49 protein-coding genes are annotated in these 56917 nt (G+C 56.8%); 27 read left to right on the top strand and 22 right to left on the bottom strand.

The window, feature by feature from the left end:
- Window positions 1-91: 91 nt before the first annotated feature.
- The 4 genes from FHT84_RS29595 to FHT84_RS29580 all read right to left on the bottom strand — a co-directional run bounded on the left by FHT84_RS29595 (window position 92) and on the right by FHT84_RS29580 (window position 6291).
- On the bottom strand, window positions 92-448 hold the full coding sequence (locus tag FHT84_RS29595) for a barstar family protein (RefSeq protein WP_183765560.1): 357 nt from the start codon (window positions 446-448) through the stop codon (window positions 92-94).
- A 302-nt stretch (window positions 449-750) separates the two neighbouring features.
- A complete protein-coding gene (locus FHT84_RS29590; RefSeq protein WP_162736980.1) occupies window positions 751-1122 on the bottom strand; it encodes a hypothetical protein in 372 nt (123 codons plus the stop codon).
- Between the two features lie 8 nt (window positions 1123-1130).
- Window positions 1131-5912 carry an RHS repeat-associated core domain-containing protein gene (locus tag FHT84_RS29585; protein WP_246698668.1) on the bottom strand — a complete coding sequence of 1594 codons (4782 nt, stop codon included), beginning with the start codon at window positions 5910-5912 and terminating at the stop codon, window positions 1131-1133.
- Between the two features lie 55 nt (window positions 5913-5967).
- Window positions 5968-6291 carry an RHS repeat domain-containing protein gene (locus tag FHT84_RS29580; RefSeq protein ID WP_162736981.1) on the bottom strand — a complete coding sequence of 108 codons (324 nt, stop codon included), beginning with the start codon at window positions 6289-6291 and terminating at the stop codon, window positions 5968-5970.
- A 407-nt stretch (window positions 6292-6698) separates the two neighbouring features.
- Between FHT84_RS29580 and FHT84_RS29575 the strand changes: the two genes are divergently transcribed.
- The 3 genes from FHT84_RS29575 to FHT84_RS29565 are packed head-to-tail and all read left to right on the top strand — an operon-like array spanning window position 6699 to window position 9770.
- Window positions 6699-7706, top strand: a complete 1008-nt coding sequence (locus FHT84_RS29575) for a hypothetical protein (protein ID WP_246698667.1) — start codon at window positions 6699-6701, stop codon at window positions 7704-7706.
- A gap of 34 nt (window positions 7707-7740) precedes the next feature.
- Window positions 7741-8745, top strand: a complete 1005-nt coding sequence (locus FHT84_RS29570) for a hypothetical protein (RefSeq protein ID WP_246698666.1) — start codon at window positions 7741-7743, stop codon at window positions 8743-8745.
- A gap of 26 nt (window positions 8746-8771) precedes the next feature.
- Window positions 8772-9770 (top strand): hypothetical protein, encoded by a 999-nt coding sequence (locus FHT84_RS29565; RefSeq protein WP_246698665.1) that lies wholly within the window; start codon window positions 8772-8774, stop codon window positions 9768-9770.
- Between the two features lie 45 nt (window positions 9771-9815).
- Here FHT84_RS29565 and FHT84_RS29560 read toward each other — a convergent pair whose 3' ends face one another.
- Window positions 9816-10781, bottom strand: coding sequence for a phosphatase PAP2 family protein (locus FHT84_RS29560; RefSeq protein ID WP_183765563.1), 966 nt, complete (start codon window positions 10779-10781; stop codon window positions 9816-9818).
- Window positions 10782-10957: 176 nt separating this feature from the next.
- Here FHT84_RS29560 and FHT84_RS29555 point away from each other — a divergent pair, with 176 nt between their 5' ends.
- The 12 genes from FHT84_RS29555 (at window position 10958) to arcC (ending at window position 25713) form a co-directional block, all read left to right on the top strand.
- The gene (locus FHT84_RS29555; RefSeq protein ID WP_162736982.1) at window positions 10958-11152 is read left to right on the top strand and encodes a hypothetical protein; all 195 of its coding nucleotides are present in this window, start codon (window positions 10958-10960) and stop codon (window positions 11150-11152) included.
- Between the two features lie 134 nt (window positions 11153-11286).
- A complete protein-coding gene (locus FHT84_RS29550) occupies window positions 11287-11841 on the top strand; it encodes a nickel/cobalt efflux transporter (protein WP_348647387.1) in 555 nt (184 codons plus the stop codon).
- A gap of 1185 nt (window positions 11842-13026) precedes the next feature.
- Complete coding sequence (locus tag FHT84_RS29545) at window positions 13027-17493, top strand: autotransporter domain-containing protein (RefSeq protein WP_183765569.1); 4467 nt, start codon at window positions 13027-13029, stop codon at window positions 17491-17493.
- Between the two features lie 429 nt (window positions 17494-17922).
- On the top strand, window positions 17923-18132 hold the full coding sequence (locus FHT84_RS29540; protein ID WP_113250160.1) for a cold-shock protein: 210 nt from the start codon (window positions 17923-17925) through the stop codon (window positions 18130-18132).
- A gap of 109 nt (window positions 18133-18241) precedes the next feature.
- On the top strand, window positions 18242-18523 hold the full coding sequence (locus FHT84_RS29535) for a cold-shock protein (protein WP_113250161.1): 282 nt from the start codon (window positions 18242-18244) through the stop codon (window positions 18521-18523).
- Window positions 18524-18551: 28 nt separating this feature from the next.
- Entirely contained in the window at window positions 18552-18794 is a 243-nt protein-coding gene (rpsU, locus tag FHT84_RS29530) for a 30S ribosomal protein S21 (protein WP_015343608.1), read from the top strand.
- A gap of 798 nt (window positions 18795-19592) precedes the next feature.
- Window positions 19593-20111, top strand: coding sequence for a GNAT family N-acetyltransferase (locus tag FHT84_RS29525; protein ID WP_112340183.1), 519 nt, complete (start codon window positions 19593-19595; stop codon window positions 20109-20111).
- 290 nt (window positions 20112-20401) lie between these two features.
- Window positions 20402-20896 carry an NUDIX domain-containing protein gene (locus FHT84_RS29520; protein WP_112340182.1) on the top strand — a complete coding sequence of 165 codons (495 nt, stop codon included), beginning with the start codon at window positions 20402-20404 and terminating at the stop codon, window positions 20894-20896.
- 165 nt (window positions 20897-21061) lie between these two features.
- Window positions 21062-22528, top strand: a complete 1467-nt coding sequence (gene arcD / locus FHT84_RS29515) for an arginine-ornithine antiporter (RefSeq protein ID WP_210209404.1) — start codon at window positions 21062-21064, stop codon at window positions 22526-22528.
- Window positions 22529-22542: 14 nt separating this feature from the next.
- Window positions 22543-23760 (top strand): arginine deiminase, encoded by a 1218-nt coding sequence (locus FHT84_RS29510; RefSeq protein WP_112340181.1) that lies wholly within the window; start codon window positions 22543-22545, stop codon window positions 23758-23760.
- Between the two features lie 17 nt (window positions 23761-23777).
- A complete protein-coding gene (gene argF / locus FHT84_RS29505) occupies window positions 23778-24779 on the top strand; it encodes an ornithine carbamoyltransferase (protein ID WP_112340180.1) in 1002 nt (333 codons plus the stop codon).
- 1 nt (window position 24780) lies between these two features.
- Window positions 24781-25713 carry a carbamate kinase gene (gene arcC / locus FHT84_RS29500; protein WP_112340179.1) on the top strand — a complete coding sequence of 311 codons (933 nt, stop codon included), beginning with the start codon at window positions 24781-24783 and terminating at the stop codon, window positions 25711-25713.
- Between the two features lie 253 nt (window positions 25714-25966).
- Here the strand turns inward: arcC and FHT84_RS29495 are convergent, their stop codons facing one another.
- The 5 genes from FHT84_RS29495 to FHT84_RS29475 all read right to left on the bottom strand — a co-directional run bounded on the left by FHT84_RS29495 (window position 25967) and on the right by FHT84_RS29475 (window position 33952).
- Window positions 25967-27457 carry an acetyl-CoA hydrolase/transferase family protein gene (locus tag FHT84_RS29495; RefSeq protein WP_112340178.1) on the bottom strand — a complete coding sequence of 497 codons (1491 nt, stop codon included), beginning with the start codon at window positions 27455-27457 and terminating at the stop codon, window positions 25967-25969.
- A gap of 222 nt (window positions 27458-27679) precedes the next feature.
- On the bottom strand, window positions 27680-28936 hold the full coding sequence (locus tag FHT84_RS29490) for an MgtC/SapB family protein (RefSeq protein ID WP_348627990.1): 1257 nt from the start codon (window positions 28934-28936) through the stop codon (window positions 27680-27682).
- A gap of 75 nt (window positions 28937-29011) precedes the next feature.
- Window positions 29012-30133 (bottom strand): ABC transporter permease, encoded by a 1122-nt coding sequence (locus tag FHT84_RS29485; RefSeq protein ID WP_112340176.1) that lies wholly within the window; start codon window positions 30131-30133, stop codon window positions 29012-29014.
- A gap of 1 nt (window position 30134) precedes the next feature.
- Window positions 30135-32852: a ribosome-associated ATPase/putative transporter RbbA gene (gene rbbA / locus FHT84_RS29480; protein ID WP_112340175.1), complete on the bottom strand. Its 2718-nt coding sequence runs from the start codon at window positions 32850-32852 to the stop codon at window positions 30135-30137.
- Window positions 32849-33952: an HlyD family efflux transporter periplasmic adaptor subunit gene (locus tag FHT84_RS29475; RefSeq protein WP_112340174.1), complete on the bottom strand. Its 1104-nt coding sequence runs from the start codon at window positions 33950-33952 to the stop codon at window positions 32849-32851. Before FHT84_RS29475 ends, rbbA begins: the two co-directional genes overlap by 4 nt.
- 552 nt (window positions 33953-34504) lie before the next feature.
- On the opposite strand from FHT84_RS29475, the gene FHT84_RS29470 reads away from it, so the two are divergent.
- Window positions 34505-34954 carry a DUF2267 domain-containing protein gene (locus FHT84_RS29470; RefSeq protein WP_112340173.1) on the top strand — a complete coding sequence of 150 codons (450 nt, stop codon included), beginning with the start codon at window positions 34505-34507 and terminating at the stop codon, window positions 34952-34954.
- Between the two features lie 470 nt (window positions 34955-35424).
- Here the strand turns inward: FHT84_RS29470 and FHT84_RS29465 are convergent, their stop codons facing one another.
- Entirely contained in the window at window positions 35425-37026 is a 1602-nt protein-coding gene (locus tag FHT84_RS29465; protein ID WP_112340171.1) for an MBL fold metallo-hydrolase, read from the bottom strand.
- 126 nt (window positions 37027-37152) lie between these two features.
- On the opposite strand from FHT84_RS29465, the gene FHT84_RS29460 reads away from it, so the two are divergent.
- Window positions 37153-37986, top strand: a complete 834-nt coding sequence (locus tag FHT84_RS29460) for a universal stress protein (protein ID WP_112340170.1) — start codon at window positions 37153-37155, stop codon at window positions 37984-37986.
- A 325-nt stretch (window positions 37987-38311) separates the two neighbouring features.
- Complete coding sequence (locus tag FHT84_RS29455; RefSeq protein ID WP_112340193.1) at window positions 38312-38959, top strand: BON domain-containing protein; 648 nt, start codon at window positions 38312-38314, stop codon at window positions 38957-38959.
- Between the two features lie 97 nt (window positions 38960-39056).
- On the opposite strand, the gene FHT84_RS29450 is transcribed toward FHT84_RS29455, so the two are convergent.
- The gene (locus tag FHT84_RS29450; RefSeq protein WP_112340169.1) at window positions 39057-39566 is read right to left on the bottom strand and encodes an Hsp20/alpha crystallin family protein; all 510 of its coding nucleotides are present in this window, start codon (window positions 39564-39566) and stop codon (window positions 39057-39059) included.
- A gap of 286 nt (window positions 39567-39852) precedes the next feature.
- Between FHT84_RS29450 and FHT84_RS29445 the strand changes: the two genes are divergently transcribed.
- Both FHT84_RS29445 and mgtA read left to right on the top strand, forming a co-directional pair.
- Entirely contained in the window at window positions 39853-40674 is an 822-nt protein-coding gene (locus FHT84_RS29445) for a universal stress protein (RefSeq protein ID WP_112340192.1), read from the top strand.
- A gap of 323 nt (window positions 40675-40997) precedes the next feature.
- A complete protein-coding gene (mgtA, locus tag FHT84_RS29440; protein WP_181592273.1) occupies window positions 40998-43523 on the top strand; it encodes a magnesium-translocating P-type ATPase in 2526 nt (841 codons plus the stop codon).
- Window positions 43524-43561: 38 nt separating this feature from the next.
- On the opposite strand, the gene FHT84_RS29435 is transcribed toward mgtA, so the two are convergent.
- The gene (locus FHT84_RS29435) at window positions 43562-44554 is read right to left on the bottom strand and encodes a zinc-dependent alcohol dehydrogenase family protein (protein ID WP_112340191.1); all 993 of its coding nucleotides are present in this window, start codon (window positions 44552-44554) and stop codon (window positions 43562-43564) included.
- 251 nt (window positions 44555-44805) lie between these two features.
- Here FHT84_RS29435 and FHT84_RS31720 point away from each other — a divergent pair, with 251 nt between their 5' ends.
- The 3 genes from FHT84_RS31720 to FHT84_RS29425 all read left to right on the top strand — a co-directional run bounded on the left by FHT84_RS31720 (window position 44806) and on the right by FHT84_RS29425 (window position 46375).
- Window positions 44806-44928 carry a hypothetical protein gene (locus tag FHT84_RS31720; protein ID WP_281023927.1) on the top strand — a complete coding sequence of 41 codons (123 nt, stop codon included), beginning with the start codon at window positions 44806-44808 and terminating at the stop codon, window positions 44926-44928.
- Window positions 44925-45965, top strand: coding sequence for an ABC transporter transmembrane domain-containing protein (locus tag FHT84_RS29430; RefSeq protein WP_112340167.1), 1041 nt, complete (start codon window positions 44925-44927; stop codon window positions 45963-45965). Before FHT84_RS31720 ends, FHT84_RS29430 begins: the two co-directional genes overlap by 4 nt.
- 230 nt (window positions 45966-46195) lie before the next feature.
- Window positions 46196-46375 carry a hypothetical protein gene (locus FHT84_RS29425; RefSeq protein ID WP_112340166.1) on the top strand — a complete coding sequence of 60 codons (180 nt, stop codon included), beginning with the start codon at window positions 46196-46198 and terminating at the stop codon, window positions 46373-46375.
- Between the two features lie 217 nt (window positions 46376-46592).
- On the opposite strand, the gene FHT84_RS29420 is transcribed toward FHT84_RS29425, so the two are convergent.
- On the bottom strand, window positions 46593-46784 hold the full coding sequence (locus FHT84_RS29420) for a hypothetical protein (protein WP_112340165.1): 192 nt from the start codon (window positions 46782-46784) through the stop codon (window positions 46593-46595).
- Window positions 46785-46954: 170 nt separating this feature from the next.
- Window positions 46955-47218: a DUF982 domain-containing protein gene (locus FHT84_RS29415; RefSeq protein ID WP_112340164.1), complete on the bottom strand. Its 264-nt coding sequence runs from the start codon at window positions 47216-47218 to the stop codon at window positions 46955-46957.
- Window positions 47219-47602: 384 nt separating this feature from the next.
- On the opposite strand from FHT84_RS29415, the gene FHT84_RS29410 reads away from it, so the two are divergent.
- Window positions 47603-48286 carry a response regulator transcription factor gene (locus FHT84_RS29410; RefSeq protein WP_112340163.1) on the top strand — a complete coding sequence of 228 codons (684 nt, stop codon included), beginning with the start codon at window positions 47603-47605 and terminating at the stop codon, window positions 48284-48286.
- 31 nt (window positions 48287-48317) lie between these two features.
- Window positions 48318-49622: a HAMP domain-containing sensor histidine kinase gene (locus FHT84_RS29405; protein ID WP_183765571.1), complete on the top strand. Its 1305-nt coding sequence runs from the start codon at window positions 48318-48320 to the stop codon at window positions 49620-49622.
- On the opposite strand, the gene FHT84_RS29400 is transcribed toward FHT84_RS29405, so the two are convergent.
- The 7 genes from FHT84_RS29400 to FHT84_RS29370 form a co-directional block, all read right to left on the bottom strand.
- Window positions 49619-50386 (bottom strand): cytochrome b/b6 domain-containing protein, encoded by a 768-nt coding sequence (locus tag FHT84_RS29400; RefSeq protein ID WP_181592271.1) that lies wholly within the window; start codon window positions 50384-50386, stop codon window positions 49619-49621. The genes FHT84_RS29405 and FHT84_RS29400 overlap by 4 nt on opposite strands.
- 32 nt (window positions 50387-50418) lie before the next feature.
- Window positions 50419-50823, bottom strand: coding sequence for a cytochrome c (locus FHT84_RS29395; protein ID WP_183765573.1), 405 nt, complete (start codon window positions 50821-50823; stop codon window positions 50419-50421).
- Window positions 50824-51157: 334 nt separating this feature from the next.
- Window positions 51158-51586, bottom strand: a complete 429-nt coding sequence (locus FHT84_RS29390) for a universal stress protein (protein ID WP_095437869.1) — start codon at window positions 51584-51586, stop codon at window positions 51158-51160.
- A gap of 9 nt (window positions 51587-51595) precedes the next feature.
- A complete protein-coding gene (locus FHT84_RS29385; RefSeq protein ID WP_095437868.1) occupies window positions 51596-51895 on the bottom strand; it encodes a hypothetical protein in 300 nt (99 codons plus the stop codon).
- Window positions 51896-51927: 32 nt separating this feature from the next.
- Entirely contained in the window at window positions 51928-52575 is a 648-nt protein-coding gene (locus tag FHT84_RS29380) for a BON domain-containing protein (RefSeq protein ID WP_112340159.1), read from the bottom strand.
- Between the two features lie 208 nt (window positions 52576-52783).
- A complete protein-coding gene (locus FHT84_RS29375; protein WP_112340158.1) occupies window positions 52784-54121 on the bottom strand; it encodes an ATP-binding protein in 1338 nt (445 codons plus the stop codon).
- Window positions 54118-54795 carry a response regulator transcription factor gene (locus FHT84_RS29370; protein WP_095437865.1) on the bottom strand — a complete coding sequence of 226 codons (678 nt, stop codon included), beginning with the start codon at window positions 54793-54795 and terminating at the stop codon, window positions 54118-54120. The genes FHT84_RS29375 and FHT84_RS29370 overlap by 4 nt, the downstream gene beginning before the upstream one ends.
- A 365-nt stretch (window positions 54796-55160) precedes the next feature.
- Here FHT84_RS29370 and FHT84_RS29365 point away from each other — a divergent pair, with 365 nt between their 5' ends.
- Both FHT84_RS29365 and FHT84_RS29360 read left to right on the top strand, forming a co-directional pair.
- Entirely contained in the window at window positions 55161-56015 is an 855-nt protein-coding gene (locus FHT84_RS29365; RefSeq protein ID WP_112340157.1) for a glycosyltransferase family 25 protein, read from the top strand.
- A gap of 3 nt (window positions 56016-56018) precedes the next feature.
- Complete coding sequence (locus FHT84_RS29360) at window positions 56019-56774, top strand: glycosyltransferase family 25 protein (RefSeq protein ID WP_112340156.1); 756 nt, start codon at window positions 56019-56021, stop codon at window positions 56772-56774.
- Window positions 56775-56917: the final 143 nt, after the last annotated feature.

Genomic DNA, 56917 nt, shown 5'->3' with positions numbered 1-56917 from the left:
ACATTGACCCGCATCGCTCAAGGCTGGCCAGTATCCGAGCTCGAGGCGCTTATGCCATGGAACTTCAGGCCTGACGCCATCAGCTAACCGCTTACTGAATTTGGATGATTTCAACAAGCCAATCGAAAACGGTGGCCCCTTGCCTCTTTTGCGCTCGGATTAGGTCGGCTCGCACAAGTTCACGATTGCTTGGGTGGCAGCGTTCCAACCGCTTCTCCAACTGTCTTTCCGTTTCCGGATGGCTCAGGTTTGTCCGAGAGACCTCTGAATGGGTCCACCGAAGGATAAATCCCTCGTCAGGTGTACGAAAGCCTCCGCGCAGAATGTCGTTGAAGGCATCAAGATTTCGTCCCCAATATGCATCCGGAATGAGTCTTTCACTCACTTGCTCATAAAAAGCCTCAAGCGACGTGATCTTCGATCCATCAAGGATATATTCTTTGGTCATCAGTCAGAACATAATGCACGTGGCTTGATGTCCGCAATGGGGTCGGTACCGGCCGATCCGCAACGCGCCCAATGTCGGTTGTATCGTTGGCAGTCGCGTCTTCCCGAAAGCAGACGTCGATCAGTTAGCTTTGAAGGCACGAAAGCGTCAGGACCAAGATTTCGCCACATTTGATCAAGCTCTTGGTTGCTGAAAACCCCCTTCTTCACCGCCTAAACCGTCGCGCTTCACATACTTCCGACCTCAGGCGATTCTAAAGATTACAAGTTAGGCCGGCACTCCTGAAAATATTGTCTCAATATTCAATTTTTTAACGCACGGGCCTTTAGGCGGTGTAACAGCTCCGCCCCCGTTTCAGTTGTGCTCAATCCATAACCTGTATCTCTTGTCATCGAAAATGGAGTATAATTTCTGTCATATTTTATATTAGATATGTCCTTGCACCTTTTTGGTTCGCCATTTTGAAATAGAATTAATTCAGCATATCCTTTTTTGCATAGATTATAGTTTAGTTCTATAATTTCATTGAGACTGCAGATCTTTGAAATATTTAACTGGGGATTGTGAATGTCCCCATCTGGTACCAACCAATAGGTCTCATATAGTCCGCAGTAATCAAACTCAGACAATTCCAATATCGCTATTAAGATCGCTGTTTGTGTACCGAAATTCATTTTCCTAGTCACCTGCCGAGCTTAAACCTGTCAGTTTTTCCACCTTTCGACACAACGCCATACGGATCATCGTGCAGCTCCGGATTCGAGGTATTTTTTGTGCCACCTGGATGAATCCTGACTTGTTCGCCTTTTCTATCGGGGTTTTCATATACCGTGCCCTGGTTATTTTTTGCAGGTCGAGAGGACCAACCTCGACCCGATAGGTCTTGACCGATATCATCCGCGGTCTTGCCCTCCAGATCCCCTGCATCCGGCGTGTTCTGTGGGCCACTGTTAAGCAGAGGACCCGCTAAGTCCGGGAAATTATTAGGCGCCGGACACATGCCGAGCGATGGCTGTGACGGCTGTAATAGCTGCTGCATTAGCCAAGGAAAAATCGAAAATTGTCCACTGGCATCTGTATAGACTAGCGGAGAATTTTCTGCATAAGCGTACAAATTAAGGGTCTGGTTAGTTCCCTCGCCAAGTGGATCTCTGGAGACCCAGCGCCCCAGATTCGAATTATAAACTCTGAACCACGTCAGGCCAAGACCGCTCTCGCGGTGGGAGAACAATCCGGCGAAACCATAATCTGTAAGCGACTGCGCCGTCTGCAGCACTACGCCCCAAGGGTCATAATCGTAAGCGGGAGCGGCGGTTGCACTTTGGAACACTCGCCGCACAGAACCGACTTGATCGATGCCGTAGAAGAGCGCTGGATTTGCTGCCCCGACCTTAAATTCACCTTCGGTGAAGTAACTTTGTTTCGGAGAGTAGGCGGCATCGCGTGCTTGGCAAAGCTTACTGCCACACCAAATATACTTTAAGGTAACGGCGCTACCTCCACTCGCTGGCGTGTCGCCAATCTCAATACGACGCCCGCGTCCATCATAGGCGAATTTGGTGAGCTTCCCCGATTGCGAGGGATATGTGATCCCAACCAAACGATTTTCTGCGTCCCAGGAATATGCCCGTTCGCCGTCGGACAGCAAATTTCCGTTGGCGTCGTAGCTGTAGCCCTGACCAGAAGCCTGCGTGATCTCGTTGAGATTATTGAACGAGACTGCCTGCATCGCCGAACTCGGATCCGCGACGCTTGTGTCGCTGTCTTGCGTGATCGCGGTGATGAAGTTCTCCGGCGAGCTTTGAAAGGTGAAATTCGTATACTGCCCGCTCGTCAAGCCGGTGTTGGCGATGCCAGACAGACGACGGTCATGGGCATTATCGAGGTAGCTCCAGCTGGTCTTGAGAGTTGACGTTGCTGGCAGCAACTGCCGAACTGTGATCTGAGAGGTTTGCCCCAGGTAGGAAATCTGAAAGGCGCCCAGGTCGCTGGAGTGATTGATCACGCGACCGATAGCATCGTACTGGAAGGTCTCGGCGCCGCTGCCCGAAATCTGCCGGGTGGCTTGCCGTCCCAGAGCATCATAGCCATAGGCGATTGTGTGGGAGCAACTCGCAGAGCCGGATGCGGTAAAGCACTCCTGAGCCAGTTGCTGGGCACCATCGACATAGGACGGGTTATAGGCATAGGTCGTCGCCCCCACCCCGTCCGTCATCGAAGCGATGCGATCAAAATAGGGATCGTAGCCGAACGAAACATTCGGCGTCGGATTGACGGCATTGAGATATGTCAGACCAGTCAGATTGTTGTCGATCGCATAACTGTATTGTTTTGTCTGTCCCAATGCGTCGAGAACGCTCTTCAGGCGGCTGGTCGTGTTTTCGTAAGTATAGGTAACATGACTATTGTCGGCATAGGCCTTCGAGGTTTGCCGATCCTGAACGTCGTAGGCCCAGGCCGTCACATTGCCCTTCGGATCCGTTAGAGAAACGAGATTTCCGGCCGGATCGTAGCCGAGCGTCGTCGACTGCCGCATAGGATCGACAACCGCCGTTAGTCGGCGATTGGCGTCATATTGATATCGCCAAACCCGCCCCTCGCGATCCTGATAGGAAACCAGATCGAGCCGCTGATAGGTGTAGCGCTGCGATGTGCCGTCGGGATAAGTGATTTTCGTAATGCGGTCGGCCGCATCGTAGTCGTAAGTGACCGTCCAACCTTCGGAGTCGGTATAGGTTCGCACGCGGGCAAAACCGTCATAGGTGTAGGTAGCCGCAGTGGCGTTGTTGGCGTTCGTGACTGACGCCAAATTTGCGTTTGTGTCGTATTGATAGGCCGTCTTTTCACCAAGGGCGTCGGTGAACGAGGTTAACTGACCAACTGCATTGTAACCGATCGTGCTCGTCTGCCCGGCCGCGTCCGAATAAAAGATCGGCCGATGCTGCTTGTTGTAAATATATTGCGCCAGTGTGGACTGCGCGCCGAATTGATCCGCTTGACTGACGGCAACAAGATCGATGCCATTCGAATAGGAATAATAGGTGATTCGCCCGGCCGGATCCGTTGCCTGCGTCAGATTTCCGCTGCTGTCATAAGCATATAAGCTGATCTGCGATGAACCGTCATCGAGCACTCGGCCAATCGCCGTCGGCTTGTTATAGGTTCCGCCGTAAAGGGTGCCCGTTGATCCGATCTGCCCGGGGTAGGTGTACCAGACGCGGTTCTCCAGCGGCTTTTTCTCGCTCTCGATTGCCGTCCCCTTGATAGAAGAGGCTGGCATGTGAACGAAATGCCGGATCCTGGCCTTGGTGTAATCGCACCCACCGGTATCTGTACAGCCGGCGGTGACGTAATCGCTCTTGTCCCAATGAAAACTGTTGCGGTAGGGCAGATAAGTGTTGGAGAGCGGAAGTGGCATGCCAACAGGTACAGTAGCGGTCGGATCGCTGAATGGAATCGGGGCGGGCTCGAGCCATTCCTCGCGCTCCTTATTGCCGAGCGGATCAGTGATCTGAACAAAGCGCGGCGGACCCGAGGTTCCAGGTGCCGTATAGCTGAACCGGGTTGTACCATAAGGCGTCGTCAGAGCGTTGATGAGCGAATTGGCGTCATAGCTGAAACTCGATGTCAGACCGATGATATCGGTGATCGACGCCAGCCGCCCTTGACCGTCGTAAGTTAGGACGGCGCTGCGTCCGAATGGATCCGCAATCTGGCTGACGAGCAGCGGACGGCCGGCGACGCCATAGCTAAAGGTCGTATCACGCCCGACGGCATCAGTGATTGAGGTCAGCCGCTTCTGGTTATCGTAGTGCAACGTTGCGGCGTTGCCTTGCGGATCAATCACCTTGCTCAGGAAGATTTTGCGCGGATAGGCGGCGCTTGCGTCGGACTGCTCATAGATCTCCATTCCACCGTTGCGCAATTGGCGCCGATAGCTGACGGGCGATTGCGAAATGAGAGAAAGGATCGAACCATCGGTGTCCTGCGCCGCGAAGGTTTTGCGGACGGTATCATAGCCGATGTAGTAGAAGGCGCCGCCCTCACCCATGATACGCGAAACATTGGCGCCCGGATTGGTTGGATCGTCGATAATGTAACTTGACCAGCTTAGCGACCATTTCTGACCGATATTGAAGTAGTCGAAATTAGCAGGCTGACTGTCTTCACGCTGATTGTAGCTGATGCCGATCTTCATCGAGGGACCGATCGGCGGAACGTAGCCGACGGGCACGTCCGAGAGCGCGACGCTAACACTGGATTCCTTAATGTTGACCACGCAGAGGGGGCATTGGTTATTGTCGCCGCCGTTGTTTTGATTGTTTGCGCCCTGCGGCCATGGCGACTGGTTTCCATTGCCGCCTAGTCCTCCCGAGCCGCCAAGAGATGGATTGTTGGGATCAGGAGGGATTGGTCCCGGCCCGTTGGCATTCGTGTCGCCGGCATCGCCCTGGCGAGTACTGTTCGTCGATCCTTTGCCGCGAATGGAGACTGCTTGTGGCATTGAAACGGACTGCCAGGCTTCACTGGTGACCTCGCTTGCGGGCACAAGGAAATATCCGCTGGCCTCCGCATTCAGTGCATCGGGCGTGACCCACATATCCGCATTCGGAAAGACTGCGTCCTGAACATGATAGCGGCCATTCGCCTTTCCGACGATCGCCGCAAAATGTCCCACCTTCCAGTGGACGACCGATGGCACGGGGACAGCTTCGTCCGGAGAACGGCGAATGAGGCGATAATCGAGCTTTACCTTGCTTGCCAATCTACCGAGTTCGGCAAGCGTCGTGCCTTCCGGCCCGGCATTGTAAAATTGCAGGAAATTGAGCTTGTCCGCGCTCATCCCCTGGGTCAACAGGAGAGCTCGTAGCGCAAGCGGGCCGCAGTTGAACAGATGCCGCGGATCGGTCTTGACCAGTGTCAGCATGTCGCGGGCAGATTGAATCGTTTCCGTTGCCGGCCCGGAAACCTTACGACCGTCCAGTTGGCTAAACAGTAGCGCCAGATCATCGCTCCGTCCCATGCTGGCGTTCAGGCTGGCGAGCTCGCCGATAGCACGATCGGTCAGTGCTCGTGCCTCTGAAGTGGATGCATCCTTGCCCTCGGTCCAGGCCTTTTGCCAGGCGTCGATGGCACGCGAGAAATATCCGTCATGCAGATAGGAGAGGCCAATATTGGTCCACAGAGCTGTCGACCATCCGCCATGGGGATACCTTTGGAGAAACCCCGTCAAACTGGAGAGATCGGAAGGATCATGACGATGCTGAAACGCATTGAGAGCAGCAGAAAGATCCTCGTCCTCGTTTGGAAAGGTGACCTTTGTTTTCACCAAAGGCTCGGCAAAGCCCGCCATGCTCGGGGCCGGAAACGACGCTATCGTCGGTGGTGCGGCCATCACAGTGCCGGCGGAGATCAATGCGAGAAGAAATACTGCTGCTGTTCCGGATTTGAATGCAGACATCATCGAGATCTCTCGTCAAATTTTTGAAAAGGCGTGGAAGATCGTCAGTCAATCTTGCTCAGGGTTGGGTCCACATGATGCACCCCCACGACCCTGAACCCCAGATCGCGTCAGCGACACCGCTCGCCCAGTTGACGGCGCCCCAGTTGACCTGACCCCAGATCGGTGGAGCGACATCCTTATTCGCGGTCAACTGAGATGTGCGATTGCCGTTCGGGTCATAGCCGTAAACGATGCATTTCGATTGGTCATAGAAGCCGGTGGTCAGCCGCCCGTTAGCGTCGTAGCCAAAATTGCTCGACTTCGAATCCGCGAACACGGGGACAGCGCTCACCAAAAGCGCAATCGAAACAATTATGTGGAAGCCGAGCCTGGAAATCATCGCTCTTTCCTCATGAGAAATTTGTTTACTGTCGCACAATCTGCATCTTGTGAGTTTATTTTGCAAAAGATAACTTGCGTACGAATTGCAGCATTCTTTGGACTCACCCGAAGCGGCCTGCGATGTCATTCAGCGAAGTCCCCAGCGTTTGAAATAGCATTCTCATACAATAACCAGAAATACAATCCCGTAAAATGCGGGAATCGAAGCATCGTCTTCAGTTTTGATCTGAAAAATGAACGTTTTTCGGAAGTAGATTTCTATGGTTATTCCCAATATATATTCTGTAATTGCGAATTTTATGGCATCTATATTTTACCAATTGACGAATTCTTTTTCAGCGTGCAATTAGGGTGCGTCTCGATTTGCTTGCGCATTGCTTTCACCAGTTTTCAAGAGGACGCCCGATGCGATCGGAAAGCAACCTTGCACTGAATTTTCTTGCGTCTGCACTCTTTGCGATGGTCTCCTCGCCAGCGATAGCCGCGTGCACGGTGCCCAATGTCTTGTCCGACGGTCAAACCGCCGACGCGACACAGGTCATGCAGAATTTTTCGGCCGTAGCGGGCTGTGCCAACGCGACCGCACCATCGGGGGGCCAGTACACGGTTCAATTCGAAACATCGACCGGAAACCTAGGCGGCGTCTCCTTGTCGGATGGCCAAGTTATCCTTGGAACCACCGGAGGCGCGCCGCAAGCAAAGGCACTAATCGCCGGACCTGGTATCGCCATCCTGAACGCCCCTGGCGGAATCACGATTTCGGCGACAGGCAACGGCTCTGCCAATGCTGTCGATTGGTTGAATGAAGCCGCCGTCATCAGACCTTTAGCCACGAACTTTTCCATCGTGACATCAACGACAGCGCCAGCAGGAGCCTCTCTGGTGCCAACGGTCCGTGGGATGGCACTGACGACGACTGCCGTTGCGGATGGCACCGGCGTGATGGCCGAAACAGCTGCTCCGAGTGGCCGCTGGCAGGCAACGATGCTCGCGATCTATTCGGGGCCGCTATCAACTCTTAGCATGCCCGCGATTGCCGTGCGCGATTCCGTTGCGAAGCGTGCCATCGAATTCGGCATCAGCGGCATGAGTGCGAGCACCTATCAGTTTTCCTACGTCAGAAGCGTAGGTGGCCAAGGACTGGACACCATTGCGGGTCAAACCACCATCACCGATATCGGCCTTCCCCCGCCTTCGCAGCCGATTTGGTCACGCCTGACTTATGACGGCACGAATCTCTCGTGGTCGTTCTCCCGTGACGGTGAGGTATTCAGCACGGCATTCACAATCTCGGCGGCGGACAACCTGACCAACCTCGACCGTGTCGGACCTGCTGCCTTGTTTCAGCAACCGACGAATCCTTCCTGGCCGTCTGCTTATCATATCCTCTCATGGCGCCTCGCCAGCCTGTAACCCAGTTCCAGCCATCCAAGCATGGGGTTTTCTAATGCCTAGAGCGTCATTTCTCATTCCAATCCTTGCCACAGTGCTTGTGACGGCTGCCGGTACTGCTTCTGCGCAATGCACGCTGCCCAACCAATTGCAGAACGCAGACGTGGCCGATGCCACGAAAGTCACTGCAAACTTTACTGCGTTGGCCAATTGCGCCGATAGTCAGACACCAAGTGGTAGTGCAAATTCGATACTCTATAATGCAGGCAGCGGATCGCTTGCGGGCACAACACCCCTGACAAACGGTCAGTTGCTCATCGGCTCGACAGGCAATCCACCTCAACCTGGAACGCTCTCGGCTGGCTCTGGCATCGCAATTACTGGCGGTCCTGCATCCGTCACGATTTCGGCGACCGGCAGCGGCACAGGAGCGGCGGTCGACTGGTTGAATAAGGCGGCCGTAGCCAAGCCAAATGCCGCCGCGTTCACCATGCGCACGACCACGATACCACCTGTCGGCGCGGCAGTAGTGGCGACGACACGCGGGCTGTTGCTCTCTGCGACCACAAGCGCTAACAATCAGGCTATCATGGCAGATGTGCCGCTTCCTGCCGGAAATTGGCAGGCGACTATGCTTGCCGTCTATACCGGCTCGCTAAACACATACATCCAGCCATCGTTGACCGTACGCGACAGCACGACAAATCGGGCTGTCTCCTTTTCGCAGGGATCAAACGGCAATAACACATATCGATTTGATTACATCAGAACATCTGGTGGTATCGGTCTGGACACGAATTCGGGCGACTCGGCATTTCAGGACGTCGGATTTTCGACCCCAAGCGAGCCCATCTGGTCGAGATTGACCTATAATGGGACGACGCTGATCTGGTCATTTTCGCGAGACGGCGAGAATTTCACCAACGCGTACTCGATATCCGCGACGAACTGGCTCACCCAGCTCAGCACGATCGGCCCGGCAATTCTCTTCTACCAGCCAGCTCATTCCAACTGGAACAGTGGTTATCACATCCTGTCCTGGAACCTCGCCTCGCTTTAATCCCTGAGAACGTTGGAGCTCTATCAATGGACAAGACATGTTACCTGATGTCAGCCGCTTTCCTGTTGGGTATGGTTGGCAGTGCGTCGGCCGCTTGCACTGTCCCAAATCAAATTGTCAACGGAGGGGTAATCGATAGCTCGCCAGTCATGGGCAATTTCAACGCTGTCGCAACGTGTCTTGGCAGTACAGCCCCGGCGGGCGCACAAAACAGCATCCAGCTCGACAATGGCGGCGGTGGGTTTGCCGCCGCTGGGCCGCTGACCGATGGGCAATTGCTGATCGGGACCACTGGTTCGCCGCCGAGCGCAACGACTCTGTCGGCTGGGGCGGGCATAGCCATTACGAACTCACCAGGTGGCATTTCGATTGCGACCACTGGCGTGCTTGGCGGCGGCGGTGCAGACTGGCTGAATGGCACCGCCGTTGTCAAACCGGTTGCTGCCAATTTTACCCTACAGACGTCAACGACACCACCCACCGGCGCTGCCATTGCCAGCACCAGCCGTGGTATGGTCTTATCAGCCACCGCCGCCGTCAACGGAGCGGCGATGATGGCGGAGATGAATGCACCGTCCGGACATTGGCAGGCAACCATGCTTGGTGTGTACACGGGCGGACTATCCGACTTCTCCATGCCGTCCATTGCCGTACGGGATGCTGTCAACAAAAAGGCAGTCGAATTCGGCATCACTGCCCTTCAGACGACCGATTATCGCTTTGACTACTTCATTACGTCAGGAGGCATTGGTCTTGACGGGCGCGTCAATGACATTATGAGCCAGGATGTTGGCTTTCCGCAACCCTCCCAGCCGATCTGGCAACGATTGACCTATGATGGCACCAATCTGATCTGGTCGTTCTCCCGCGACGGTGAGTTCTTCATCCCGGCCTATTCCGTGTCAGCAACTGCCGCTATTGCCAATCTGAGCACCATCGGCCCAGCAGTTCTGTTTGCCCCCAATATCAGGCAAACTTGGGCTGCGTCGTTTCACGTTCTATCCTGGAATGTCGTCAGCATCTGAAAAGCATGGGATGGAATGTGTCCTGGCCCGTCAAGCGGCATCCGTTCAGCTCGGCATGCTTGAGTCTGCGTGGCCCGCTGCCTTCTTCCGGCCTAGTATTCCGAAGCCGACTGATGGATATGATCTTGTTACATAGAGAACCGAAGCGATCACAAACCCGGACAAGCCAGCTCCCGCTACAAGATCGACAACATAGTGCCCGCCTTCAGTAATTGCCGAACCAATCATCAAGATGTTCAGCATAAGAAACGGCCAGCGCATCAATGTATTGGTCCACATCGCCCAGGCGCAAAGCACCGCGACGGCCGCGTGGACCGATGGGAATGAGATAATGCCGCTTGCCTGACTGAGACGCAGCACAAAGTTCGGGTCACTTCTCACCGCGAGCAGTTGCGCTACAAACTCGGTACCGAGGGTCGCGCTCAGATTTCTAAGATGGCTTAGGTCAACCGAAAAGGCGGTATAGGTTCCGACCGCTGGATACCAGATTGAGATAATGCTCGCCAGGATGCAAATCAGCCCATAGGCCGTTATCATTTGGTATGCGCGTGCGGATCGCCTCGTGAGGCCCAGCAGTGCGGGAAGCAGCAAGAGCTGAACGCTAAATAATCGATAAGCCAGCATCAACGTGGTAGCCAATAGAGGCCTCGCATCGACCGCACGAATGAGCATGGCCCAATCAATGCCAAGCGCCCGGTCCATTGCCATGAGACGCTGGTCTCGCAGGGGGAAATCGGTCGCGGCGGCGACATAGGCGAAGACAACAAGCGGACCTGTCAAGGCAAGCCCTAAACTCACACTCTCGCCGGCGGCTTGAAGAGAAGGAATTTTACGCCAACGGCACAGTGCTCCCAGGATCAAGAACATAGCGAGCGTATATCCCGCCACTCGCGCGAAATCTCCGACATTGACCGTGAGACCGACGAGGGGCACGAAATCAACACTGAAGTGTAACAAGCAACGACTAGCCCAATCAGAAAGTTTCGCGCTCTGATCATCTCGTTCATACAACTTCCTCTCGCAAAGACAGAAGCAATATTCGCGTAAGATTAATTTTTCGCGCAAAGAGGGTGCTGAATTATTGTAGCAATCAAGGCGTTTTTTCTAAGGTGGCCACCGTGTGTCGTCCAAATCCTTCGCACTAAAAACGAATAGCTGCCATTAGCCTCCTCGATCGGTTGAACTTTTTGCGCAAGCTCGCCATCAATATTGGCACTCTCGACGATATCCCGCCTTTCCGCGTCATCGGTTCGCGCCGCCAGGGCGAACGCTATTCCGCCGATGGAATGCGGGATCTGCCGGGAAATCGACGATTGGCGGCGGCGTGCGTCGTGGCGGGCTTTGTCGCAAAACGGAATGGCAGGTTACCGGTTGTAACGTAAACCAGTATTTGGCGTGAGCCACGCACCTTTGACCCGACTGCGATGCCACGCGGTAGCCTTGTGAAAACCTTGGCGGATCGCAAAGGCCTGCGAAATCAGTGTCGACCGCGGATCACATGGGTGGTGGTGACAGGATGGAAGAAATTCCGGAGCCGCATGAGTTCAATGCCCGCGTCAGCCTCGGACATGGCGATCATACCCACGACTACGATGTGGCCTATAGCGAAGATGGCCACCATCATCACCATGGCCTGTCGGTCGGTGAAGATGGCGAATACATGGACGCGCACGCCCGCGCCCACGCCAACGACACTGCCCGCCGTTTCAAAAACCAGAGCGTTACGACCGGCCAGATTATCATGTTTGGCCTGACTGGCGGCCTGATCCCATGCCCTGCAGCGATCACCGTGCTGCTGCTATGCCTGCAGCTCAAGCAGCTCTCTCTCGGCGTGGTCCTGGTGGTGTGCTTCAGCATTGGCCTCGCGATGACAGTGGTCGCGGCGGGAGTGGCAGCGTCAATCAGCGTGCGTCACGTCCAAAAGCGTTGGTCCGGTTTCGACACCTTTGCCAAGCGTGCGCCCTATGCCTCTGGCGTACTGATGCTCGTGATCGCGCTCTATATGGGCTGGTCCGGCCTGGCGAGAGGGTCGGCGCCCGAAGCGGCGGCAGTGGTCACGCCTGTAGGCTGACTCAACCCGGCCGCCGGAACTTCGGCGGCCGGTTCCATATTCGTCAAGGGATGCCGGACGTGCCATGAGACAGCACGATCACGACAGCCACTGCTACGATCATTGTCATGGACTCGGCGATTTCGGAAAGCTCTTTGCTGTCGACCTGCTCTTGAATTGCGCTTTTTGCGGTGATTGAAGTCGTCCGGCCCATCGCACCAGGCGGCTACCTACAAAACAGTATTGTGCTCGCCACGCTGACGAGCGGCGGGCAAAAGGAACCAAGAAACCTAGCAGGGAAGGGAGAGGCGCAAAGATATTAAGCCATTGAGTCGGAGGAGTCTACGTGGCGGCCGGCCAAGACAATGGGAGGCATAGCGGACATCGAAAGCCAAGGCGTCCCAGCGCCTTCATATTGACGAGGTCATCGGCCACCGGAACGTCTGGAAGTAACTCTATATCGCTAGAACTGAACACTCACGGCCCTTTGGGCGACGAGCCGGCATATTGGCCGAAGGACCGGGTATTCGTTGAGTACATGGCTGCTGATCTCTTCACTACCAATAGCTAAGCCATTATTCAAAGCGACTGGAATTCATGAACAACGTCAGGATCGCAGATTCCCACCAAATCGGATGAAGCGCCCGAATTTTTTCAGGTGCGCGCTCGCGCCACCCCTCCCATTGACTGAACTTTCGACATTTCGCAACCAGCCATTGTCACGCGATGCCACGACATGTTCAGCGCGAGGCAAGATGTGAGTTCTCTACAATTTTGGCGAAGCTGTCTGGTCCTTGAATGCTCCCCATGATAGAGGGATTTGCAACTCGATCTGCGCAGGGACGTGAACGTTCAACGTGCGGTGCTGAGGTCGGGGCGGGGCGCAGGCAGGCTGCGAAGATCTGTTGGGGAATGGGAATGGAGACTTGTACCGTCGCAGGGCTCGCCGTTGAGCAAAGGCGTTCTTTCCTGTTCCCAGCGCGAAATTTCTGGCCCGCGCCAACAGTAGGCGTGTCGGCTCTGGCGATGGTTGCCTCGCTTTGTTTGGCGGATGGCCATTTCACAGCGGCCTGGGCTGCGTGCGGCCCGACTGCCACAGCGACATGCAGCGCCGAAGGTGGCGCTGGGATACCAAATCGCACGGGAAATGGCGGCGCTGGCAATGGCGACGGTGGTGACGCAAGTGTGATCAACGCGAGCACGGGCATGACCGATATTATTTTCGGCAACGCAAGCACGAACGGTGCAGGTGGAGATGGTGCTGCCGGGGATGTTTCCGGAGGACAGGGCGGCGCAACTGGAGGCTCATTTGCCTCCGGTACCTCCATTGTGGTTGCGACCGATCTGGTGGGCGGTGATGGGACAGCCGGTCCGGATGGCTTGAACTTTGCAAGCGGGGGCGGTGGCGGGGGAGCGGGTATCTTTTCCGGCAAAGACCTTACAATTGTCAGTGGTGCGACCGTGTCCGGCGGCATAGGGGGGCGTGGGGGCGCGGCAACCAGCTTCGGCGGCAATGGCGGCGGCGGCGGCGGTGGCGGCGCTGGAATCATCTCAGCTGTTGTGGGGGGCACCGCTTCTAATGAAGGCACTATCTTCGGAGGGAATGGAGGAAACGGCGGCGACGGCGGCTTCGGCGCTGGCGGTGGCGGCGGTGGTGATGGCTTGCTCGTCTTTGGGAATGATACGATTGTTACCAATATCGGCTCCATTACAGGCGGAATAGGAGGCAGTCCGGGTACGGGTTCTCTGGGCGGCACCGGTAACGCGGGTTCAAGCGGAGCGGGTGTCAATCTAGGCGGGCGCCGCAGTGTTCTTCAGAATATTGGCACGATCACCGGCGGTGCGGGAAATGGCGCAGCCGCGGGCGCGGGCGTGATCGGTTGGGGAAACAGCTTCGTCTTAAATGCTGGCACGATCGCGGGCGGCCTCAACAGCGATGGTGTAACACGCGCCGCGGCCATACAATTCAATGGCACCGGAAACGTCCTTCAGCTGGTGGACGGCTCGAACCTCATCGGCAATATCGTAATCGCGCCAGGCGCGGGTGCGTTTATCTCGCCACTGCGCAGCGGGCTAATTCTAAACAATTCAATTGACCTGCAAGACGGTATGTCGACGATCGGCTTCGACACCAGCGGGGCTGATTTTGTCGACGCGAGCACCATCTCGGGAGCCGGTAGCGTAATAAAATCCCGCAGTGGACGATTGGTCCTTACTGGGTTGAACACCTATCTGGGCGGCACGACGATCAGCGGTGGGACCCTGTCAGTCTCATCTGACAACAACCTTGGCGCTCCATCTGGTGCCTTGACATTCGACATGGGCACGCTGCAGGCGACAAGTTCCTTTACCACCGCACGCAATATTATCCTGGACAACAATGGAACGCTTCAGACCGATGCCGATTTCGAATTGAGCGGCGTGATCAGCGGTTCCGGGCCGCTCACGAAAACGAGTGGCGGCAAACTGACATTGTCGGGCTCTAGCACCTATATCGGCGCGACGACCGTCGCGGATGGCATGCTTAGCGTCGAAGGCTCCCTTGCCAATACCGCTGTGACTGTGGCTAGCGGTGCCACACTCGGCGGTTCCGGCTCGATCGCCGGATCCGTCACCGTGGCGGATGGCGGCATAATCGCGCCGGGGTCGAGCCCCGGCACCCTGACGGTGGGTTCGCTTTCATTTAATGGCGGTTCCATTCTCAATTATCAGCTCGGTCGCCCGGGCATAATCGGCGGCGGTGTCAACGATTTGATCGAGGTCACTGGCAACCTTACTCTGGATGGCACGTTGAACGTCATCGACGTCGGCGGCTTCAGCGCTGGTGTCTATCGGTTGATGAACTATGGCGGGGGACTGACGGATAACGGCCTGGCCCTGGGCGCTCTACCCAGCGGCGTCAGTTCGAGCGACCTCTATGTCCAAACCAATATTGCAGGTCAGATAAATCTCATCTCCAGCGTCGGCGCCACACTCGGCTTTTGGGACGGTGGCGATGTCGCTCGCCACGATGACGGCACCATAACCGGCGGCAGCGGAAGGTGGGACGCCTCAAGCCGCAATTGGACCGATGCGAATGGCGCGATCAATGGCATTTGGCGGCAGGATTTCGCCGTATTTGGGGGTAGCGCCGGTACTGTCACCGTTGATAATTCCGCTGGTGCCGTTGGTTTCAAGGGCATTCAGTTCATGAGCGATGGCTATGTGATCGACGGAGATACCCTGACCGCCAGCGACGCGGCGACCACGATCAGGACCGATCCGGGCGTCGTGGCGACTATAAGCGCCCAAATTTCGGGAAGCGGCGGGTTGGTGAAGACGGATGCCGGGATACTCGTCTTATCAGGAGTAAACACCTATGCCGCCGGAACGAGCATTCTGGGCGGCGGCGTGCGGGTTTCCTCCGACGCCAATCTGGGGCTGACGGCAGGCGCGCTCACGTTTGACGCAGGCGTGCTTCAAACAACCGCGGCGTTCGGTACCGCCCGCAACATGACGCTCAATGGCGGCGGCGGCACGCTTCAAACAGACTCCGACCTCACTGCGAGCGGTGTCATCAGCGGCGGTGGCGCGCTCGTCAAGACCGGCAGCGGCACGCTGACGCTGACGGGCGCCAACACCTATGCCGGCGGCACGACGATCAGAGACGGAACACTCCTGATTTCTTCGGACTCTAATCTTGGTACCGAAGCCGGTGGACTAACCCTCGACGGCGGCAGCCTTAGAAATACATCCGATATTGCAACCGTGCGGACAGTTAACTTGGATACCGGCGGCGGCACGCTTCAGACGGATGCGGATCTTCGGGTGGGCGGAGTTATCACCGGTGTGGGGGAACTTGTTAAAGCGGGGGCCGGCACGCTCACACTGACGGGAACCAACAGCTATGCCGGCAATACGGTAATCAGCGACGGAACATTGAAGGTCGGCGCTGGCGGCACATCAGGCTCAATTGTGGGCGACGTCGTTGACAATGCAACGCTCGCTTTCGACCGTTCCGACGATCTTGTCTTTGCCGGTAGGATCAGTGGCGGCGGCAACATACGGCAGCTTGGCTCTGGCAGCATCAACCTATCGGCCGACTCGAGCGCCTTTACCGGTACAACGACGATCTCGGCCGGCACGCTCCTCGTCGATGGTAAGCTCGGCGGAACGCTCAACATCGCTTCCGGCGGTAAACTTGGCGGCACCGGCACCGTCGGAACAACGACAATCGCTCAAGGCGGCACCATCTCTCCCGGTCATTCGCCGGGGGCGCTCCATGTCAATGGCGATATCACATTTGATAAAGGCTCGACCTATGCTGTGGACATCACCCCGAGCTTGACCGCGGACTTGATCGGAGCGACGGGTGCAGCAACTATTCACGGTGGCACGGTTGATGTAGTGAAGTCCGCCGGTACTTTCACTCCGGGCAGTCGCTGGGTCATCCTCTCGGCGGGTGATGGCGTGACGGGCACCTTTGAGCAGCTGACGCAAAATATGCCTTTTGTGGATTTGTCGCTCTCCTACGATCCCGATAACGTTTTTGTCGACGTCACGCGCAACGCGGTCAGGTACTGTGATGTCGCCCGCACATCAAATCAGTGCGCCGCGGCCAATGCGTTAGAGAGCGGCGGGCAAGGCAATTTGGTCAATCAGGCCTTGGCGGCGATTCCCGACGCGAGCGCCGCAGAGCGGGCACTGGACGCGTTATCAGGTGAAATTCATGCCTCGCTCCAGGGGGCGATATTGGAGGACAGCAGCTTCATTCGCGAGGCGGCGATTGATCGATCGCGCGCTGCCTTTTTGGACATCGACACGGCAGGTGCGCGGCCATCCAGGCCGGACACGGCGCCGGTGAGAGGAACTGCCATTACCGCCTGGGCGCGTGGCTTCGGCTCCTGGGGGCGATGGGACGGTAATGGCAATGCAGAATCGTTCGATCGTTCGATCGGTGGGTTTCTGCTCGGCGCTGACGCGAGCGTTAACGATGATTGGCGCTTCGGCTTTGTCACCGGCTACGACCATGCCTCCAATGATCTCGCAAGCCGCGCCTCCAACGCTGGCGTCGATACATACCATATCGGTGCCTATGGCGGGTCCGAGATTGGCCGCTTGGGTTTGCGTTTCGGAACCGCTTATTCCTGGCACGATGTCGACACGACCCGGTCTGTCGCTTTTCCGGGCTTTTCCGAAACGGAAAGAGGTAGCTATCACGCAGCCACCACCCAGATTTTCGGCGAGGCTGGATATATGCTCGAAGGGGAGGCACTCTCGTTGGAGCCGTTTGCTGGTCTCGCTCATGTAAATTACAATAGCAACAACTTTACAGAGAAGGGCGGAGATGCGGCTCTAAACGGATCACGCGGCGGAGAGGACGTCACCTATTCGACGCTAGGCCTGAGGGGGAACACCCGATTTGCGCTCGGGGATGCCGAAGCTACGGCACGCGCCATGGTTGGTTGGCGTCACACCTTTGGCGACAAAGTGCCGACCGCGTCACTCGCATTTGCGGGGGGCAATCCATACACGGTAGCTGGCGTGCCGATTGCCGAGGACGTGGCTGTCATCGAGACCGGTCTTGATCTCAATCTTACTAACGGCGCGATGCTGGGGCTCTCATATTCCGGCTCACTCGCTCGCAACGCGCGAGAGCATGGATTGCGGGCCGATCTGAAGGTGAGATTCTGAAATCCGTTTTATGGACCACTTTTCATTTCGCGTTGACCCACGATATCCGGGCTATCGTATTATCGGCAAATACCATTTAACAGTCCGATTGAACCACCGCCGAATGAAAAAGTGGGTCAGATTCTCGCGATACTCAACATTCTGGGGCCTTCTACTAAAGGTAACGGAGGGCTGTGAGTTGGCAAGCTGCGAAATCTACGACAGCCACGGACATTCTGCGGCTCGACAAGCATCGTCGCCTGGCAAAAGACCTTCGCCCCGCGACCTATGTTGCCAAAACTTCAATCGAGCCTATATAAAGTCTATCGACCATTGCTTGTGACATCGCCGAAGAGCCATCTGACTCTCGCCGGATTTCCTCTCAAATAATCGACCTGACTCCGCAAGGTATCGCGGGACCAACAACGGTTACTACGAAAGGAAATCGTTATGAACACTGGTACAGTAAAGTGGTTTAATGGCACTAAGGGCTTCGGCTTCATCCAGCCTGATGACGGCAGCACGGACGTCTTTGTCCATATTTCAGCGGTAGAGCGCGCCGGCATGCGGTCGCTCAACGATGGCCAGAAGATTACTTATGACATCGTGCAGGATCGTAGATCTGGTAAGAGCTCGGCTGATAATCTTCGGGCCGCCTAATTTGTCAGGGCTTCGCGCGACCACGGATGTACCGGCGCGTTGAAACCGTGACCGAGGAAGGTCGGGATGCGTCCCGGCCTTTTATTTTTCATTTCGAACGGAGAACGACATGGCAAATGGTCGTTACCGGCCGGGCGACAGCATCGTCCTGAAGCCTGGAATTTTCGGAAACGCCCAGCCGGTCGGCAGCGTCGTGTCTGTCTTACCTGTGTCACAGGGCGTTGTTCACTATCGAGTCCACTTGCAGAGCGAGAGCTTCGAGCGGAGCGTCCGTCAGGACGATATCGATGCCGGGGCGTCGCCATCGTCGCTTTCGCCATCCAAACCCGACGCACCGCAAGCATCAAAACCGAACTGGATCAACTCGAACTCGATCCGCATCAAGAAATAAACGCAGCGCGAGCTGAGAAGGAGACACTTTGCAGGTTCTGGTTAGAGACAATAACGTCGATCAGGCGCTCCGCGTCCTGAAGAAGAAGTTGCAGCGCGAGGGCGTCTTCCGGGAAATGAAGGCGCGTAGCGCCTATGAAAAGCCGTCCGAAAAGCGCGCTCGCGAAAAGGGCGAGGCGGTCCGCCGCGCGCGGAAGCTTGCCCGTAAGCAGGCTCAGCGCGAAGGCTTGCTGCCGGCGCCGAAGAAGAAAGTCATGGCGCGAGCTCGCTGACGTCTATCGTCTTTTGGAACCGCGCCTGCTGAAATGGAGGAAGCATGACCAAGACGAAAGACAATCTGTTCAAGCCTGACAAAGCTCTCAGCGCAGGCCAAGTCTGAGCAGACGGCGTCGATTGTCAGGGATATCCTCGCCGATGAGACGTCTGCTCGGCAAAAGAAGACAGAAAGGCTTCGCGCGCGTCGTTTGGCGCAAGAGACAGAGCCTGGTTCCGCGCCGAAAGCAAGAAAGAAAAGCAGGAAGGTCTAGCGCATTGTGGGGCTCCTCGCTAGCCGATCGAGCGGAGAGGGCAGAGCTATCGCGTCAGTATGAGTTGAAGCGGACACTCAACAAAGGGCTGAGATTGGGCACGTAGTAGCGAGCGAGCCGATATCATGGGTTCGTGCCCCAAAGCCCTTGCAAAAAGAGCTCGGCTCCATGTTACTTAGCCGAACGCAGGGTTCAGAAATAATCATAAAAGTGTTATAAATCAATGGTTTAGTAAAAAACGCATAATCGGATTTATGGAACTTCTTCATTTTAGAGCAGGCCAAGGTCTTCCGACTGGAAAACAACTCGCTTTCACTCCGGGAAAACTCTTCGAGATGTTCTTCAGGCTCAGCAACGGCTGAACGTTGGACGCTTACAACGAAGAATTTCCAAGGATTGTAGAGACGCGCAATGATCCTGATCGGCAGGCCAGTTTTGCGCTGGATCAAAGTCGATATGTGCAAATCTGCTAGGCTCAACGCCTGACCGCTCGTGTCCAGACATCGATTGACAGTTGTTCCGCGGGCCTGAAGGAGAAGCATGATGGAAATCGGAGATACCAAGGGTGACCTAACAACGCGTAGCGGCTTTCACTTTCACGTTCGCGCCGCAGAGCCAAAAGATGAGGCAATCGTCGCTGATTTTTTCACTCACGTTACACCAGACGACGTCAGATTTCGTTTCCTATCCGGAATGAAATCCGTTTCCCATGAAAGGCTCGTTGAAATGACAAGCGCTAGTGATCCCAAGCGCGTCAATTTCCTTGCTTTTTCATCGGATCAGATTTTACTGGCCGTGGCGATGCTGGCGGTCGGCAAGGACACTCAACGCGGAGAGGTCGCGCTGACCATTCGTGAAGACTACAAGCATCAGGGTATAAGCTGGGAAATGCTGGCCCACATCTGCCGCTATGCAGAACGGCATAATTTCAAAAGCATCGAATCCATAGAAAGTCGCGAAAACCATGCTGCAATCGAGCTGGAGCGCGACATGGCCTTCCACGCCTATGATGACAAGGACGATCCTACGATCGTCGTGCTGCGGCGCGATTTTGGTCGGTGACTGTCGGTATTCATTATCTATACATGGTTGATCGCCGCCATCGGAAATTCGAGACCGAATTCCGCTCGGACGGTTGCGGGCTTGCTCCTTTGCTTTGATCCCGACCAGGGGTGACAATGCGATCGTCCGTCATTTGACGGTTGCTTCCGACGTGATGAGCTGAGAGCATGTCGCTGGTTGGGCGGTTTAAGTGCCGTATTCGTTTGCCTTGCATCCAATCGCCCTTGTGTGGTCAAATCTTGGGATCGAGGCAAAGACATGCGGAGTTCCATTGATAGGAACGATCGGACATGAAGAAGAGCGCCGGGATCCTAATGTACAAAAAGGCGCGAAGCAGCATATTCGTGCTGCTTGTCCATCCGGGCGGCCCCTTCTGGCGTAAGCGTGATGACGGTGCGTGGTCTATTCCCAAGGGTGAATACGGCGATGATGAGGCACCTGAAGCGGCCGCTCGACGGGAATTCATTGAGGAAACAGGCTGTGCAATTGAGGGCGCGCTACAGCCTCTTGGCGAATTGCGCCAGAAGAGCGGAAAGGTCGTCACCGCCTTTGCCCTTGAGGGAGTATTCGATACATCCTGCTTGCGCAGCAATCTATTTGAAATGGAGTGGCCGCCACGAAGTGGGCATGTCCAGTCCTCCCCGGAGATCGATCGTGCCGAATGGTTCTCTCTTTCCGAGGCAGGCCAAAAGATCATCGGTGGTCAACGCCCCTTCCTGGAAAGTCTGGAGAGATTGCTGGGCGCAGGCTTGCAATATGACGCCAAACAGACTGACGGCGGGTGATGCCGCATTGTAGCTGCGGCGAACTCCAGGACTGTCAGGCCACATTCTGGGTGCGGTGTCCAAGCCTGCAAAAAATGACAACCGCCTTGACCAGGATCAAGGTTTGTCGCCGCCGCCCGGTGTCCAGTGTCTCCCATAGACATCCTTGATCCTTGGGAGAAAACCATGACTTCGATCGGCATGAAGCTTGTCGCCTCGACCGAGCCGGTGGCGGTTAGCCGAAAATTGCGCCTGGGTTCGCTAACGGCATTGGTCATCGGCTCGATGATCGGCTCCGGCGTCTTTAGCCTGCCACAGAACATGGCGGCGGGCGCCGGTCCATTGGCCATCGCAATTGGCTGGGGGATCACGGCGATCGGCATGCTGGCGCTGGTCTTTGTGTATCAATCCCTGGCCACTCGCAAACCAAACCTGGATGTGGGGCCCTATGCCTATGCGAAAGCTGGATTTGGTCCATTTATCGGCTTTAACAGTGCGTGGGGCTACTGGCTGAGTGCATGGATCGGTAATGTTTCCTATGCGGTTATCGTCTTCAGCGCGCTATCCTATTTCTTCCCGTCCTTCGGCGATGGCAACACCTGGCAGGCGGTGCTCGGTGCATCGATCCTGCTGTGGTTGATCCACGCGCTTGTCCTCGCGGGCATCCGCCAAGCGGCGGTCGCGAACCTTATCGTCACCATCGCGAAGATCGCGCCGATTGTATTGTTCGTCGGGGTCGGCGCCGTCGCCTTCAAGCTGAATGTCTTCTCGCTCGATTTCACCGGCCTGGGCAATGCGAGCCTTGGCTCTATCACAACCCAGGTCAAGAGCACCATGCTGGTCACCCTTTGGGTGTTCATCGGCATAGAAGGTGCCAGTGTATTCTCGGCCAGGGCGGAACGGCGGAGCGATATTGCGACGGCAACGGTGCTCGGCTTTTTCACTTGCCTCGCATTCTACGCGCTCGTGTCCCTTCTTTCCCTCGGCATCCTCAACCAACCTGCGCTTGCCGCCCTGAAAAATCCGTCTATGGCCGGGGTGCTTGAGGCGGTGGTCGGTCACTGGGGTGCGGCTCTCATCAATATCGCGCTTGTCATCTCGGTGATCGGTGCCTTTCTAAGCTGGACGCTCCTCGCAGCTGAGATTCCATTTGCGGCGGCCAAGGACGGAACCATGCCGAAATTCCTCGCCTTGGAAAATGACCGTGGCGTCCCGTGGGCTTCGCTGCTGATTACCAATCTTCTTGTCCAGGCGTTCCTCGGCGTTACGCTCTTTGCTCACAGCACCTATCAGGCGTTGTTTTCCATCGCATCAACCGCGATCCTCGTGCCCTACATCCTCTCCGGCGCCTATGCTGCAAAGCTGGCCATATCAGGCGAAAGCTATGCACCGGGTGAGCAGCGAACGGCCCCAATGCTCGTCGGGATACTGGCAACGTTTTACGGGCTGTGGCTCGTCTATGCCGCCGGCCCGGCCTACCTGTTCATGTGTGCGATCCTCTATGCGCCGGGCATTCTCTTCTATGTTCTTGCCTGCCGAGAGTCGGGTCAAAAGCCCTTCCGTCTCTTCGAAGCCGTGCTTGCCGTCGTGCTTGTGGCGGTGGCCCTCCTTGCCGCCTACGAAATCTGGGCCGGCATCGTCAGCCCGTTTTGACAGGAAGCAGCGTCATGAATGTTCTCGGGGTTCATTCGGAAGTCGGTCGTCTCGGCGAAGTCATGGTTCACCGCCCTGACCTGAGCCTTCGGCGCCTGACACCGGACAATTGCAAGGCGTTGCTTTTCGACGACGTGCTTTGGGTCAAGCGTGCCCGCCAGGAGCACGACATCTTCGTCGATGCTTTGCGCGAACGCGGCGTCGTTGTGCAGTCGTTGGGCGAATTGCTCACGGAAACGATGGCTTTGCCCACGGCACGCCGCTGGCTGCTTGATCGCCGCGTCGAATCCGTCGTTGTCGGACATGACATGGTCGACGAACTGCGCGGCTGGCTGAACGAGATGCCAGCCGATCAGTTGGCAACCTACCTCGTCGGCGGCATTGCGCGTGCCGAATTGCCATTTGAGCCGCTTGGGCTCACTGGACGGACACTGGCGCCGCAGGATTTCGTCCTACCACCGCTGCCGAACCAACTCTTTACCCGTGACAGTTCCTGCTGGATCTATGGCGGCGTCTCGGTCAATGCCATGTATTGGCAGGCGCGACGGCCAGAAGCCGCGAATGTCGAAGCGATTTATCGCTTTCATCCTCGGTTCGACGCAGCCGACTTCACATTCGTCTCGCCTGAGAGCCCGGTCACTGGAACCAGTCTTGAAGGTGGCGACGTGATGCCAATTGGCAATGGTGTCGTCCTGGTCGGCATGGGTGAGCGCACCACTCCGCAGGCGGTCGGCACGCTTGCTCAAAATCTCTTTGCAAGCGGTATTGCAAAACGCGTCATCGCGGCCCTTATGCCGCGCGATCGCAGCTTCATGCATCTCGATACCGTCTTTACATTCTGCGACCGGGATCTGGTGACCATGTATCCTCCCGTCGTCGATCGCTTGCGGAGCTTCTCGCTGCGGCCGGGCGATGCTGAAGGTTCGGTGGATACCCGGGAGGAGACATCTCCTTTTACCGACGTGGTTGCGCAAGCGCTTGGACTGAAGGGCTTGCGTGTCGTTGCGACCGGCGGCGACCGCTATGAAGCCGAGCGCGAGCAGTGGGATGACGGCAACAATGTCATCGCCATCGAGCCCGGCGTTGTCATCGCCTACGACCGCAACGTCTATACCAATACGCTGCTGCGTCGTGCAGGTGTCGAGGTGATTACCATCGAAGGAGCAGAACTCAGCCGTGGCCGCGGTGGCGGTCATTGCATGACGTGCCCGATTGCTCGTGCCCCCCTTTAGTTGCAAAGGAACTTGTCATGCCCATCAATCTTCATGGTCGCAGCGTTCTGTCCCTCGATGATCTGGATGCCGAGGACATTCGTTATCTGCTGCGCCTTGCGGCCGATCTCAAGGCCGCAAAACTGGGCGGTTACGAAGTGCCGCGCCTGACGCGAAAGAACATCGCACTTATCTTCGAAAAGGACTCGACACGCACCCGAACCGGGTTCGAGGTGGCAGCTTATGACCAGGGCGCCCACGTCACCTACATGGGTCCCACCGGCAGCCATATCGGCCACAAGGAATCGATGAAGGATACCGCGCGCGTTCTCGGCCGCATTTATGACGCCATCGAATATCGCGGGTTCGCGCAGCGTGCAGTGGAGACGCTGAAAACCTATTCCGGCGTGCCCGTCTATAATGGGCTGACTGACGTTTCTCATCCGACGCAAATTCTCGCCGATCTCATGACCATGCGCGAATTCACCCACAAGCATCTGTCGGACATGGTCGTGGCCTTCCTTGGCGACGGGCGCGACAATGTGGCGATGTCGCTGGCGCTCGGCGCCGCCAAGGTGGGGATCGATTTTCGCCTCGTCTCGCCGACGGCTTTGTGGCCGGACCAAGCGTTTGTCGATCATGTGAAATCGGAGGCATGGAAGAGCGGCGGCAAGTTCGCTTTGATGGAACATGTTGGCTCAGGGGTACTGGGGGCCGATTTTGTCTATACGGACGTCTGGCTTTCAATGGGCGAGAGTGAATCTGCTTGGCAGGAGCGCATCGGGCTTCTTTCCCCCTTCCGGGTTACCGCCCAGGTGATCGAGGCGACCGAAAAGCCCTATGCGAAATTCATGCATTGTCTTCCAGCGTTTCACGACACCGAGACGGAAATCGGCGCCCGCATCGCTAAGGAATATGGCATTGATTGCATGGAGGTGACGGACGAGGTTTTCGAGTCTCATGCCTCCATTGTTTTCGATCAGGCCGAAAATCGCATGCATACGATCAAGGCCTTACTCGTCGCGACGATCGGAGGCTGACATGCTGATCGTTGCTGCGCTCGGCGGGAACGCACTATTGCGTCGCGGCGAGCCGATGACCGCTGAACATCAGCGCGCCAATATCCGGATCGCCGTTGCCGCCTTGGCTGATCTCATTCATGCCGGTCACTCTTTGGTCATCACTCATGGCAACGGTCCCCAGGTCGGGCTCCTTGCTCTGCAGGCAGAAGCCTCCAACGGCAATGGTTTTCCCTTGGATGTTCTGGGCGCCGAAACAGAGGGGATGATTGGCTATATGATTGAACAGGAGCTCGGAAATCTCCTGGAGAACAACCCAATTGCAACCTTGCTGACCATGGCGCGGGTGAAGGCGACCGATCCCGCCTTTTCACAACCGACCAAGTTCATCGGGCCGGTTTACGATGCGGCGACCGCGCGACGGCTCGCCAGAGAGCGCGGTTGGAGGATTGCGCCAGACGGTGAGAGCTGGCGGCGCGTCGTCGCCTCGCCAAAACCCTTGGCAATCGTCGAGGCGAAAACCATCGCCTTGCTAGTCAATCACGGCGTGACCGTCATTTGCACCGGCGGCGGAGGCATCCCCGTGATTGAGCAGGCTGATGGCAGACTTACCGGGATAGAAGCCGTGATCGACAAGGATGCCGCCAGTGCGCTGCTGGCAAGGCAGCTGAATGCCGACATGTTGCTGCTTCTGACAGATGTCGATGCAGTCTATCTGGACTACGGGACACCAAAGGCTCAAAGCTTGGGTCGCATTGCTCCGGAGACGTTATCTGACATGAGGTTCCCACCAGGCTCGATGGCGCCGAAGGTCGCCGCCGCGATCCGGTTCGCAAAAGAAATGGATAGACCGGCCGGCATCGGCAGGTTGGAGGACGCGGGCGCCATCGTCCGCGGCGAAAAAGGAACCGTGCTCGACCCACGTCTATCGGCAAAAGGTTGCAAAAGGCAGTAGGTATAAGCCGATTCATTCCGCATGCAAGATTCGATCTCCCGCGCGGCAACGATCAATATCGCGTGCGTCGACGCTCCGATTTCAAAAAACTCCCTGTTTCCGCAGGGGTGTGCCGCTGGAGCGAACTCAAAACGGCTCTGATGGGGTGGAGGCCCCCGACGGCATCTGTGTGCCAGAATGGAGACGTTGATCACCATTTAGAGGAGGCGCCCATCAGAGGCCGATCGTGAATAAATGATCCTCGATATCCAAGCTAAGCCAGCATTCGACCGATTTCGCGCAGTGAGCTGTGCCATTTGAGTGCCTCTTCGATGACGTGTGGGGTTTGTCCACCTCGGGTAAGAGCTCTTTTGTGGTAGTCGGACAGGGCCTCGCGATAGGCTGGGTGTACACAGTTGCCGATGATTGTGGCGGCGCGTTCACGCGGCGCGAGACCACGAAGGTCAGCCAGCCCGATTTCCGTCACCAGTATGTCGACGTCGTGTTCGGTATGGTCCACATGGCTGACCATGGGCACGACCCTTGAAATCGCACCGTTCTTTGCCGTCGATTTCGTGACGAAGATGGACATATAGGCGTTGCGGGCAAAATCGCCGGAACCGCCGATACCGTTCATCATGTGCGTGCCACCGACATGGGTCGAATTGACATTGCCGTAGATATCGAACTCCAGCGCGGTATTGATTCCGATGATCCCGAGGCGACGAATGACCTCCGGATGATTGCTGATCTCCTGCGGGCGCAGGATCAGCCGCGACTTATACGCTGCGATATCTGGAATGACCTTGCGATACTTGTCGGCCGACAGGGTCACTGAGGAACCGGATGCGAATGTGAGCTTTCCGGCGTCAAGCAGATCGAAGGTCGAATCCTGGAGAACTTCGGAATACATTGTCAGATCGTGAAACGGCGTATCGATGAAACCGTGGAGTACGGCATTTGCGATCGTGCCGATGCCGGCCTGAAGCGGCAGCAGGCTTTGGCTCAAGCGTCCGAGCTTGACCTCATGCATCAGGAATTCAGTCAGATGTCCGGCAATCGCTCGCGTTTCGGCATCGGGCGGCTGAATGGTCGAAGAACTGTCGCTGTTATGCGTGACAACAACGGCGGCGATCTTCTCCGGGAGAACCGGAATGAGAGGAACGCCAATCCGGCTGCTTGGCGTCATGACCGGAATTGCTTCGCGGCTTGGTCGACGCGTCGGGATGTAGATGTCGTGCAGCCCTTCCAATTCCTGTGGCTGCGACTGGTTGATTTCGACGATCACCTTCTCGGCCAGGATGGCGAAGCTTGCCGAATTGCCGACCGATGTTGTCGGAATGATCCCGCCGTCTTCGGTTATGGCAGTCGCCTCGATCACGGCAATATCGACCGGCGAAATCTGCCGGCTGCGAAGAAGTTCCACCGTCTCGGACAGATGCTGATCGATGAACATGACTTCGCCGGCATTGATTGCGTTTCGCAGAACCGGATCGGACTGAAAGGGCAGTCGACGGGCAAGCACATGCGCCTCGACCAAGGCCCCGTCGAGATTGTTCCCCAGTGATGCGCCGGTCATCAGTGTGATCTTTAGCGGCTCATCCTTGGCGCGCCTGGCAAGCGCCATGGGCACGGCCTTTGCCTCGCCCGCACGCGTAAAGCCGCTCATGCCGATGGTCATTCCGTCCTTGATCAACCGGGCGGCATCGTCCGCGCTGACAATGCGCTCGAGCAGCTCCCTGTTTCTTATGCGCTCGCGAAACATGGCGATCCTTCCTTAGGTCATGGATATCAAGAACAAGAGCCGAGTTTTACGACATGCTCAGCATCTCGATCCTCTAGGTAGATGCGACAAGACGTGTCTGGACATTCTCCATCCAGATCTAAATCGAGGGAGCAGCGCGGCATTGATTTCCGTCAAATGGGCTCCGGTCGGCCGCGCCTCCGCGAGAGTTTGCGATGCTCAGGGTCGGCCCTGAGCCCACTATCAGGCCAACGCGCTAAACCCAAAATAGGCGGCAACGGCGACCACGAGCGCAGTCACTGTTGTCACACTCAGTGCTGTGGCGTAGGCGCGGCTTCCGAACAGGATGGCCAGCACCATCTTCATTGTCAGATTGGCGGCTGCGGCCAAGGAGATCGCGATGGTCGCAGCCTCCGTCGTCAGCGCCGAGCCCGCTATGCGCGCCGTCGACAGAGTGATAGCATCAAGATCGGCAAGTCCGGAAAGCAGTGCGACGACAAAGATAGCCGACAGCCCAATCTGGTCGATCGTGAATTTCGATATAAAACTTATGACGCCGAGAAATGCTCCGAAGCGTAGAACCGTGAGCAATTCGAACGGATTATCCGGATTGATGTCCATGGCGTTATCGTCGGCCTTCGCTCCCCTGAGCATCAAGAAGGTTGCCGAAAGAAAGACGAGAACAACGGGAACGAACGCGGCGGCTAGCTTGGGAACGAGCACAGGCGCCAGTATGCCGCTGATGACCAGTGCCCGTCCAATGGACATTGCTCCTGCGATCGACGCGCCGGCAACAAGGCTGCGGGTTGCCTGTGCGCTTCCAGACGATAAACGCGCAAAGGACAAGGTAACGGCAGTCGATGAAATGAACCCGCCTGCGGCGCCACTAAAGAGGATTCCATGTTTTGGTCCGGCAATGCGGACCGCCAGATAACCGACATAGGAGATGGCGGCAATCATGATGGTCAGCAGCCATAGCTGGAATGGATTGATGGCATTCCAGGGATCGATTGTTCTGTCGGGCAGGAGCGGCAGCGCAACGAGCGTCATGGCAAGCAGCACGAGCGCAGCCCTTAGTTCCAACCAGGTCAGGTTTCGCAGGAATCCATGCAGGCTATGGCGAGCAGCCAGCAAGGCGGTCACCGCGACGCTTCCGGCCGCAGCTACGGTCATGTCGGAAACGGTCGCAATGACCCCAAGGACGAAGACCGCAAGAGCCGCTATGACACTGGTGACGCTGTAATCCTGTTCCCGCTCGGCTTCGTATCGGTTGAAGACGATGAAGGCGCTGCCGAACACAGTGAAAATGGCGGTCGGCAGGATCGGTCCGAGCTTAATATAAAGGAAACCCGCCAAGCCGCCGAGAAAGCCGGACAGGCCGAACGTGCGAATACCGGCCGTTCTTTTACCGGGCGCCGTCTCACGCTCCTGCCAGCCGCGCTCAACCCCGACCAAAATGCCGATAGCAAGAGCGAGGCTGAGACGCTGAAACGCTTCCATGATATCCATTCTACGACAATACTGACGAGCGAATGCGCAAGCAATCTGGACTACCAAATCCCACTGCCAGTCACCTCACTGACCGCTGAGAAGCGACTTGCGAAAACGCAACGTGGCCAAGGCAAAGAATGCCGCTCCGGTGCCGAAGAGCGCCAGCATTTGCGGCCATATGATCGCAAACCCGGCTCCCCGATAAAGCACCGCCTGCGATAACGAGACGAAATGTGTCGATGGCGAAAGCTGCATTACATTCTGCAACCAGCCAGGCATGCTCTCCATAGGTGTCGTGCTTCCGGACAAAAGATTCATGATGATAAGAACCGGCATCACAATCAGTCCAAACTGCGCCATCGAGGTCGAAACGGTGGCAATCAAAATGCCGAGTGACGTCACCGAAAACTGGTAGAGGATGGCCGAGGCTACAAAGAGGCCCACAGATCCGGCGACGGGCACACCGAGCAGGCGCTCGACGACGACGATAAGCGAAAAGGTCGCCGCGACGACGATGACGAGGCCATTCGCCCATATTTTTGCGAGCATGATCTCGATGGGGGTGACCGGCATGACGAGCAGGTGCTCGATCGTTCCATGTTCGCGCTCGCGGATCAGTGCTGCGCCCGTCAAGATGACCGAGAGCATGGTGATATTATTGATCACTTGCATCACCGCCGTGAACCATTCGGATTTGAGATTGGGGTTGAATTTCGCCCTTACGACCAGATTGATCGGCTGTTTCTGATCAGCTCCGGGCATTGCTGTCAGCACTTCCTGCAGGATGATATTCTGGATATAGGAGGCTCCGTTGCCGGCCTGCGACATCGCGGTCGCGTCGACATCGAGCTGGACCGATGGATGGCGACCGGCGATCACGTCCTGCTCGAATTTGGGTGGAATCTCGACGACGAAAACGAAGCGGCCGGCGTCCATCACAGCATCGATCTCGTCGGCATCGATCAGTTCCGGAGGCTTGAAAAAGGGCTGCAGCAAGGCATCGCGCAATCGTGCGGACAGCATCGAACGGTCTTCATCGACGATCGCCACCGCGGCATTCTCAACCTCGAATTTCGCACCCGTCGCCACGGCGTAGATGGCGAAGGTAAATGTATAGACGATCAGCACGACGAGAACGGGATCAGCCTTGAGGCTATAAAGTTCCTTGATGCCGAGACGAAGGATCCGGAAAAGACGGGCAACCATATCACGCGCCCCTCTTTCGCAACGAAATGATCGCAGCTGCGATGAACCCGAGTCCAAAGAGGCCGATCACCAACATATCGAGCCAGAGGTCGGCAAAACCGAGCCCCTTTGCAACGACACCGACGCTGACTGGTTGATACCAAGCCGACGGGAAAGCAAGCCCCATCAGGCGCGCGCCCCCCGAAAGCGACGAGACCGGGACGAGCAGTCCGGAAAAATTTACCGCCGGGATAATGGCGATGATGGCCGTTGCAAAAATAGCGGCGACCTGACTGCGGACAAAGCTCGATATGAACAGGCCGAAGCCGGTCGTCGCGAAAACATAAAGCAGCGACCCAACAGCAAAGGTTAGGAGGGAGCCTTTGACCGGCACTGCGAAGACAAAACGTGTGATCAGCACAAGAAGAATGAAACTCAGGAAGGCGATTGCGACATAAGGCAACTGCTTGCCAAGAAGGAATTCGATCTTCGTGACGGGCGTCGACTGGAAGTTGGCGATGGATCCAGTCTCTTTCTCCTTGACGACGCCAAGCGCTGTCATGATGGCGGGAATGAGCACCAGCATCAGCACGATGACACTTGGCACAATGGCATTGGCGCTTTTAAAAGCCTGATTGTAACGAAAGCGGCTTTCGATATCGATCGGGTAAGCTGATGTGTTGCGACCGCTGCGGCGCGTGGCGTTGTCGGTCAGGTAGGCCGTGGCAAGTCCTGAGACATAGCCGCGCGCCGTCTCCGCCCGGAAAGGCATGGCGCCGTCGAGCCAGACCGAGATTTCCGGGCGTGTCTGACGTTGGACATCTCTCCCGAAGTCGGTGGGAATCTCGATCGCCAGCTTCAGCTCGCCGCTTTTGAGACGGGTCTCCAGGTCATCGATGGAGGATACCGCCGGCTGCTCATCAAAATAGCGCGAACCCTGGAAGCTCTCCAGAAGTTGCCTGCTTTCAGCCGATTGGTCCTGATCGAAAACCGCAAAGGGCAGACGCTCCACATCGAAGGAGATGCCGTAACCGAATGCCAAGAGGAGGATCACCGGACCTAGAAATGCGAAGATCAAACGCGTGGGGTCACGGCGTATTTCCAGGGTCTCGCGCCATGCATAGGCCCATAAGCGGCGAAGATCGAAGATGCCCGGCTTTGAGACGTGGGCAGCCTTTGCCGCAGTTGTGATTGCCGGCGTGTCGTCCCGTCCCATTCCCGCCTCGGTGAGGACGTCGATGAAGACATCCTCCAGCGCCTCGCGACCGCGCTGCTTCTTCAGCCCCGCCGGGCTGCCGACGGCGAGCACCTTGCCCTCGTGCATCATGGAAATGCGATCGCAACGTTCGGCTTCGTTCATGAAATGCGTGGACAGAAAGATCGTTACGCCATCTTTGCGCGACAGGCTCAGGAGTGAGCGCCAGAAACTGTCGCGGGCGACCGGATCGACCCCGGATGTCGGCTCGTCCAGGATCAATACCTCCGGGCGATGGATGACCGCCGCCGCCAGTTGCAGGCGCTGTCGCATGCCGAGCGGCAGGCTCTCCGGGCGATTATCGGCAACAGCCGCCAGTTCGAAATCGGCAAGCATTTCCATGACGCGAACCGTCACCTGCTCGGCCGAAAGGCCAAACAACTGTGCATGCAGCACCAGGTTCTGGCGGACCGAGAGTTCGCTATAAAGAGAAAAAGCCTGAGACATGTAGCCGACGCGACGCCGGGTTTCCAAATCCCCGGCCTTAAGCGGCTGACCGAAGAGGCGCGCCTCCCCTTCGCTTGCGGGAAGCAAACCCGTCAGCATCTTCATGGTCGTACTTTTGCCGCTGCCATTGGAGCCGAGAAAACCGAAAATCTCGCCCCTTTCGATGCGAAAGCTTACGTGATCCACCGCCGTGAAGTCATCAAAACGTCTGGTAAGTCCCTCAGCCTCTATGGCGGGGACACCATCTCCCACCGGGCGCGGGACGACGAGAAGCGGCGCATCGGCTCTGCGTACCTCCTCCGGCAAGAGTGCAACGAAGGCACCCTCCAGGGAGGATTGTCTTGTGCTTCGCTTGATCTCGGCCGGGCTCCCCGTCGCGATGACCCGGCCGCCATACATGGCGACAAGCCAATCGAAACGTTCGGCTTCTTCCATATACGCCGTGGCGACGACGACGCTCATCCCCGGCCGCCGCGCCCGCATGCGTGCGATCAACTCCCAGAATTGTCGGCGGGACAACGGATCGATACCAGTCGTCGGCTCATCGAGAATAAGAATGTCCGGATCATGAATAAGAGCAGCACAGATACCAAGTTTCTGTTTCATGCCGCCAGACAGCTTACCGGCGGGGCGATCCCGAAACTGGGAAAGCCCGGTGATTTTGAGCAGTTCGTCCATGTGTTCGCGGCGCTCATTGCGATCCATCGCGAAGAGGCGACCGAAGAAATCGAGATTTTCGGCAACGCTCAGCGTCGGATAGAGATTACGCCCCAGACCTTGGGGCATGTAGGCGATGCTGGCGCCGACGAGACGGCGTTGACGCGCATTGGACATATCGCCGTCGAGGACGTGTATGTTGCCTTGTTGCAGCCTCGTTACACCGGCAGCGAGCGCGAGCAGCGTCGACTTTCCAACGCCGTCCGGGCCAATCACGCCCGCCATGCAGCCGGCCGGAACGGCGAGTTCGACCCCGTCGAGCGCGACTTTTTTTCCGTAGCGATGTGTAACGCCATCGAAGCGGATAGCAGTACCCATCATTGGGGTAACTTCACAACGAGTTGCGACGGCCAGGGAGCAGCTGGGTCGGTGCGCACGTAGCCCACGCCTCGAACTCCTGTCTTCACCCGCGTTTCGTACTGCTTCAGCAAATCGGACGCGATACGGAGTTTGACACGAAACATCAGCTTCTCGCGTTCATCCTCGGTCTCCACTGTTTTCGGCGTGAACTGCGCCTCCGCGGCGACGAAGGATATGGTCGCGGGCACGACGTAGTCGGGAGCGGGATCGAGGATGATGCGTGCCTCATCGCCAAAAGCGAGACGCCAAGCGGTTCGCGCCGGCAGAAAAACCGTCATGTAGACGTCCGCCAGATCGAGCAGCGTCGCAACCGGCGCCCCGGCTGCCACCACTTCGCCCGACTGCACCAACTTGTATTCCACACGCCCTCGTCTGGGCGCCTTTAGGATCGCATCGTCGAGTTGCGAGCGAATGCGCGCCACCTCGGCGCGGGCGGCATCCAGGGCGGCTTGAGCCTCATCTCGGCTTGCGAGCGCGGAACGGGAGGTGGCCTCGGCAACGGCGAGCTGGCTGCGACGCAGGTCGAGTTGTTGCCGTGTACCACTTCCCGTGGCGCTGAGATCGAAGGCGCGGTCAAGCTCCTGATGCGCGAGCGTGAGTTCGCTCCCGCGCTGCGCAATAGTCGCCTCGGCGCTCGCCACACCGGTTTCGGAACGCCGAACGTCCGCCTCCGCACCCGAAAGCTGCGCGTCGAGCTCGGACGTGTCCATGCGCGCAATGACGGCGCCAGCATCGACTATCTGTCCCTCTTCAACAAGAATATCAGCGACACGACCAGCGAATTTCGCGGAAATCAGAACCTGTTGCGCCTCTATGCGACCGTTGGACATCGCGATGCCGGCCGGCTGTTGGTTGCCGCGCAACTTGCTCCAGAGCTGCTGCATGTGATCGCTAAATGTTGTTGCATCTCGCGCCGCGACCTCGCGGCTTCCTGCATTTAGGCTCAGGACCGCAACAACGGCGAAAAAAAGAGGGACGTGGGATTTGTGCAAGAACCGGCTCCCGAAGAACGAATTGGTGGGTGCTGCCGGCGTGGCGAACCACTCAGGCGCTGCGTTCATTATTCACGGGTGGGACTCCCCATCATTGATGTAGATCATCTGCCGAGTGCAAACGTCGCCGTCACTCGAGACATTGTTCGATCCGATCCGTGAAGAAAGATTTTCCGTCCTTTGCGAGAGATTTCGGCCGGCCAGAAACAGCAAAAGGCCGTAGGATCTCACATCCCCCTGCCATTCTTTCGGCTTGATAGACAGGTCCCGCTTCGTCTCCACTGGTCGATAACGGCGTGACCGTCATCTGCACGGGCGGCGGAGGCATGCCCGTGATCGAACAGACGGAGGGTGGACTCACCGGGATTGAGGTCGTCATCGACAAGGATCCCGCTGATCTATGGCGCGAAGTTCCCAGCGGGCTCTATGGCGCCGAAGGTCGCCTTTCATAAGTGATCGATGGAGACCGTTCAACTCGGGAAAAATAGTTCTGCAATTAATCGTCAAAGCCCGGCAAGACTTCGCACCAACATCCCGCGCAAATAGAACCGTGATGTTGATCCAGGACAATGCGCATCATCGGGAATTCGGTGACGATAGTCTCGATCAAGGAGGCTTGCCATGAACTTTATTCCTTCCCAGACCTTCTCGGATTCTGCGCACCAAGCCGAAACATGGATCGTAGAATTGTCCGAATATCTCCATTGCGAACGGAATGAGGCCTATGATTGCCTGCGCTGTGTCCTACACGCGCTTCGGGATTCCATGGGCCAGAAGGCCATGGCTGACTTCTCAGCGCATCTGCCGCCATTGATCCGGGGACTATTCTACGAAAACTGGCAACCTGAACACACCCAACCGTGCTCAAATAGAAAGGATTTCTTTGCGAGCATAGGCACGCGATCAGTGAGGCTGAATGATATGGGCGTCGAAAAAGCAGCACAGAATGTCTTCAAATTGCTGGATCATCGCTTGAGCCCACCTGTGATCAAGAAAGTCAGACTGGCGATAAATCCTTCTCTCGGGTCGCTCTGGCCCGAGCGCCCACAGCAATCAAATAGCGCCGCGTAGCTTAACAAGAGGAACACAGGCAAACTGCGATTTGAGAAACGCATGGGCTTGCCGCGCTGCCCTCTATTCCGACCGATTGCTGCCGTGCGCCGTCATTTCACGCTCGCCATGCGCCGCAATCGGCGGACAGTCTCGCAACCACCGGACTTCGCTGTGGTACCAGCCTGGTTGCCTGCGACTTCCGCTGCTGAATCAAGCAGCTCCAAGGCATATGCTACCGCCACATCGGTATCCTCGTGACAAAGGCTTGCGCTTGTGCAGCGCGCATCAAGGGCTTGTCTGATCTTATTCCTGATCGAGAGCATTCCCTTGCTGCCGGAATGGGCCGAAAGCTCATGGAGGCAACTTGTGGCGACAACTTCCGAGGCGATGAGCTTGCCCTCGACCTCTCCAAGTGTCGGAATTGCAAATCGCTGCCCTCCCCTTCTGCAATCACGATTCGTTGTCAGCATGGTCTTGTTCCTTTGTGGTTAGCTTGAACGCCCGTCTTCCTCAAGAGCTCTTTTGACGCGCCGAAGAATGACGGCGCGCCCTTTCCGGTCGGCGGTTTGACGCAACCGCTCCTCCAGATCGAGGACGATCGATTGATAGTCATTATGCCAATCCGAATGGCCGACATCCTGGGGTACTAGGCGCGGAGGCGGCGTACCACGTGCGAGCGGTACGGCGGCTGTTTTCGTCAGACTGTAGCTGTCGTCGAGCGATGGCACGATGATGGTCGCTTCCGGCTTCTCGACCAGCAGACGAGATTTCAAACTGTCGCGCGCGGCAGGCTCGCCGTGGACCAGAAACAGCCCTGAGCGAATCGGCTTTCTGGCGTCTATCCAAGCGCTCAATTCGCTGGCGTCGGCGTGACCGCTATAGGCATCCAGTGATCGCACAGTCGCGCGGACGATGATTTCTTCGCCCTGGATTTTTACGGTGCGCGCGCCGTCTTCAAGAATCCTCCCGAGCGTGCCGGCTGCCTGGAATCCGACGAGCAACACCGTGCCTTCATCGCGCCATAGCCAGTTCTTGAGACGGTGACGAATGCGGCCGGCCTCACACATGCCGCTGGCAGCGATGATGATATGGAAGCCGCGAATGAGGTCGATTGCTTTTGATTGCTCGGCCGTTTCCGTAAAGCGTACATTTTTGGCATTCAGTGCTTTGATCAGTAGGTCGCCGTTGGGGATGGAATGCGCATACTGCTTGAAGATTGCGGTCGCGCGCGAAGCCAATGGAGAGTCGATGACGATCGGACAGCGGGATATCTCACCAGCATCCATCAGCACATTGATATCAGCAAGTAATTCCTGTGTGCGTTCGACCGCAAATGATGGGATCAGCAGAGCGCTGTTGGGATGATAGGCCTTGAGAAGGATCTCGCGAAGTTGCCCGCGACGAGCGACGTCGGAAGCTTCGTCTCGTTCACGATCCCCATACGTGCTTTCACAGATGACGTAATCGAAGTCCTTAGGAGCATCCGGCCGGGCCTCCAAAAGTTTGTGTTGCGGACCGACGTCACCGGAAAACAGTATGCGGATGGGGCCATTTTCGGTCGCAAGCTCGATTTCGACCGAAGCCGAACCGAGCAGATGTCCGGCGTCCCAAAGCCGAAATCCAAGTCCGCCCTCCAATCTCTGCCATTCTTTATAGGCAACCGCTCGAAACTGCATCATCGCGGCACGCGCGTCTTCTGCGGTGTAAATGGGTTGCAACGTATCGCGCGATCTATGCCGGTGGCGGCGATTCAGCTGCTCGACTTCTGATTCCTGAATATGTCCGGAGTCTTGCAGCATGATCGAACACAGATCCAAGGTCGCCGGCGTGCAATGGATGGGCCCTTCGAAACCGGCTTTCACCAACTTCGGGATAAGTCCCGAATGATCGATATGCGCATGGGTCAAAATGACGGCGTCAACCAGAGAGGCATCGAACGGGAACGGCCTGTAATTCAGTTCCTTCTCTGTCTTGGAGCCCTGGAACATGCCGCAATCGACCATTGTGCGTGTGCCGCGGTGCTCAAGGACAAAGCACGAGCCGGTTACCGATCCGGCCGCACCGTAGAAATGTAAAATTGAATCCGACATCTGGTTCCCTCGCATGCACCCAACCTTATGCGCGGCGGATCGGGTTCGCTTTGCGGAAAATCAAGGAAATGAGGTTGAAAGTGAGGTTTGCTGTCCTTTCCTCCAACCAGGAAAGGCGATCCGACCATGCCCATCAAAACCGTCTTGAGTATCCTCGACGTCAGTCAATTCAAGGATGACCTGAAGGGCGCCGTCGACTTTTGCCAAACGCATGGTGCCCATCTTACCGCCTTGGTGGTTTCGATGTGCGTCACGCCTCCGCTCACCACATATGATGCCCTCTCCACGATCAGGCTCGATGAGCGGCAACGTGAAATAGACAGATTGACCGAAAAAGCAGCCGATATCAAAACGCTGCTCAGCGGGAGCGCGTCCTCCTATGACGTGCAGGAAGTCTACACGGAATTTGCCTGGGCAGACGATGACATAGCCGAGCGAGCTCTTTATGCCGATCTTGTCCTCATCGGTCCGCAGGCCGCCCGCAACGAGGAACTTCGGCGAAGAGTGATCGACGGGGCGTTATTTCAGTCGCCCACACCGGTGCTTGTCACCCCGGGCGACAAGATGGTTCGGCTCCTGCCGAAAACAATTTTGCTGGCCTGGGACTCTGGGGAGGAGGCAGCGCGCGCCGCGCGCCAGTCGATCGACTTCTTGCAAGCCGCCGGAACGGTGCATGTCACGCTTGTCGATCCCCTTGCTGAGCGCTCCGTCAACGGCGAAGAGCCTGGCGCGGATATCGCCGCCTTCCTCGCGCGACATGGCGTCAAGGTCGATGTCGACTGCGTTGCGAGCGGCGGTCGATTGATCGATGAAACGTTGCGACAACACGCCGCCGACATCGCAGCCGACATGATCGTCATGGGAGCCTATAGTCATCCACGCTTACAGGAACGCCTGTTCGGCGGAGTGACACGATCGATGCTGAAAGACTCGGACATACCGTTGTTTCTTGCCCACTGAAAGCAAGGGCAAATGCTGTTTTCCGGCATGCCTCCTTGATGCCCGCCAAGCATATTGTAGACGTCGCATGGTCAACAGATAGCCCATAAATCAGCAAATGCGGCCAGTCAGCAATCGACAGAAGACGAAGCTTGACAGCCCCTGATCCGAGCATCGGAGGATTCCGTTCCATGCGACCCGGGTCTACCCGCCGGCCCCGACCGACCCGACGAAGTTCGCCAAGACGCGGTTTCGTCTTTGACCCAGCGCAATGACACCGCACGCCGGATTGACGAGATTTGGTTTGAGGCGCGAGCCTCGATCAATTGTCTTCAAGGAGGACATCTTGAGTGACCTGAAGATACGTCGAGATATCCTCGACGAACTGGAATTTGATCCCAGCATTGACGCTGCCGCGATCGGCGTTTCGGTGGAGAATGGCGTCGCGACACTATCTGGCCATGTGAAGAGCTGTGCCGAGAAAATGGCGGCGGAGGCAGTTACTCGGCGGGTAAAAGGCGTCCGGGCGATTGCCGATGAGATCGATGTGCGTTGGCCCGAGCAGAAAAGGCATGCCGACGATGAAATCGCAGCTCGCGCACTTGATATCATTACCTGGGACACTGCGTTGCCCGACGGCGCCATTGACGTCAAGGTCCAGCGCGGATGGGTAACACTCTCTGGCGAAGTACGCTGGCACTTCCAGCGCATGGCGGCGGAAAATGCTGTCAAAAAGCTTGGCGGCGTTGTTGGCGTGACGAATATCCTAACCATCCGGCAACTTGTCGGCGCGTCAGATATCAAGGAACGGATCGAGCAGGCGCTACGGCGAAACGCTGAGATCGAGGCGGATGGAATCAAAGTTCGCGTCGCCGACAGCAAAGTCGTTCTTGAAGGTGACGTTCATGCCTGGAGCGAACGTCATGCAGCAGAGCAAGCCGCATGGTCTGTCCCCGGCGTCGCGATTGTTGAAAATCATCTTCATGTCGGCTAACGCCAAAGGGAGGGGTGAGCCCCTCCCTTCTTCTGCCGCCGGCCCCCTTGGCAACCTACAGCTGAGCCGCGACGGACAAGTGTAGAGCGCTTGTGGGCTAGCTTGCCTTGATTGCAATTTTCCGGTCATTCTTGTGAGCATTAGCCGTCTTCGGTAAAACGACCTTCAAAACACCATTTTCAAAGGATGCGTTGATACCGTCTGCATCGACACCGTTGGGAAGTTGGAGACTGCGCTGGAACGACCCATAGCGCCGTTCGCTGAGATAGTATTCCTTCTCCTTTTCCTCCTTGCGTTCGTGCTTTTCGCCTTTGACCGTCAGGATGCCGTTGGCGAGTGTCAGATCCAACTCCTTCGCGTCAATCCCAGGAAGCTCAACTGTGAGCTCATAGGTCTTGTCGGACTCGATGAAGTCGGCAGCCGGCATGCCGCGCGTGAAGGCATTCGGGAAACGCGCGAGTGTGCGGTCTTCTAGGAAGCCCGGAGTGAAGTCATTGAAGACACGATCAATTTCCGATCGCAGGCTCTCGAAGGGCGCCCAGCGCTCCATAGCGGGCGCCGTCTTCTTCTCCGTGCTCACAGGAAGTTTTCTTGCCATGTCGGGCATATCATTTCTCCTCTTCGTTGCGAGGACCCTTGAAGGACGACTTCGTCCCGGCCCTTTTCCAAACCGTCATCGTGAGACGCGGAGTCATCAAAGACGAGGTTGCCAGACTGTTCATTGATCAGCATCAAAATGGCGCGATATCGCTCGCCGTTAGGCGATCGAAGCCTTCATTTGGCGATTATGAGCGCAGATAAGGCTCCTCTCCGGTCGAACAATCTTGACTTTCATCAAGGCGGCGGGCCGGCGGGCACGCGATCATTATGTCCGCCTGCTGGAGAAGACTGACATGAAACCGCAATTCCATCTGCCATTGATCACCTATCCCACAGCCTGTTCGTTTTCCGTCGTTCAAAACGCGATCGACTTGGCGCGACATCAAAAGGCGGATCTCACCGCGAGCGTCCTGCAGATCAAGACGCCACTCGTTGGTCAATCATCCCCATGGGTTGACGACGTCGAAAGACTGAGCTCGGAGGCAAAACGCTTCAGCCGCGACAGCGGTGTCGCGTTGAGCGAAGCAGTGCACGACTACGCCCGCAAAGCAGACATTCGCGCCATCATTGAGCCATTCGAAGCGTCGGAGCCGCAAATCCTTGAGACTCTGGTAGAAATCTCGCGTGCTTATGACCTGTCAATTATCGAGGCGACCGAGACCATGATGCCATTGCTTGAGAACCTTCTGTTCGAAAGCGGCCGACCTCTCGTCCTGTTCCCTGCGAAACACGTCTGCGGCCGGATCGACACGGTGGCAATCGCATGGGATGGCAGCGCGCCGCTGTCGAGAGCATTGACAGGCGCCAGATTATTCCTGGAAGGCGCATCGAAGGTCATTTTGATATCGATCACCGATGATGGCTCAATGAATGAGAGGAGCCGGGCCCGATATGCGGAGGTGTTACGCAACAGCGGCTTGGATGTAGAGGTTGTCGTGGCCGGTGCAAATGGCGAAGAGGTAGCCGTCGCTATCCAATCGAGCGCAAGAGCTCTGCACGCGGATCTGCTTGTCGCCGGAGCCTATGGGCATTCCCGAATTCGTGAATTTGCCCTTGGAGGAGTCACTCGATCACTGCTATCCGATCTCGATATGCCGGTTCTTGTTGCCCACTGATCAAGCAGCGGACGATTGATATCAACGTTTACTCCCCGCCCCCAAATTTTGGATGCCGGATATCTATCGTTCCGGCTTGGGCCAATCGCAACATTTCGATCAGCGCATTTCCCATGCTGTCGCAGTGGTGGCGCATCTCGGGGGACAGTCACGGCATGCCGGCTTTAGCGAGCGGATGATCGCCTGTTGACAAAGGTCAAGGCGCACGCGCCGTGCAATGGCTAGTAAGGCATCAGAGGTGACCGCCGATGCCTATTGAAATTGACGAAACCACCAAGAACGCTCCGCTTAAAAGACCGGCTTCCACAAACCTAGATACGACGATGTCGCCGTCGCCTTATTGGTCGAAGAGCGAGGATGTTCTGCTGCACGATCTCGGCTCGCAGGCAAAAGGCCTTTCGCCTCAAGAGGCAATTTCCCGGCTAAAAAGCTACGGTCCGAATACAGTCGTCGCGATGACACACATGAACGCACTTCATATTCTGGTGCGGCAATTTCTGAATCCCCTCGTTCTCATTCTTATCTTTGCCGCGACGGTATCTTCGCTGGTCGGGGAGATGCATGATGCCATCATTATAAGCCTCATCGTCCTTGCGAGTTGCTTGCTTGGCTTTTCTCAGGAATACGGAGCAACCAAGGCGCTAGAGGCGCTAAAGAAAAGTATTTCATTGTCGGCGACGGTTGTAAGGGGCGGAATAGAATCTCTTGTCCCGGTAAGCACCGTTGTCCCGGGTGATATCGTCAAGCTTGTTGCCGGTAGTCTTGTGCCGGCCGACGGCATGATCCTTTCGTCACGTGACTTGAACGTCAGCGAGGCCGCTCTGACGGGCGAGACCTTCCCGGTTGGCAAGATGGCGGGTGTCTGTCCCCCCGACGCTCCGATCGCCACCCGGACCAATTGCGTCTTCACCGGCACATCGGTTCGCAGCGGCACAGCGACGGTTATCGTTGTTAATACGGGTACGCGCACCGAGTATGCGACCATCGCCGGCGCAATCGCGAGACAGATACCCGAAACGGATTTCTCGCGAGGTATACGACGATTCGGTTACTTGATGACACGGATCATGCTGGTGATCGTCATTACCGTCTTTGTTGCCAACCTGCTCCTGCACCGGCCATTGATCGACTCTCTGCTGTTTTCTCTGGCGTTGGCCGTCGGGCTCACTCCAGAGCTTTTGCCGGTGATTATCAGCATGACGCTCGCCCGTGGCGCACACGCCATGGCCGCCGGCGGTGTCATCATTCGCCGGCTGGACGCCATTGAAAATCTAGGGAGCATGAACCTTCTCTGCACCGACAAGACCGGCACGCTGACAGAAGGCATCATAAAGCTCGACGATAGCGTCGATATAGGCGGCATGCACTCGCAGCAGGTCCACTTACTCGCCTTTTTGAACGCATCGCTGCAGGCCGGCCTTAAAAACCCACTCGATGATGCCATACTGGCATCCGGCGAGACTAACGCAGATCTGAAAGGCTTCGTGAAGAAAGACGAAATTCCATACGATTTCATGCGCAAACGGTTGTCGGTCATCGTCGATGAGGTCGGCCAGGGTACGATGATGGTCTGCAAGGGCGCAGTCGCCAATATCCTTTCCGTCTGTACCTCTGTCAGGACAGGTAATGCTGTCGAGCCCCTCGATGACCGGTCGCGTGCGGACATCGATGCGCGTTATCGCAAGTGGGGCGAGGACGGTATTCGGGCGATCGCAATCGCCACCAGGCGTTTCGCTCAAGACGAGGGGGCTTATGACGTGGACGACGAGTGCGAGCTCTGCCTCGAGGGCTTTCTATTGTTTCTTGATCCGCCGAAGGCAGGTATCAAGAATGCACTGGCGGGGTTGAGACATCGCGGTATCGGCATCAAGATCATATCCGGCGACAACCGCTACATCGTCAAACATCTGGCCGACACGATCGGTCTGAAAACGAAACAAGTTTTGACCGGCGCAGAGCTGGTGTCGATGAGCAGTGATGCATTGTTTGCCCGCGCGCCAAAAACAGATCTGTTTGTCGAGATTGATCCCAACCAGAAAGAGCTCATTATCAAAGCTCTGCGGCGCTCCGGGCATGTCGTCGGCTATATGGGCGACGGCATCAATGATGCTCCAGCCCTTCATGAGGCCGACGTCGGCATTTCTGTCGACGGTGCGGTCGATGTCGCCCGGGAGGCTGCGGATCTCGTCCTGTTTCAACAGGACCTCAACGTGCTGATTCGCGGTGTAGACGACGGTCGGCGAACCTTCGCCAACACTATGAAATACATATCGATCGCAACGAGCGCGAACTTCGGCAATATGATCAGCATGGCAATCGCCTCTCTGTTCCTCCCCTTCCTACCGCTGCTCGCCAAGCAGATCCTGCTCAACAATCTCCTTGCAGACATTCCAGCCATGGCCATTGCCACGGACCGGGTCGATCGACAGCAGGTGCAGCGCCCAAGGCGTTGGGACATCCGCAGCATCCAACGCTTTATGATCTTCTTTGGCCCGGTCAGTTCACTGTTCGACTTCGCGACGTTCGGATTTCTGCTTTTCGTCGTGCATGTATCAACGAACCAGTTCCGCACGGCTTGGTTTGTGGAGTCGCTCATCACGCAGCTTGCGACCATGCTGATCGTTCGTACGACCATGACGGCATGGAAAGATAAGCCGGGGCCTCTGCTCCTGTGGTCGACGGCAGTCATTATACTCATAGCGCTTGTCCTGCCGTATATTCCAATGGCCGCGAGCATATTCGATTTCACGCCGCTCCCTGCGCCGTTGATGGGAGGTCTGATCGCAATCTCGGCGATTTACGCGGCTGCGCTCGAGCTGGTGAAACGTTTCTATTTTCGTCCGCGATGACTGTGACGGCAATATTGGCGAAAGCTGCTTATATCGGGCTAACTTGCCTCGGGCACCAATACCGCTGCGCCGACGAGACGCCCGGCGCGCAGATCGGAGAGCGCCTCGTTGGCCTTCGCGAGCGGATAGACCTTGGTGTGGGTTCGCACGCCGGCCATCTGGGCAATCGGGAAAAACTCAGCTGCGTCCGCGCGTGTCAAATTGGCAACTGAGACAAGCTCGCGTTCCCCCCATAGAACGGCGTAACGCATCGCCGGTATGTCGCTCATGTGAATTCCGCCACACACAACTACTCCGCCCTTGCGAACCGCCTTGAGCGCAATCGGCACAAGATCGCCTGCCGGTGCAAAGATGATGGCTGCCTCGAGCGGAACTGGTGCGCTTTCTTCCGATGAGCCGGCCCATCTGGCGCCGAGATCGAGCGCAAACTGCTGCGCTGCATGGTCGCCGCTGCGCGTGAACGCATAAACGTCGCGGCCTTGCCAAAGGCAGACCTGTGTCAGGATGTGCGCGGCAGCTCCGAAGCCGAAAAGGCCGATGCGCTTGCCGTCGCCGGCCTTCCTGAGCGAACGCCAGCCAATCAATCCGGCACACAAAAGAGGCGCGAGCGATACGGGATCGGCACTCGCATCGAGAGCGAATGCGAATGCCGCATCGGCCACAACATGCGTCGCGAAACCGCCGTCACGGGTATAGCCGGTAAATTGCGGCCGGTCGCATAGATTCTCAGCCTTCATTTGACAGAAAGAGCAGGTTCCGCATGCATGACCGAGCCAGGGGACGCCGACGCGGCGACCGAGTTTGGCGATTTCGATTCCGGGGCCCACAGCATCGACAATACCCACGATCTCATGACCCGGTACAAGCGGAAGCTTTGGATTGTTGAGATCGCCGTCCACAACGTGAAGATCAGTACGGCAGACGGCACATGCCTCGACCTTGATCCTCAGCTCGCCAGGACCGGGCCTTGGATCATCGCGTTCGACAAATATGAGCGGCTTCCCGATTTGTTGGAGAACCATCGCTTTCATGGCTGAAGCCCATCGAAGTTGGGGCTCGTTTTGAAGCTCGATGTCGGAGGAAAAAGCCTGGAAACGGCGTGCGATCTGCGTTTCAAGCAACCTCTTCCGCCAAAGGAACGGCTGCGGCGAGCGCTGTTATTTACCACCCTTGTCTCTCACACAAATTGTGCTTCGGCCTTGATCCGGATCAACGCGCGCATAGCAAAAACGTGAAAGCGTTCGAGGCAGGACACATTGTTTGGCACGTCAGGAGGGCATCAGTGCAAAAGCTATTGATGATCATATTGATCGTCATGATCGCGACGATCATCGGCATTTTGTGGGTGAAGCCGATTACCGGCACCGGGCGACAGACCGCGCTTGAGAAGTCAGCAACGCAATGACCATCCTGAAAACATTTCGCGGTGCGAAGGAGGCTCTATCACGCCCGTTCCCGAAGGAAATCATTCTTCCCCGGACGCTATATGGCTTCGTTTTTCGGGCATCGGGGTGGCATCAGCTGGCCACCGCAATACTATCCATTGTGCTCTTTACAGCGGGAACCATACCGCTGGAGGTACAACGACGGATCGTGAATGCGGCAACGGAGAATGGCTCCTATCGAACGATCGCCGTGCTGGTGTTGATATACGTGCTTTTGGCTTTGACCGAGGGAGCCGTGAAACTTGTGCTCAATATCTACAGCAGTTGGATCGGAGAAGCGGCCGTCCGATGGCTGCGTTTGCAGGTATTCGAGGCATCAAGAACATCGATGACGGACGGCTCCATGATGACCAGCGAAGGTGTCCAACTCTCGATCATCTTGGCCGAAGCCGAACCTGTCGGTGGCTTCGTCGGCACAAGTATTTCGGAGCCTCTGTTGCAGATGGGGATATTGACAGCTGTTTGCGGCTATCTGGTCTATCTGCAGCCACTCATTACGATCATCGTCATCACGATCTTTCTTCCGCAAAGTGGTTTTGTCCCGATCATGCAAGCAGCGATCAACCGCCGCGTCGGAAAAAGGATCGGCATCATGCGCAATGTCAGCGAGGACATCGTCCAAATGGGGCAAGCAATTGATACAGACGGCCATCAGGCGTCGCGTATCGGAGATGTCTTCCGGATCAACATGAGCATCTACAAAATCAAGTTCACGATGAATTTCATGATGAATCTGATGACACAGATGGGCTACGCGGGCATCTTCGCGTTGGGCGGCTATTTCGTCGTTACCGGGAAGACCGAAATCGGAACAGTCGTCGCCTTCGTGTCTGGTCTTTCAAAGATAAATGACCCTTGGGGCGATCTCGTCAACTGGTACCGCGATCTGCGCGTGACACAGGTTAAGTACGGTCTCATATATAATTCTGCTCAGGCTGGCATCGAGTCAGCGGGTGAATTGACGGACCCTTCTCCATGCCTGGAGACTCACTCCTAAGATTTGAAAATGTGTAAACCTCCGCTGACGATCTCGGCCACCGACGTCGGGTCATAGCGGAAGGCGGCAAACTCATGTTTCGATTTGTCACTGCGAATAACAATCGTGCTGCCAACGGCATTCACGCCGGTGTTGATCCGAGATCCTCCATCCGGCCAGCTTTGCTGAGACGGATGAGACAACCGCGCAGCGAGCATCTTCTCGCATAGGTATTGAGAGAAAACTCAATAATGAGCAGCGACGGCACGCATGAGTCGGTCGCGGATGTCGGCACCATCGGCATTCTTCATCCGTGCATATTGAAAAATCGATCGCCGGCTGTGCAGATCTCGGTGCCTTTTGTGAAAGATCCAAAGGCCGACAGGGCGTCAGGCCTCGTCGGAAGCCTGGACGCGGGCGTCCGGCCATAAAAAATGAGTCGTCCCGTCGCGGGAGGAAATTCCGGAGAGATGCAGCACGCGACGAGTTGGCGGACTTTGGATATTGGAGGGAGAACCGACTGTTGGAAGAGAGCCTAAAGCCTTCGATGGGCTCAAGGCCGATCGCGGCGCACGCGAGCGCCGACGTTTGACCACGACAGTCGGGTTACATTTTGACATTATTTCATCCTTTGATTGTCGTTAGAAATCAAAAGCCATTGCCCTTTGTCGGGGGAATATAGGGATCCGGGTAACCGAGCTTAGGTTTTTCGGTTGTGCTGCCCGTATTCGTCGATGACTGTTGCTTCGGTTCTTTTGATTTGTCGGAGCCACTGGATTGGTAGGCATAGGCACCGAAGATAAGGCCGGCTATCGCGGCGACCAGCAAAGCTGCACGCATGTTCTTCTCCTTGTCACGGATCTGCCATCCCGAAGTCAAGGCGGACAACGAAAAGTCCACTTTGCATTCGTGATCAAATGGTAGGTTCTCTGGCGATTTTGGACCTTGATCTACGTCAATAGGGTGAGGTGGCTGCGCAGAGGGAGCGCACGCCCTTTGCGCAACCAACGTCATCCGATGACTGAAATATAAAGGATACGCTCTTCGGCAGCAGCACGGATAAGCGCCTCCCTGGCCGCTTCCGGAGGGATGACGTCGTTCAGGGCATCAAGGCATGCCCTGATCGCCATGACATATTCCTCGCCATCATCGCTCGGCCAATCCGAGATCAATGCTACCGCCGCATCCCGGACGGTCTTGATGACCCTGTACTTCTCGCCGGCGCGTACGACGAGCCTCAGCGCGGGAAACTGATGCGATGTATGCCATTTCATAAAGCGTGATTCCCCGGGCGCGAGAATATCAGCAACCCGCACAGGCAAACGTCGCTGAAAAGGTCGCGAATATTACGTTTATCAAGGCATTTGGTTGGCTACTTTGACATGCCTCAATTGAGGTCACGGACCAGCCGCGGCATCACAGATGGGTCGACCGTCTTCGTTGCCTGGAAAATAGCTTCGGCAATTCCTGCGTGAGGGTATCCGGGCCTCGGATTTGGACATCCACCGTGCGGTACGGTCCTGATTTCGATGTTATTGCAAGATCCCAGTCGAACCGCGTGGTTCATTCGTCTAGAGTGGGCTCTGGCACGGCGGGAAGCGTTACCAGCAAGTTGTCGTCGTGGTCCGCAACCACCGTGACCGCAAATCGGGGTCTGTATGCGTCTGTTACTGATCGAAGATAGTGCCCGCCTGCGCGATTTGCTGACCGAAAGTGTCCATCAGGCGGGTTGGCGGCTTGATGGTGCGGCAACGGTAGGCGCGGCGCTGCTGGCAACAAAAACCGTCAGCTACGACCTGGCCCTGGTGGACTTAGGCTTGCCGGACGGCGACGGCTTGGATCTCATCCGGGAACTACGTCGCGAAGGTTTTACTGCACCGATCCTCGTGATCACGGCGCGCGGTTCGATTGAAGATCGCGTGGCGGCCCTCGACGGCGGTGCCGATGACTATCTCGTCAAACCGTTCAATCACATCGAATTGCTCGCGCGCTGCCGCGCCCTTCTGCGCCGCAGAGCGCCGCACTATATTGAAGCCATTGTCCTTGGCGGCTTATCTTTCGATCCCACAAACGGCGTGGTCGCCGCAGGCGGTGAACCGCTCGCGGTCGCACCGCGCGAGCGGTCCGTCCTGGAACTGCTTATTCGCAACGCGGGCCGGGTCACTCCCAAGCAATTGATCGAAAGCAAGCTCTCCGAATTTGGCGACGATATCTCGACCAACGCCGTGGAATTGGCGATCTCCCGCTTGCGCCGCCGCCTCGCCCCATTCGATTTGCCCATCAGCATCGAAACAATACGCGGCATCGGCTATCTGCTGCGCGAAAAGCGCCAAAATGGTTGATCGATCTGCTCGGCCGCCAACGCTGATCCGCATGATCACACTGCGCATCGCGCTCTTTGCAGCGCTGGCCATGGCGGTGCAGGCCGCACTCGTCTTCGCCGATTATTATTTCGACAACGAGCAGTTGGCGACGTTGATGATCCAACGTGAAACCGGAAAGCTGTTGAAGGGTTTCGAACGCCGCCATGACGAGGCGCCCTACAAGTTGCCGCACGACCTCGACCGTTACGGCGTCCAGGGTGGCTTCTATATCACTCGCATCCGCACACCCACCGGTCAGATTCTCTATACGAACTGCGACGCGCGCTGCGACAATCACCTTTTGCCGCACGAGGTCAATCCGCCGGACCTCTGGTCTCGGATGCTGAGCAACAGCAAACCGCTCGCCGTCGCCGGCGGCAAGACCTACGAAATCCATGGGGACAAGATTTTTATCGAAATCGCGATCCTGCACGACAGCGACGGCATCATGTGGGCGGTGATCGGGCGTGAATTTGCGGATCATCTGGCCACCCCGATGGCCATCATGCTGCTCTTCGTCCTCGGTGGGACCTTATTGTCAATCCGCCAGGCCCTGCGCCCCGTTGCAAAAGCAGCACGAGAGGCCGGCCATCTCGATCCGCTGGACCCCAGCCATCTGATCAACGAGACCGGCATGCCGCGGGAAATCGCCGATCTTGCCGCTGCCGTCAACAGGAGCCTTGCACGCATCGGCGCGCTCATGAAATCACAGCGTCTGTTCACCACCGCTGTCGCTCATGAGATCCGCACGCCTCTGGCTATGATGAAGCTGGAGCTTGGCAATATCGAGCATCCCCGTGCGCGCAAGATCGAGACAGATCTCGACGCACTGGCGGGTTTTGTCGGCCAGATCACGGCGCTGGGGCGGCTCGAAAGTGCTGACCGTGCCGTGTTCCGGCCGGTCGATCTGGCAAAGCTGGCTGATTGGGTGGTCACCGATATCGCACCCCTGGTCTATGACCTCAACCACACCATTGCCTACAGCAATCTTGGCGCTGGCTCTGTTGAAGGTCATGCGCCACTGCTTGAGGACGCATTGCGAAACCTCATCGAAAACGCCTTAAAACATACCCCGGAAGGTGCGGCCATCGACGTTGTTGCCGGCCCTGGTCTGCGCTTGACGGTGAAGGATGACGCTGGTGTTTTTGACGCTCCGGCACAGGTCCCGTTTGGCGAGCTCAAAGCCGACCACATGGGGATTGGCCTTGAGATCGTGCGCCGGATCATGGCGTTGCATAAGGGGCGGCTGGAGATTGAAGTGGAGCTTGGCCATCTTACAGCCATGACGCTCCTGTTTGACCAAAACGAACTCTAGATTGAAGCGAAGAAGCTTCCGCCCAGCAGCGTTACGGTGCCATAAACCAGGCCAAAGGCGACCAGAAGACAGACAGCGGCGACAGGCAGCGACCCGCCCGTCGCCTCATTGTGGTCGACGTAGGCTTCGCGCCGTTTGCGGCCAGTGATCATGGCGCCGATGAGGTCTTCGCGCTTGACGAACTGATAGCACAGGTTCGCAACGATATGCAATCCCGCCAGAACGAGGATGGCGAAGTAGAACCACGCAGCATGGATGGAAGCGGCCCAGCTCGAAGCGGCTTCCCCTACCAGTCCGGCAAAAGGCCCCGCGGCGGTCACTCCGTCACTGGAGAATAATCCAAGCAAAACCTGCACACCGCAAACGACAATGAGACCGATGACCATCAGACCACCGGCTGGATTGTGGCCGAGATAGTGCCCCGCACGGTTGCGCCGCAGCGCCTGCAGGTAAGCCCATACAGCGGTGGGCGAGCGTACGAAACCGGAAAACCGCGCCGTTGAACTACCGAAAACACCCCACAGGAGGCGATAAACCAACAGGACGAGAACGCCGTAACCGGCCGCTTTGTGAACGGTCATATCCGGATCGTTGAAACCGCTCGACACCCAGGCCGTGATGATCAAGGCGACGAGCGACCATTTGAACAGACGCGTGGGAAGGTCCCAGGCACGCACGAGATCGCTCTTGGCAGATGAAATCTTGCCGCCATTTTCGGCGGGTGGTTCGCAATAGGGTTCGTAGGCGGATCTTTGTTCGCTCATGGGGAATTTCCTATTCTGGAGGATTGCAGCAGCTATTTGTAAGCCGTGTGGCAGGACTTGCATTCGGCTGCCACGGCCACGAATGCCTTGCGAAACGAGGCTTTGTCTTGCGCCTTCTGGCTCGCGGTACCGGCAATCATGGCCATCTTGCTGAAGCGAGCATGGAGATCCTTCTCCTTGGCGCCGCTCTGGTTGGCAAACATGGCGTCGGCGGCCTCGGCGTCGGCCGCGTAGCGCTGCAGGACCTGCTCGGCGGCTTTGCTGTCGAAGTTGGCAAGCACGGCCTTGGCTGAAGTGGTGTTATCGCCCATGCTGCCCATGATACTTTTGAGCGAGGCAGCCACGGCCGGCCCCGCCAGCACGGCAAGGACAAGGCCGGCTCCGATAGAGCGATTAAGCTTGGAGGATGATTTTCGCGGATCTGTCATGGCGCTCAATTTTCGTTGATTTCCAAAAAGGGGTTACGTTTGGCTGCAACCACATAATTGACGGCGACGACCAAACAGCAGCTCCTAAGAGCCCTGACATCTAGGGGAGCAATTGCGGCGAAATGCACGGCCACATCTTCTCGGCAGACTGCTTTCGTCTTCCCATGACAGGCTTTTGACAGGTTCGTCGATCGCGATCCTGTTGATTGGAAGGTCAAAGGTCAAACCATATGCCTTGAGATCGATGGCCGTGAACGGCCGCAACATACGCCCTCTTGCCCACGCTTGTACGATCGGGCCTCCAATGCGAGGACGCAATCCAGCCTTTGAATAAGTTGGATATTTATTGTTTCGGCGGCGAGGGAATCCGATCGATGTGAACGGAGCATTTCGCATGGTGGACAATGTGGTCGACGGTGGATCCAAATACCCGATCGAAAACATCGATGGTATGAGCAGCGACCACGATCAGATCGGCCTTTGTTTCGATCGCAATGGCGAGCACCGTGTCGGCGGCGCGACCGGTGCGAACATGGACAAGCGCTGGCATTGAAAGCTCTCTGCAAAGCAGCGACAGCTTTTCTTCCGCCTCACTGATGACAGAGACCGCCCATTCATCCGGCCCCTGCCGGACAAGGGAGGGAAAGCGCTCGACGGTATGAGCGACATGTAGGGTTCCATCGGCATCGAGAAGCTGCGAAGCCGTATGCATCAGATGCTCGGCTTTCTCCTTCGATCCGAGGCCAACCGCACAAACAACCGACTTATACATAGCTCCACCTCAGAACAGATCCTTGCCGCCGGTGCCGACAAATTCGGTTCGAAAGCCTAAGGCATGGACCTGCTTCAGAAAACGATCCGCACCCAATATATCTACCTTGAGGCTATCACTCAGACACTGGCAGAGGGGATTGCACAATTCATCATGAACCCACGCCTGAGCGCGGGACGACACAATTGTAATTTCCCATTTGTCTCTGTCTGCTCTGTCGAGGCGAAAGTCACAATCCTGGTGGTGCGGGAGGGGATATCCGGCACCGGCAAGCAGAGCTTCTTCCGTTCGTGTGAAATCCGTGCTCATGGTTTTACATCCCTCCTTCTATCGAAAGTCGATCAGCCGATGGACAGTTGATCATCGAGTGCGTAGACGCCCGGCGCCGACCACGCGGCACGTTCCGCTGCGCGCCGCTCGAACAAGGTCCTGACCTTGCCCTTCAAGGTGACCTTGCCGCCGGAGACATCGACCTGAATCGCCTGCGCCTCCAATTCCGCATCGCGTTCCAATGCATTTTCGATGCGCTTCTTGACGTCACCGGCGCTGATGCCAGGAACGACCTCTATGAGATTGGAGACGCCGACGACGCCGGCGAGATCCCTGACAGCGGCGGCGGCGGCATTCTTTTGGTACTGCCATTCCACCTCGCCGGTAAGCGTGACGACGCCCTTGCATACGCGGATCTGCACCATTTGCTTTGGAATGGAGATATTCCAGTCTACCATTTTGACAGCCCGTCGGGCGATGTCGTCGTCGTCTGTCCGCCGCGGACCTAGGATTTGAACGTCTATTTCCTGGGCTATGGCGCGGACGCCTTTGACGCGCCTCGCGGCTTTCTCGGCTGCGTCCTTCTCGGCATATGTGGCAACGCGTCCGGTGAGAGTGATGACGCCGTCGCGGGCGGTCACACCAATTTCGGCCGCATCCACTTTCGGCTCAAATTCCAGTTCATCCAGAATATTTTGTCTGAGAGTAATGTCGTCCATGACCGTCTCCTTGAGATTCCGTTAGCGGAAAAAGGATAGGACTAGCCAAAGGCTGCGGCATTGATCGAGGTCAAGGAACTGGTGGAGCCCTTCTAAAGAAGGCCGAAGCTCAGTAGCCTGAGCAAAGGAGTTGCATCAGCAAGTCCGACGACGGCCAAGCCTCGGCGTTCTGTCAGGATAATCTCCGCGGAACATGAAAGCTCCATTCTCAGATCGCTTTCTGATGGATTGGAAATTCCATTGTCGCGGATGCTCCGCCCTCCGGCAAATTGGTGAGTTTGAGATCGCCTCCGTGAGCAATCATCGTCTCCTTCACGATCGACAGGCCAAGGCCGAGGCCACCCGCTCCGCTGTCGGGTTTGCCGACGACCGCCACCGGCTCGAGCCATCGGGCGGGATATCCTGGGCCGGAATCAGAGACCGTGATGCCGCATCGAAAGATCGTCACCGTAATCGTCGTGCCCGGAGGCGTATGGTTCAGTGCATTCTCAATAAGATTGCGCAGGGCTCGAAAGATAAAATCGAACGCGCCGCTAATCACGACCGGCTCTAAGGGTGACTGCAATTCGATGTCGCGGCCCTTGGAAAGAATGACCGGCGCAAGGAATGCCGCTGCCCGCTGTCCGATATCGCCGAGATCGACCCGGTCGCTTGCCTCAAAATGCAGGCCACCGACCCTGACGCGATCGACCAATTGACTGACCAGCCGCTCTACACCGTCGAAATCCTCCTCGACTTTCCGTGCGATTGCATCTTGCGAGAGCGCAAGGCGAGCCTTGATAATCGCGAGCGGCGTCCGAAGCTCATGGGCAAGATGGCTCGAAAACTGCTCAAGTGACAGAAAGCCCGCCTGCAAGCGATCAAGCGCCTCGTTGACCGCGCTCACCAATGCCAGCACATCCTCCGGCATCCTGGTTTCCGTCAGTCGCGCCGCTATGCTGGAGGGCCCGATTTGCCGTGCCTCTTCCGCCGCCTGGCTCAATGGCTTCAGTGCGAATTTCAGCACGAGGATGTTGACCAGCAGAAGAAGACAAACAAATGGAATCCATATCCACGCGATGTCGGTAACGAACTCCTCCAATACGGTATCGAAAATGACGTGCTCCCGCGGGAAGGCGATTTGCACGAAATGCACGGGATTAGTGCCATCAAGCTGCATTGAAATGCCAAAAAGGGCTCTGACTTTGTCGTGACCCGGGAGCAAAAAGTACCGAACCTTCTGGTTTGACACAGGAACCAGGGGCTGACCCAACGTCTCAGAACTGGCAAGAACTCTCCCTGTATCGGTCACGATGGCGAATTGTCCGCTCAGTTCCTTGATTCGCGTTTTCAAGGCAGTTGCGGACCCACTGGCAAGTTGCGGATCTGAGGCGAACTGGCGCTGCATGTCTTGGGCGAAAGTCGAGAGCGTCTCTTCACGAAAAGCATCGTTGGCCGCTTGAAAACGGACGTACAAGAAAACAACACTCGCACAGACTGCAACCAGTGCGACGATAGACATAGCAACGACGAGGCGCCTGAATAGCGTCAGCCGGCCAAATGTCATGAACGTCCCTCCGTCAGCATATAGCCGACACCTCGCATGTTATGGATATCGATCGCGGCACCCGCAGCCTGGAGCTTTTTACGCAATCGGTGGATGAGAACCTCGACGGCGTTGGAGCTCAGTTCCTCGCCGAAGCCATAGATCGACTCCTCGACCTCGCCCTTGGAGAGAACCCTGTTGAATCTCCGAAGAAACAATTCCAGCGCGGCGAACTCGCGGCGACTGAGCTGCAGTTCGGTCTCCCCGACCTTGGCGACATGCTGTGAAAGATCAAGATGGACGTTGCGCTCGTTGAGGATCGTATCATGGCGTAGGGCTGGGCGACGCATCAAGGCACGGACGCGCGAGATCAGCACGCCCATAACGAAGGGCTTGACGAGATAGTCATCGGCACCCCTGTCGAGCGCATCGATAATCGAACTTGCGGCATCGCGTGCCGTCAGGATGAGAATAGGCGTCGAGGGCGCCCGGCGACGCACAGGTTCGAGCAAGGACAGGCCGTCGCGATCTGGCAAGCCAAGATCGAGAATGACCGCCTCATAGCTGATCGTGGACATAGCTTCCTCGGCGTCGCTGGCTGAACTGACCCAATCGACGGCAAAACCATGCGAACGCATTGCCTCGCTTGTCAGTGAAGCGAGCTTGGCATTGTCTTCAACGAGCAACACACGCATGAACCAGTCCAAAACTTTCGCGTTGATCCCGTGGGGCGATTTTAACGCAAAGGCCTCCTTGTTCTTGGCGAATTCGAGGCGGCGCCTATTCGCATCCGTTTTGCCGCACCCGCCTTGATCCTGCCGCTTCGCGCGTCGCGATGTCCCATTCGATATCCCGGCGGCGGACGAACGAGGAAAGCCTCCGTATCACTCCCGCTTGGGCGATGAGCTGGGCACTCCAGCTAAACTTGCCCCAGAAATCTAACCTGAAGGCTATTTTCACTTTTTTGACAAGTTTCTGTAAGCCGCCCGTAAGCCAGGCCAAACAATGTCCGCTCCGACAAACACAATCGCCACCATTCTTGTCGGAACGAGCGCCTAACATGAATGACAAAGATCTTAGCGATCTTCCCCTGAAGACTTATCTCATCAATCTCGACCGTGCCGCTGATCGCCTGTCCGCCATGCAGGATAAGCTTGATGGTATACGACTGCCGTTCGAACGAGTTGCTGCCGTCGACGGGCAAGCGCTTGAATTGCCCATCAGGGACTTCCACGAGGGAACCTACAGGCTTCTGCATGGAAGAAGGGGCAATCTCGCGGAGGCGGGCTGCTACCTTAGCCATATTGACTGCGCAAAGCGCCTGCTTGCCTCGCAGTCAGAATTCGCCCTGATACTGGAGGATGATCTCGAATTTCCCGCCGACTTGAAACAACTCTTGAGGGCCGCAATCGAGGCGCAAGCCGATTGGGACATCTTGCGGCTTTCGACGGTCAATCGCGGTCGCAAGTACCCGTTTGCCGACTTGACGTCCCAACGTTCCCTTGCCGTGGCGCTTACTCGCGAGAAAGGATCGGGCGCCTATTTGCTCAACCGTCGCGCGGCAACCTGGTTTGTCGAAAAGCTCGTCCCGATGCGTTTGCCATTCGATCTTGCCTTCGATCTTGAATATCTGGCGGGCCTGAGGGCCGCTTTTGTCTTCCCCGTGCCGATCAACCAGGATACCGGATTGCCGTCCCAGATCCAGGCCAAACGCCGAACCTATCATTTGCCGCGATGGCGCTACGTGACTGTTCAGCCCTATCGCGCATGGCTAGAAGCATCACGTTTTATCTGTCGTCTTCGGCAATTGGTGTGGCTTTTGCTAAAGCATACCCTCTTACGAAGAATGGACAACCTTTCCTCAGGAATCCGCACAAAACCCCTGTCATTGACGGACGGGAGCAGAGGTGACTGATCAATGGTTGTTTTGCCCGAGAGCCTCGGTGTCTATGTCATTAACCTGGCCAGATGTGTTGACAGGTGGAAAGCTATCCGCTCGCAGGCGCTCGCCCATGGTATTCATATCACACGGGTTCCCGCCATTGACGGGCGTAACGTCGCTCCCATGAACTATGTCGACGTCGATCACGCCGGTTTTTTCAGACATGGCGGTAGACAATTGCTGCCGGGCGAGTACGGCTGCTACCGAAGCCACCTGCGCGCCGTGGACATGTTCCTATCCAGCACATTTGAGGCCTCCATCGTTATCGAGGACGACGTGGAAATCGTCAGCGATTTGCTGGAGCGAACCTCGCAGATACTTGCCGCGGTGCCGACTGCTGACATCGTCAAGCTGTTCAACCACAGAATCCGTGGGTTCCGGCGGGTCGCCACGACGATTTCTGAAGATGAGATTGGCCGTTGTTTGCACGGTCCCCAGGGATCCGCCGCATGCTACATCGTCACCCGCAATGGCGCGCACGCGATTACCTCGGCAATGCGGACCATGACCCTCCCCTTTGATGTCGCCTTGGAACGTGGATGGGACCACGGCGCCAATATTCTTACGGTGAGAGAAAACATCGTCGAACTCAGCAAGCATAGTCAAAACACGCAGATCGGAACCAGAGCCGACTATAGGGCGATAAAACTCTCGGGAGCACGACGATTATCGACGCACGTTCTGCGTGCGCTCGACTATTCGCGGCGGATTAAATATGCGCTCGACATTTGACGAATACGCTGCGAACCGCCGCAGAGCGGAATACGCGATCATCCGCTCTTATGGGATGGCCCGCCCTTTCACCCAGCATCGAGTACAATGCTGATATCGGGAAAGGGAAAGGACCAACCAATGTCTATTGCTATTCTTGGAAT

This window comes from Rhizobium sp. BK289 (assembly GCF_014193575.1).
In the GTDB taxonomy this organism is placed as follows: domain Bacteria; phylum Pseudomonadota; class Alphaproteobacteria; order Rhizobiales; family Rhizobiaceae; genus Rhizobium; species Rhizobium tropici_C.
The sequence above is the reverse complement of the archived record's forward strand: the minus strand, read 5'-3'. Positions and strand labels throughout refer to the sequence as shown.

What these genes read in the sequence shown, in the direction of transcription:
- FHT84_RS29595 (WP_183765560.1), bottom strand. Translation starts at nt 448, where the DNA reads ATGACCAAAGAATATATCCTTGATGGATCGAAGATCACGTCGCTTGAG.
- FHT84_RS29590 (WP_162736980.1), bottom strand. Translation starts at nt 1,122, where the DNA reads ATGAATTTCGGTACACAAACAGCGATCTTAATAGCGATATTGGAATTG.
- FHT84_RS29585 (WP_246698668.1), bottom strand. Translation starts at nt 5,912, where the DNA reads ATGATGTCTGCATTCAAATCCGGAACAGCAGCAGTATTTCTTCTCGCA.
- FHT84_RS29580 (WP_162736981.1), bottom strand. Translation starts at nt 6,291, where the DNA reads ATGATTTCCAGGCTCGGCTTCCACATAATTGTTTCGATTGCGCTTTTG.
- FHT84_RS29575 (WP_246698667.1), top strand. Translation starts at nt 6,699, where the DNA reads ATGCGATCGGAAAGCAACCTTGCACTGAATTTTCTTGCGTCTGCACTC.
- FHT84_RS29570 (WP_246698666.1), top strand. Translation starts at nt 7,741, where the DNA reads ATGCCTAGAGCGTCATTTCTCATTCCAATCCTTGCCACAGTGCTTGTG.
- FHT84_RS29565 (WP_246698665.1), top strand. Translation starts at nt 8,772, where the DNA reads ATGGACAAGACATGTTACCTGATGTCAGCCGCTTTCCTGTTGGGTATG.
- FHT84_RS29550 (WP_348647387.1), top strand. Translation starts at nt 11,287, where the DNA reads ATGGAAGAAATTCCGGAGCCGCATGAGTTCAATGCCCGCGTCAGCCTC.
- FHT84_RS29545 (WP_183765569.1), top strand. Translation starts at nt 13,027, where the DNA reads ATGACCGATATTATTTTCGGCAACGCAAGCACGAACGGTGCAGGTGGA.
- FHT84_RS29540 (WP_113250160.1), top strand. Translation starts at nt 17,923, where the DNA reads ATGAACACTGGTACAGTAAAGTGGTTTAATGGCACTAAGGGCTTCGGC.
- FHT84_RS29535 (WP_113250161.1), top strand. Translation starts at nt 18,242, where the DNA reads ATGGCAAATGGTCGTTACCGGCCGGGCGACAGCATCGTCCTGAAGCCT.
- FHT84_RS29525 (WP_112340183.1), top strand. Translation starts at nt 19,593, where the DNA reads ATGGAAATCGGAGATACCAAGGGTGACCTAACAACGCGTAGCGGCTTT.
- FHT84_RS29520 (WP_112340182.1), top strand. Translation starts at nt 20,402, where the DNA reads ATGAAGAAGAGCGCCGGGATCCTAATGTACAAAAAGGCGCGAAGCAGC.
- arcD (WP_210209404.1), top strand. Translation starts at nt 21,062, where the DNA reads ATGACTTCGATCGGCATGAAGCTTGTCGCCTCGACCGAGCCGGTGGCG.
- FHT84_RS29510 (WP_112340181.1), top strand. Translation starts at nt 22,543, where the DNA reads ATGAATGTTCTCGGGGTTCATTCGGAAGTCGGTCGTCTCGGCGAAGTC.
- argF (WP_112340180.1), top strand. Translation starts at nt 23,778, where the DNA reads ATGCCCATCAATCTTCATGGTCGCAGCGTTCTGTCCCTCGATGATCTG.
- arcC (WP_112340179.1), top strand. Translation starts at nt 24,781, where the DNA reads ATGCTGATCGTTGCTGCGCTCGGCGGGAACGCACTATTGCGTCGCGGC.
- FHT84_RS29495 (WP_112340178.1), bottom strand. Translation starts at nt 27,457, where the DNA reads ATGTTTCGCGAGCGCATAAGAAACAGGGAGCTGCTCGAGCGCATTGTC.
- FHT84_RS29490 (WP_348627990.1), bottom strand. Translation starts at nt 28,936, where the DNA reads ATGGAAGCGTTTCAGCGTCTCAGCCTCGCTCTTGCTATCGGCATTTTG.
- FHT84_RS29485 (WP_112340176.1), bottom strand. Translation starts at nt 30,133, where the DNA reads ATGGTTGCCCGTCTTTTCCGGATCCTTCGTCTCGGCATCAAGGAACTT.
- rbbA (WP_112340175.1), bottom strand. Translation starts at nt 32,852, where the DNA reads ATGATGGGTACTGCTATCCGCTTCGATGGCGTTACACATCGCTACGGA.
- FHT84_RS29475 (WP_112340174.1), bottom strand. Translation starts at nt 33,952, where the DNA reads ATGAACGCAGCGCCTGAGTGGTTCGCCACGCCGGCAGCACCCACCAAT.
- FHT84_RS29470 (WP_112340173.1), top strand. Translation starts at nt 34,505, where the DNA reads ATGAACTTTATTCCTTCCCAGACCTTCTCGGATTCTGCGCACCAAGCC.
- FHT84_RS29465 (WP_112340171.1), bottom strand. Translation starts at nt 37,026, where the DNA reads ATGTCGGATTCAATTTTACATTTCTACGGTGCGGCCGGATCGGTAACC.
- FHT84_RS29460 (WP_112340170.1), top strand. Translation starts at nt 37,153, where the DNA reads ATGCCCATCAAAACCGTCTTGAGTATCCTCGACGTCAGTCAATTCAAG.
- FHT84_RS29450 (WP_112340169.1), bottom strand. Translation starts at nt 39,566, where the DNA reads ATGCCCGACATGGCAAGAAAACTTCCTGTGAGCACGGAGAAGAAGACG.
- FHT84_RS29445 (WP_112340192.1), top strand. Translation starts at nt 39,853, where the DNA reads ATGAAACCGCAATTCCATCTGCCATTGATCACCTATCCCACAGCCTGT.
- mgtA (WP_181592273.1), top strand. Translation starts at nt 40,998, where the DNA reads ATGTCGCCGTCGCCTTATTGGTCGAAGAGCGAGGATGTTCTGCTGCAC.
- FHT84_RS29435 (WP_112340191.1), bottom strand. Translation starts at nt 44,554, where the DNA reads ATGAAAGCGATGGTTCTCCAACAAATCGGGAAGCCGCTCATATTTGTC.
- FHT84_RS29430 (WP_112340167.1), top strand. Translation starts at nt 44,925, where the DNA reads ATGACCATCCTGAAAACATTTCGCGGTGCGAAGGAGGCTCTATCACGC.
- FHT84_RS29425 (WP_112340166.1), top strand. Translation starts at nt 46,196, where the DNA reads ATGAGCAGCGACGGCACGCATGAGTCGGTCGCGGATGTCGGCACCATC.
- FHT84_RS29420 (WP_112340165.1), bottom strand. Translation starts at nt 46,784, where the DNA reads ATGCGTGCAGCTTTGCTGGTCGCCGCGATAGCCGGCCTTATCTTCGGT.
- FHT84_RS29415 (WP_112340164.1), bottom strand. Translation starts at nt 47,218, where the DNA reads ATGAAATGGCATACATCGCATCAGTTTCCCGCGCTGAGGCTCGTCGTA.
- FHT84_RS29410 (WP_112340163.1), top strand. Translation starts at nt 47,603, where the DNA reads ATGCGTCTGTTACTGATCGAAGATAGTGCCCGCCTGCGCGATTTGCTG.
- FHT84_RS29405 (WP_183765571.1), top strand. Translation starts at nt 48,318, where the DNA reads ATGATCACACTGCGCATCGCGCTCTTTGCAGCGCTGGCCATGGCGGTG.
- FHT84_RS29400 (WP_181592271.1), bottom strand. Translation starts at nt 50,386, where the DNA reads ATGAGCGAACAAAGATCCGCCTACGAACCCTATTGCGAACCACCCGCC.
- FHT84_RS29390 (WP_095437869.1), bottom strand. Translation starts at nt 51,586, where the DNA reads ATGTATAAGTCGGTTGTTTGTGCGGTTGGCCTCGGATCGAAGGAGAAA.
- FHT84_RS29385 (WP_095437868.1), bottom strand. Translation starts at nt 51,895, where the DNA reads ATGAGCACGGATTTCACACGAACGGAAGAAGCTCTGCTTGCCGGTGCC.
- FHT84_RS29380 (WP_112340159.1), bottom strand. Translation starts at nt 52,575, where the DNA reads ATGGACGACATTACTCTCAGACAAAATATTCTGGATGAACTGGAATTT.
- FHT84_RS29375 (WP_112340158.1), bottom strand. Translation starts at nt 54,121, where the DNA reads ATGACATTTGGCCGGCTGACGCTATTCAGGCGCCTCGTCGTTGCTATG.
- FHT84_RS29370 (WP_095437865.1), bottom strand. Translation starts at nt 54,795, where the DNA reads ATGCGTGTGTTGCTCGTTGAAGACAATGCCAAGCTCGCTTCACTGACA.
- FHT84_RS29365 (WP_112340157.1), top strand. Translation starts at nt 55,161, where the DNA reads ATGAATGACAAAGATCTTAGCGATCTTCCCCTGAAGACTTATCTCATC.
- FHT84_RS29360 (WP_112340156.1), top strand. Translation starts at nt 56,019, where the DNA reads ATGGTTGTTTTGCCCGAGAGCCTCGGTGTCTATGTCATTAACCTGGCC.